The 56,963-nt window shown below is 56.1% G+C and carries 54 protein-coding genes and 2 pseudogenes (1 of these 56 running past the window's edge); 19 read left to right on the plus strand and 37 right to left on the minus strand.

Going from position 1 to position 56,963, the window contains the following annotated elements; genetic code table 11:
- The 7 genes from AC0TOY_RS21295 to AC0TOY_RS21325 form a co-directional block, all read left to right on the plus strand.
- Nucleotides 1-534: RHS repeat-associated core domain-containing protein (locus tag AC0TOY_RS21295; RefSeq protein WP_473712996.1), on the plus strand; the 534-nt coding region annotated here is incomplete at its 5' end.
- 2 nt (nucleotides 535-536) lie between these two features.
- A complete protein-coding gene (locus AC0TOY_RS21300; protein ID WP_473722510.1) occupies nucleotides 537-1,094 on the plus strand; it encodes an imm11 family protein in 558 nt (185 codons plus the stop codon).
- Between the two features lie 147 nt (nucleotides 1,095-1,241).
- A complete protein-coding gene (locus AC0TOY_RS21305) occupies nucleotides 1,242-1,610 on the plus strand; it encodes a DUF7716 domain-containing protein (protein WP_407821709.1) in 369 nt (122 codons plus the stop codon).
- Nucleotides 1,611-1,695: 85 nt separating this feature from the next.
- Entirely contained in the window at nucleotides 1,696-2,280 is a 585-nt protein-coding gene (locus AC0TOY_RS21310; protein ID WP_090417901.1) for a hypothetical protein, read from the plus strand.
- A gap of 155 nt (nucleotides 2,281-2,435) precedes the next feature.
- Nucleotides 2,436-2,822, plus strand: coding sequence for a hypothetical protein (locus AC0TOY_RS21315; RefSeq protein WP_061715815.1), 387 nt, complete (start codon nucleotides 2,436-2,438; stop codon nucleotides 2,820-2,822).
- 386 nt (nucleotides 2,823-3,208) lie between these two features.
- The gene (locus AC0TOY_RS21320) at nucleotides 3,209-3,586 is read left to right on the plus strand and encodes a hypothetical protein (RefSeq protein ID WP_048993206.1); all 378 of its coding nucleotides are present in this window, start codon (nucleotides 3,209-3,211) and stop codon (nucleotides 3,584-3,586) included.
- A 246-nt stretch (nucleotides 3,587-3,832) separates the two neighbouring features.
- Nucleotides 3,833-4,486, plus strand: coding sequence for a LysE family translocator (locus AC0TOY_RS21325; protein WP_061715813.1), 654 nt, complete (start codon nucleotides 3,833-3,835; stop codon nucleotides 4,484-4,486).
- Between the two features lie 559 nt (nucleotides 4,487-5,045).
- On the opposite strand, the gene AC0TOY_RS21330 is transcribed toward AC0TOY_RS21325, so the two are convergent.
- From AC0TOY_RS21330 to AC0TOY_RS21360, 7 genes and pseudogenes are all read right to left on the minus strand, one after another.
- Nucleotides 5,046-5,249 (minus strand): hypothetical protein, encoded by a 204-nt coding sequence (locus tag AC0TOY_RS21330; RefSeq protein ID WP_061715812.1) that lies wholly within the window; start codon nucleotides 5,247-5,249, stop codon nucleotides 5,046-5,048.
- A gap of 123 nt (nucleotides 5,250-5,372) precedes the next feature.
- Nucleotides 5,373-6,509 carry an asparaginase gene (locus tag AC0TOY_RS21335; RefSeq protein WP_024906937.1) on the minus strand — a complete coding sequence of 379 codons (1,137 nt, stop codon included), beginning with the start codon at nucleotides 6,507-6,509 and terminating at the stop codon, nucleotides 5,373-5,375.
- A 35-nt stretch (nucleotides 6,510-6,544) separates the two neighbouring features.
- Nucleotides 6,545-6,661 (minus strand): annotated as a pseudogene (locus AC0TOY_RS21340) (serine dehydratase); the annotation flags it as partial.
- A gap of 534 nt (nucleotides 6,662-7,195) precedes the next feature.
- Nucleotides 7,196-7,915 carry an alpha/beta fold hydrolase gene (locus tag AC0TOY_RS21345; protein ID WP_473722511.1) on the minus strand — a complete coding sequence of 240 codons (720 nt, stop codon included), beginning with the start codon at nucleotides 7,913-7,915 and terminating at the stop codon, nucleotides 7,196-7,198.
- A 210-nt stretch (nucleotides 7,916-8,125) separates the two neighbouring features.
- Nucleotides 8,126-8,794, minus strand: a complete 669-nt coding sequence (locus AC0TOY_RS21350) for a class I SAM-dependent methyltransferase (protein ID WP_071994451.1) — start codon at nucleotides 8,792-8,794, stop codon at nucleotides 8,126-8,128.
- Between the two features lie 213 nt (nucleotides 8,795-9,007).
- A complete protein-coding gene (locus AC0TOY_RS21355) occupies nucleotides 9,008-9,463 on the minus strand; it encodes a hypothetical protein (protein WP_061715810.1) in 456 nt (151 codons plus the stop codon).
- Between the two features lie 207 nt (nucleotides 9,464-9,670).
- Nucleotides 9,671-10,555, minus strand: a complete 885-nt coding sequence (locus AC0TOY_RS21360) for a LysR family transcriptional regulator (RefSeq protein ID WP_473722512.1) — start codon at nucleotides 10,553-10,555, stop codon at nucleotides 9,671-9,673.
- Between the two features lie 119 nt (nucleotides 10,556-10,674).
- On the opposite strand from AC0TOY_RS21360, the gene gstA reads away from it, so the two are divergent.
- On the plus strand, nucleotides 10,675-11,280 hold the full coding sequence (gene gstA, locus AC0TOY_RS21365; RefSeq protein WP_157188733.1) for a glutathione transferase GstA: 606 nt from the start codon (nucleotides 10,675-10,677) through the stop codon (nucleotides 11,278-11,280).
- Here the strand turns inward: gstA and AC0TOY_RS21370 are convergent.
- The 9 genes from AC0TOY_RS21370 to AC0TOY_RS21410 form a co-directional block, all read right to left on the minus strand.
- On the minus strand, nucleotides 11,274-12,287 hold the full coding sequence (locus AC0TOY_RS21370) for a C45 family autoproteolytic acyltransferase/hydolase (protein WP_473722513.1): 1,014 nt from the start codon (nucleotides 12,285-12,287) through the stop codon (nucleotides 11,274-11,276). The genes gstA and AC0TOY_RS21370 overlap by 7 nt on opposite strands.
- Before the next feature lie 21 nt (nucleotides 12,288-12,308).
- On the minus strand, nucleotides 12,309-13,031 hold the full coding sequence (glnQ, locus tag AC0TOY_RS21375; protein WP_024906944.1) for a glutamine ABC transporter ATP-binding protein GlnQ: 723 nt from the start codon (nucleotides 13,029-13,031) through the stop codon (nucleotides 12,309-12,311).
- A 2-nt stretch (nucleotides 13,032-13,033) separates the two neighbouring features.
- A complete protein-coding gene (glnP, locus tag AC0TOY_RS21380) occupies nucleotides 13,034-13,690 on the minus strand; it encodes a glutamine ABC transporter permease GlnP (RefSeq protein WP_024906945.1) in 657 nt (218 codons plus the stop codon).
- Nucleotides 13,691-13,741: 51 nt separating this feature from the next.
- Nucleotides 13,742-14,494, minus strand: a complete 753-nt coding sequence (gene glnH, locus AC0TOY_RS21385) for a glutamine ABC transporter substrate-binding protein GlnH (RefSeq protein ID WP_248165417.1) — start codon at nucleotides 14,492-14,494, stop codon at nucleotides 13,742-13,744.
- A gap of 125 nt (nucleotides 14,495-14,619) precedes the next feature.
- Nucleotides 14,620-15,174, minus strand: a complete 555-nt coding sequence (locus AC0TOY_RS21390; protein ID WP_473722514.1) for a carboxymuconolactone decarboxylase family protein — start codon at nucleotides 15,172-15,174, stop codon at nucleotides 14,620-14,622.
- Nucleotides 15,171-16,499, minus strand: coding sequence for an aspartate aminotransferase family protein (locus AC0TOY_RS21395; RefSeq protein WP_473722515.1), 1,329 nt, complete (start codon nucleotides 16,497-16,499; stop codon nucleotides 15,171-15,173). The genes AC0TOY_RS21390 and AC0TOY_RS21395 overlap by 4 nt, the downstream gene beginning before the upstream one ends.
- Nucleotides 16,500-16,626: 127 nt before the next feature.
- Entirely contained in the window at nucleotides 16,627-17,484 is an 858-nt protein-coding gene (locus tag AC0TOY_RS21400) for a MurR/RpiR family transcriptional regulator (RefSeq protein ID WP_473722517.1), read from the minus strand.
- A gap of 233 nt (nucleotides 17,485-17,717) precedes the next feature.
- The gene (locus AC0TOY_RS21405) at nucleotides 17,718-18,308 is read right to left on the minus strand and encodes a hypothetical protein (protein WP_473702288.1); all 591 of its coding nucleotides are present in this window, start codon (nucleotides 18,306-18,308) and stop codon (nucleotides 17,718-17,720) included.
- Between the two features lie 252 nt (nucleotides 18,309-18,560).
- Nucleotides 18,561-19,442, minus strand: a complete 882-nt coding sequence (locus tag AC0TOY_RS21410; protein WP_045909651.1) for a LysR family transcriptional regulator — start codon at nucleotides 19,440-19,442, stop codon at nucleotides 18,561-18,563.
- A 105-nt stretch (nucleotides 19,443-19,547) separates the two neighbouring features.
- Between AC0TOY_RS21410 and budA the strand changes: the two genes are divergently transcribed.
- The 4 genes from budA to AC0TOY_RS21430 all read left to right on the plus strand — a co-directional run bounded on the left by budA (nucleotide 19,548) and on the right by AC0TOY_RS21430 (nucleotide 23,416).
- Nucleotides 19,548-20,327 carry an acetolactate decarboxylase gene (gene budA / locus AC0TOY_RS21415; RefSeq protein WP_061098944.1) on the plus strand — a complete coding sequence of 260 codons (780 nt, stop codon included), beginning with the start codon at nucleotides 19,548-19,550 and terminating at the stop codon, nucleotides 20,325-20,327.
- Nucleotides 20,299-22,020: an acetolactate synthase AlsS gene (gene alsS, locus AC0TOY_RS21420; RefSeq protein ID WP_473722518.1), complete on the plus strand. Its 1,722-nt coding sequence runs from the start codon at nucleotides 20,299-20,301 to the stop codon at nucleotides 22,018-22,020. The genes budA and alsS overlap by 29 nt, the downstream gene beginning before the upstream one ends.
- Nucleotides 22,021-22,040: 20 nt before the next feature.
- Entirely contained in the window at nucleotides 22,041-22,811 is a 771-nt protein-coding gene (locus tag AC0TOY_RS21425) for a (S)-acetoin forming diacetyl reductase (RefSeq protein ID WP_024906954.1), read from the plus strand.
- Nucleotides 22,812-22,942: 131 nt separating this feature from the next.
- Entirely contained in the window at nucleotides 22,943-23,416 is a 474-nt protein-coding gene (locus AC0TOY_RS21430) for a cold-shock protein (RefSeq protein WP_024906955.1), read from the plus strand.
- 43 nt (nucleotides 23,417-23,459) lie between these two features.
- Here the strand turns inward: AC0TOY_RS21430 and AC0TOY_RS21435 are convergent, their stop codons facing one another.
- From AC0TOY_RS21435 to AC0TOY_RS21455, 5 genes are all read right to left on the minus strand, one after another.
- Entirely contained in the window at nucleotides 23,460-24,164 is a 705-nt protein-coding gene (locus AC0TOY_RS21435; RefSeq protein WP_473722520.1) for an ABC transporter ATP-binding protein, read from the minus strand.
- On the minus strand, nucleotides 24,151-24,987 hold the full coding sequence (locus AC0TOY_RS21440) for an ABC transporter ATP-binding protein (protein ID WP_473722522.1): 837 nt from the start codon (nucleotides 24,985-24,987) through the stop codon (nucleotides 24,151-24,153). Before AC0TOY_RS21440 ends, AC0TOY_RS21435 begins: the two co-directional genes overlap by 14 nt.
- A complete protein-coding gene (locus AC0TOY_RS21445; protein WP_126544101.1) occupies nucleotides 24,980-25,813 on the minus strand; it encodes an ABC transporter permease in 834 nt (277 codons plus the stop codon). Before AC0TOY_RS21445 ends, AC0TOY_RS21440 begins: the two co-directional genes overlap by 8 nt.
- Nucleotides 25,813-26,826: an ABC transporter permease gene (locus tag AC0TOY_RS21450; protein WP_024906959.1), complete on the minus strand. Its 1,014-nt coding sequence runs from the start codon at nucleotides 26,824-26,826 to the stop codon at nucleotides 25,813-25,815. Before AC0TOY_RS21450 ends, AC0TOY_RS21445 begins: the two co-directional genes overlap by 1 nt.
- A 70-nt stretch (nucleotides 26,827-26,896) precedes the next feature.
- On the minus strand, nucleotides 26,897-28,465 hold the full coding sequence (locus tag AC0TOY_RS21455; protein WP_473722523.1) for an ABC transporter substrate-binding protein: 1,569 nt from the start codon (nucleotides 28,463-28,465) through the stop codon (nucleotides 26,897-26,899).
- A gap of 201 nt (nucleotides 28,466-28,666) precedes the next feature.
- On the opposite strand from AC0TOY_RS21455, the gene AC0TOY_RS21460 reads away from it, so the two are divergent.
- Complete coding sequence (locus AC0TOY_RS21460; protein ID WP_473722524.1) at nucleotides 28,667-29,365, plus strand: GNAT family N-acetyltransferase; 699 nt, start codon at nucleotides 28,667-28,669, stop codon at nucleotides 29,363-29,365.
- Nucleotides 29,366-29,398: 33 nt separating this feature from the next.
- Here AC0TOY_RS21460 and AC0TOY_RS21465 read toward each other — a convergent pair whose 3' ends face one another.
- The 8 genes from AC0TOY_RS21465 to betI all read right to left on the minus strand — a co-directional run bounded on the left by AC0TOY_RS21465 (nucleotide 29,399) and on the right by betI (nucleotide 37,853).
- Nucleotides 29,399-31,093, minus strand: a complete 1,695-nt coding sequence (locus tag AC0TOY_RS21465) for a thiamine pyrophosphate-binding protein (protein WP_473722525.1) — start codon at nucleotides 31,091-31,093, stop codon at nucleotides 29,399-29,401.
- A 33-nt stretch (nucleotides 31,094-31,126) separates the two neighbouring features.
- Complete coding sequence (locus tag AC0TOY_RS21470; RefSeq protein ID WP_473722526.1) at nucleotides 31,127-31,867, minus strand: SDR family oxidoreductase; 741 nt, start codon at nucleotides 31,865-31,867, stop codon at nucleotides 31,127-31,129.
- Nucleotides 31,868-32,141: 274 nt separating this feature from the next.
- Nucleotides 32,142-32,789 (minus strand): anti-sigma factor, encoded by a 648-nt coding sequence (locus tag AC0TOY_RS21475; protein WP_024906964.1) that lies wholly within the window; start codon nucleotides 32,787-32,789, stop codon nucleotides 32,142-32,144.
- A complete protein-coding gene (locus AC0TOY_RS21480) occupies nucleotides 32,786-33,340 on the minus strand; it encodes a sigma-70 family RNA polymerase sigma factor (RefSeq protein ID WP_248272910.1) in 555 nt (184 codons plus the stop codon). The genes AC0TOY_RS21475 and AC0TOY_RS21480 overlap by 4 nt, the downstream gene beginning before the upstream one ends.
- 43 nt (nucleotides 33,341-33,383) lie before the next feature.
- On the minus strand, nucleotides 33,384-33,947 hold the full coding sequence (locus tag AC0TOY_RS21485) for a fasciclin domain-containing protein (protein ID WP_024906966.1): 564 nt from the start codon (nucleotides 33,945-33,947) through the stop codon (nucleotides 33,384-33,386).
- A 154-nt stretch (nucleotides 33,948-34,101) separates the two neighbouring features.
- The gene (betA, locus tag AC0TOY_RS21490) at nucleotides 34,102-35,766 is read right to left on the minus strand and encodes a choline dehydrogenase (RefSeq protein ID WP_473722528.1); all 1,665 of its coding nucleotides are present in this window, start codon (nucleotides 35,764-35,766) and stop codon (nucleotides 34,102-34,104) included.
- 13 nt (nucleotides 35,767-35,779) lie between these two features.
- Nucleotides 35,780-37,252, minus strand: a complete 1,473-nt coding sequence (gene betB, locus AC0TOY_RS21495; RefSeq protein ID WP_473722529.1) for a betaine-aldehyde dehydrogenase — start codon at nucleotides 37,250-37,252, stop codon at nucleotides 35,780-35,782.
- A 13-nt stretch (nucleotides 37,253-37,265) separates the two neighbouring features.
- Nucleotides 37,266-37,853 carry a transcriptional regulator BetI gene (gene betI / locus AC0TOY_RS21500; RefSeq protein WP_029741650.1) on the minus strand — a complete coding sequence of 196 codons (588 nt, stop codon included), beginning with the start codon at nucleotides 37,851-37,853 and terminating at the stop codon, nucleotides 37,266-37,268.
- A gap of 128 nt (nucleotides 37,854-37,981) precedes the next feature.
- On the opposite strand from betI, the gene betT reads away from it, so the two are divergent.
- The gene (gene betT / locus AC0TOY_RS21505; protein ID WP_024906970.1) at nucleotides 37,982-40,015 is read left to right on the plus strand and encodes a choline BCCT transporter BetT; all 2,034 of its coding nucleotides are present in this window, start codon (nucleotides 37,982-37,984) and stop codon (nucleotides 40,013-40,015) included.
- Nucleotides 40,016-40,061: 46 nt separating this feature from the next.
- Here betT and AC0TOY_RS21510 read toward each other — a convergent pair whose 3' ends face one another.
- From AC0TOY_RS21510 to AC0TOY_RS21525, 4 genes and pseudogenes are all read right to left on the minus strand, one after another.
- Nucleotides 40,062-40,859: a prolyl oligopeptidase family serine peptidase gene (locus AC0TOY_RS21510; protein WP_473722684.1), complete on the minus strand. Its 798-nt coding sequence runs from the start codon at nucleotides 40,857-40,859 to the stop codon at nucleotides 40,062-40,064.
- A gap of 66 nt (nucleotides 40,860-40,925) precedes the next feature.
- Nucleotides 40,926-42,002: pseudogene (locus tag AC0TOY_RS21515) on the minus strand (beta-propeller domain-containing protein); the annotation flags it as partial.
- A gap of 487 nt (nucleotides 42,003-42,489) precedes the next feature.
- Nucleotides 42,490-43,143: an enterobactin synthase subunit EntD gene (entD, locus tag AC0TOY_RS21520; protein WP_473722530.1), complete on the minus strand. Its 654-nt coding sequence runs from the start codon at nucleotides 43,141-43,143 to the stop codon at nucleotides 42,490-42,492.
- Nucleotides 43,144-43,305: 162 nt separating this feature from the next.
- Nucleotides 43,306-45,555, minus strand: coding sequence for a TonB-dependent siderophore receptor (locus AC0TOY_RS21525; protein ID WP_473722532.1), 2,250 nt, complete (start codon nucleotides 45,553-45,555; stop codon nucleotides 43,306-43,308).
- A 144-nt stretch (nucleotides 45,556-45,699) separates the two neighbouring features.
- Here AC0TOY_RS21525 and fes point away from each other — a divergent pair, with 144 nt between their 5' ends.
- From fes to entF, 3 genes are read left to right on the plus strand one after another with little or no spacing between them, the layout of a single operon-like run.
- On the plus strand, nucleotides 45,700-46,899 hold the full coding sequence (fes, locus tag AC0TOY_RS21530) for an enterochelin esterase (RefSeq protein ID WP_473722534.1): 1,200 nt from the start codon (nucleotides 45,700-45,702) through the stop codon (nucleotides 46,897-46,899).
- A 10-nt stretch (nucleotides 46,900-46,909) separates the two neighbouring features.
- Nucleotides 46,910-47,122 (plus strand): MbtH family protein, encoded by a 213-nt coding sequence (locus AC0TOY_RS21535; RefSeq protein ID WP_061715786.1) that lies wholly within the window; start codon nucleotides 46,910-46,912, stop codon nucleotides 47,120-47,122.
- Nucleotides 47,119-50,976, plus strand: a complete 3,858-nt coding sequence (gene entF, locus AC0TOY_RS21540; RefSeq protein WP_473722536.1) for an enterobactin non-ribosomal peptide synthetase EntF — start codon at nucleotides 47,119-47,121, stop codon at nucleotides 50,974-50,976. Before AC0TOY_RS21535 ends, entF begins: the two co-directional genes overlap by 4 nt.
- A gap of 87 nt (nucleotides 50,977-51,063) precedes the next feature.
- On the opposite strand, the gene fepC is transcribed toward entF, so the two are convergent.
- Genes fepC through fepD form a run of 3 tightly spaced genes read right to left on the minus strand, consistent with a single transcriptional unit; the run spans nucleotide 51,064 to nucleotide 53,848 of the window.
- On the minus strand, nucleotides 51,064-51,858 hold the full coding sequence (gene fepC / locus AC0TOY_RS21545) for an iron-enterobactin ABC transporter ATP-binding protein (protein WP_473722538.1): 795 nt from the start codon (nucleotides 51,856-51,858) through the stop codon (nucleotides 51,064-51,066).
- Complete coding sequence (gene fepG / locus AC0TOY_RS21550; protein ID WP_473722685.1) at nucleotides 51,855-52,844, minus strand: iron-enterobactin ABC transporter permease; 990 nt, start codon at nucleotides 52,842-52,844, stop codon at nucleotides 51,855-51,857. Before fepG ends, fepC begins: the two co-directional genes overlap by 4 nt.
- Nucleotides 52,844-53,848: a Fe(3+)-siderophore ABC transporter permease gene (gene fepD / locus AC0TOY_RS21555; protein WP_473722540.1), complete on the minus strand. Its 1,005-nt coding sequence runs from the start codon at nucleotides 53,846-53,848 to the stop codon at nucleotides 52,844-52,846. The genes fepG and fepD overlap by 1 nt, the downstream gene beginning before the upstream one ends.
- A 108-nt stretch (nucleotides 53,849-53,956) precedes the next feature.
- On the opposite strand from fepD, the gene entS reads away from it, so the two are divergent.
- Nucleotides 53,957-55,204, plus strand: coding sequence for an enterobactin transporter EntS (gene entS / locus AC0TOY_RS21560; protein WP_473722541.1), 1,248 nt, complete (start codon nucleotides 53,957-53,959; stop codon nucleotides 55,202-55,204).
- Nucleotides 55,205-55,250: 46 nt separating this feature from the next.
- Here entS and fepB read toward each other — a convergent pair whose 3' ends face one another.
- Nucleotides 55,251-56,210 (minus strand): Fe2+-enterobactin ABC transporter substrate-binding protein, encoded by a 960-nt coding sequence (fepB, locus tag AC0TOY_RS21565; protein WP_473722542.1) that lies wholly within the window; start codon nucleotides 56,208-56,210, stop codon nucleotides 55,251-55,253.
- A gap of 188 nt (nucleotides 56,211-56,398) precedes the next feature.
- On the opposite strand from fepB, the gene entC reads away from it, so the two are divergent.
- On the plus strand, nucleotides 56,399-56,963 hold the 5' end (the start) of the coding sequence (gene entC, locus AC0TOY_RS21570; RefSeq protein WP_473722543.1) for an isochorismate synthase EntC. Its footprint extends 611 nt past the window's final position; the window shows 565 of its 1,176 coding nt (coding positions 1-565); the start codon lies at nucleotides 56,399-56,401; the stop codon falls past the right edge of the window.

The following is a 56,963-nucleotide window of genomic DNA, read 5'->3' on the forward strand; positions in this document are numbered from 1 at the left end:
GCCGGGCAGTACGCTGACGGTGAGACGGGACTGCACTATAACCTGTTCCGCTACTACGACCCGCAGGTCGGGCGGTTTATTGTGCAGGATCCGATTGGGTTGAATGGTGGGTGGAACCTTTATCAGTATGCGCCGAACCCGTTGGGGTGGATTGATCCGCTTGGATTGCTGACCTATAACACGATGCCGAGTATTACTGGTTTCCAAAAGCATCATATTATTCCACAACAGTTAAAAGGCCATGATTTAATAAAAGCGGCTGATTTTAATATCCATGATATTAAAAATGTTATTTATTTACCTAAGTCAGCTGATTACCATCCGACAAGAACAATCCATAGTGGGTCTCACCCTGTTTATACAAAAAATATAGGTGACCAGATGGATGCTATATATGAATACGGGAAGGAAAACGGCTGGAAACAAGCAGAGTATAAACAAGCTGTTAGTGAAATTATAAAAAATGAACGTGCCGATTTACGCGGTGGGAAAACTATTCTTAACAAAAACTCGGTTAGAAAAGCGAGGTGCTAAGTATGTATGAGCTACGAATTGCTTCTGATTACCCCAATAGTTATTGGTTTGAATACCAGCACCCTGACATATCTGGAAGTGCTTTTTCTCAATGTAAATCAATTGAAACTAACGAGGGGTATTTTTTTAAATTAAAATCTAAGGTGAGTGAGAAGGCACTGCTTGCATATGATTTTTATTATAGTGATGGGCCTATATTCATATCACCCAGACTAGCATCACTAATTTCTTGTCACGATGTTTTTCGGACTGATGTTCAACTTATTGACGCAACTGTAACTGTAAATGAAACCCAACATCAAGGGTATAAAATAATTAATATACTAAGAGAGGTTTCATGCATCGATATGGAAACTTCAGAAAGCCAACCTATATTAAGTTATTTACCTATTGGTCCAAGGAAGTTTAGTAAAATAGTCTTCAAAGAAAATGTTATTGAAGATTTTAGTATGGCAAGATGTAGTGAATATAAATCTTGCGTAATCATTTCAAATGAATTTAAAGAGTTCCTTTCTAAGAATAATGTGAAAGGAATAGATTTTGCTGACCCTATTTATTAATGTGAGTATGATTTGAATTAGTCAAAATGGTCCGGGGAATGATTTTCCCGGATTATAAAAAACATTTAAATTCCAATTCAATATATGATTTTATCATTAACTACTTGTTTTGCAAAGTATAAAAGATAACCCTCAAGGATTGTGCGTATGAGTTGGCTAGAATACAGAAAAGCGTATGGGTTAGATGGCTTAATATATAAAATTATGGGTGGGAATACATTAGATGATTTTTGTGTGTATACAAAAGAATATGAAGCATTTGCTAAAGAAGAGCTTGTTTGTTATTTAGATAACTATCCTGTCATTAGTGATGACGATGAGGAAGTATATCCTGATTTTGTTGTTGATAATTCTCTAGAGTTGTTTTTCTATGGAGATCAATTTATAGATGTATTACATAATATCTCTATCCAAAGAGAAAAACCATCTGTAGCGGATTTCATATCAGGTTTAAATTTTTATCTCGAGAACGATAACTTCATAGAGCTTTTATTTAAAGAGCGAGAGATTAATTAAAAATTGATTTACTTAGCTTATTTGAAGGTAGTGCATACTGAGAATGTAATTCTAAATTAATTGGTTATTACTGAGGGCTATATTTATGGATGCGTCTGAGACCATTGTGAATGAGATTGAAAAAGCATTAAAACAACTTATTGTCATTTGCAATAAACACTCGCTGTCAGGAAGTTTCAGCACCGTCACTGATCTGGACAATGCCTTCCCGTCCAACTTACCTCGTTCGACAGAGGTGGAATTTTTATATGAAAATTATAATCCTGAAAAGTTAAAGATTGAAACAGGCTTCACGCCAATTAAACTTCACTCGGCCAGTGAGCTCTTGAAGGCTCAAAGTGGTTATGAATACTTACCAGATAATTATCTTGTTATTGGTAATGATTTAGGCGGAGGTAAACCTATAATTGCGGTTATCGATGAAGGGAGTTCCTCTGTTTATGCAGGTTGTGATGTAATTGAACCGTTTCAGATAGCTAGTAGTCTCTCTGGGTTCATATTTTCTCTAGCTGAGCTTATTGATTTGGTATATGGCCAATACGATATTTTTGATATAGCAGATGATAATGACGAAGTAAAAGATGATTTTATTGATGAATTGCGGGGAAGGATTGTGCCTCTTATCGGTAATGAAAACTTCAATGCGTTTTATAATTATTTTTATGGATAGATTTTTTCTTTAAAAGGAAACCCTCACGGTAAAATATTATTTTATAGCGAGGTGAGGTTCTCTTTTTTACGGGTATTTTAAACAAGATTTAAAATAGTAATGCGGTGTATTTATTCAAGAGAAATTAATCTAATGCATGAAAGGAAAGGGATTATATGCAGACTACGCGAGTAATGGGAGAAGGATATGAACCTTACGTTGAGCAATTAGGTGACAAACTGATTTATTCCTTACCTGTTGAATCGGGATTTGTCAGTTTTCATTTTGAATTTGATATTCGTCAGATCGATCTTGACGTCCTGCTGTCCGATCATTACCGGCGGGCCGTCCTGGAAGTGTCCGCACACACTTTGCTCCAGCGCTCGACGTTGAAGGGACATAAACGATTTACTCAGAACGATTTTGATAACCTTATTGTCACTACCCTTCATGCATCGCAAGAGCATCTTAGCGCATTCATTTCTAAAATTAATCGGGAACACAATATTTCGATGGAACATTATGTGAATGACATAGTGAATAGACGCATAACCAAAGGATGAATATCCCGATCCCAGATAAGGTCAACATTCATCTTAAAATCACGCTGTATGTACAGCTCTTTTCAACCTCGTGCTGACCGAAGAAGTCAAATCGATTTCGAGATAACCGACGAATGCGGCTAAGTGCGCAGAAGCGGCCAGCTCTGCAGCTTTGGCGAGGTACGTCATCGGAGCCAAGGTTTCCCATGTGTTGTGAATCGCATGGCGATGGCACATCAGCCGCTTCGCTATGCCGGAAATATATACTTTGCCTTTAACAGGAGCAATATTAAAAATATTTGTGCGGATGCAATCTTCGACTACTTTTACGATACTAACATGTTAATGAATATCATGCTTTCGGTAAAATCTGTCAGGAGCAAAACGATTCAAGACAAGGACAACTGATGAGTAATGTTAAAAATCTTATCGCAGCGTATATTAACTGCTTTGAAGAAAATGATGTCCTCACTATCGGAATAGGAGATGACACTCATGATCCAAAAAACTTTATCATTATCGGACGATTTGATGAGGATGAATTACCTATTAACGACTGCATTGGATTTCAGAGTGAGTCAACGGAATATGAGTTAACAGACTCTATTCGTTCCGTTCAACTCACAGATGGCAAACTTGTGATCGTGCTTAATGATGATGCCGCAAAAAAAATTGGCATCAGCGAATATCGCGTGGTCATTCCTGCAGCAAAAGATTTTAAATCGCTTGAAAAGTATTTAAGAGAAATGTTTGATGGCAGTGATGTGCCGCTACAATTACCGTAAGGTTTTAGCCACTACATTGCTATCTTAGCACCCGAACTTTAAAAGATGCAGGCGGGACATTTCGAGTAGAGGGCACATGTGTTGAGCCAACGTTTAACGGCGAATAGGATTGCTACGTCACTGTATGAGGTGAATGCGAAAGATATGTCCGCTTTGTGCCAGAAGCAGACGCTGCAGTATATTCCACTTTCGGCTCGAATCGGACTGATGTAACGTAGCAGAAATATTTATCCGGACTTAACCAAGATGCCTTCCATCGAAACGTTTCTCACTTTTCTTCTCGCGCTAACGCTTCTGGAGATTTCTCCGGGGCCAGACATGATGCTAACTATCGCAAGAGGAGTCGGTCAGGGAAGACGTATTGCACTGCTTACGGTACTGGGTAATGTCTTTGTAGCTGGTTTTGTGCAAGTTTCTTTTCTTGTCCTGGGGCTGGTAGCCGTTGTTCATGCCTGGCCGGTTGCGCTAGATCTGTTAAGGTGGGCTGGTGCGGTTTATCTGATGTGGCTGGGCATAAAAATGATTGCGACTTCAGGCACAGATACGCGGCTGCGAAAAACTGCCAAAATTTCTGACTGGAGTGCCGTTAAGGAAGGCGCCCTGAACAGCCTGACTAACCCAAAATCTCTACTGTTCATGTTCGCTTTTCTTCCTCAGTTTGTCGATCCCGCTGCGGGTCCTGTCTGGCTGCAATTGCTTGTTCTGGGTAGTATCCAGAAGCTGGCAGGAATTATTTCCCTGGGGTCAGTCGCAATGGCATCAGGGACATTTGGAAACTGGCTAAGTAAACACCCAGGCTTTATCAAATGGCAGGAACGATTTACAGGCGTTGTCATGATAGGCCTCGGCATCCGCATGTTGTTTAGCGGGTCTGGTGTCGTATCGAAATCTTCCAGTTAAGTTTTACCGAAAGGGTAAACCCAGTGTCCGCTCCTCGCTCATAGCGGATCTTCATCTCAGTAGCTTATCAGTTCCGCTCTGCGCTTTAGCGTGACCCTATCGAAGCAGTTTAAGGGGGCACAGAATGACGTTCGCCACTATTGATGACGTCAGAAACCGGATCGAAACGTTAGACAGAGAACTGCTCATCGGATAACGGAAATGCAAGCTGTCGTTTTTACCCGTTCTGGTAGCTGTTAAGGGTGAGCGGTTATGAGAAAATAACCCACGCAAACGGTTTCGTTGGTTTTAACCGTTTTCGACACATTATCTATCGCTGTGATGGCGTTGTTGTTTAGCATTTTATTCTTTACGTCTCCTCCCCTGGGGAGACGTCTTTTTCCCACGCACTCTTCACAATGTCTGCAACCCCAAACGCCCCTGAAAAATCGCCTTTGATAAGGGATTAGATGTACCTCTATGAGAGTTTGGTCATCAGAAGAAAGGGTTTGAGCTCTGGATGGAAGTCAGATGCAGCCCTGTTCCGTATTCGCTGCAGGGGAACCTGCTCTGAGTTTGTTTAACCTTTCCACGGCAATAACGTCTCTTTCGCACGGAACGGGAGGCGCGTAAAAATAACCCTGTATCTCTGCACACCTTCCTCAAGGATACGATCAAATTGCTCCTGAGTTTCAACACCTTCAGCGACAGCGGCACAGTCCGGCCGAACGACGGCATCTTTAACAAAACTGCCGTCAATTTTGATTTTGTCAAACGTGAACATGCGCGGATCATGGCTATGCGTTATGGTATACCGCCCGATCACCATATTTCACAGGCGTTTCCCCAGATAAAAAATTATCTGTAAAAGCATCGAAAACGCCTCTTATCGAAGGGTATTTTTACGTCAGTTTTTATGGCCGGTAACTGACCAGAATGCGGCCTGAACGTTTTCTGGTGAAGTCTTTCCGTTTGCAAGCAGAAGCTGAGTAAGGATCCGTGCTTTTGCCGGATTCAGCCCCGACGAAACAACAAAGCCGGCTTTGTTATCATCGACCTCGACGTTACGTTTTACTGCTCCTGTATAGGAGCGCGATGCGCGGACCACGACAAGTCCATGCTCCCGGGCCGCTTTGAGCGCAGCTAACGCTGAGGCGGATGTATTTCCGTCTCCCACGCCGGCGAGAATAATTCCTTTTGCACCATCACGCACCGCATTGTTGATTTGGACATCGTCCATATTACTGTGGGCATAAATGATCTCAACCCGCGGAAGTTTATGGGATGCAGGTAATTGTAGAGACAGACGAGATTCTGCCGGCACCGGGGTAATATAATGAACTTCTGCCGCATCGACATAACCCAGTGGGCCGGCGTAAGGTGACTGAAAAGTAGCCACTCCGGTTGTATCCGATTTCGTGGACCAAATCGGTGACTGGATAGTGTCATTCATCACAATCATTACTCCCCGTCCCTTCGATTGTTTGTCCACAGCAGTATTCACAGATTCAAGCAAATTAGCAGGGCCATCTGCACCAGTTGCTGTCGCCGGTCGCATGGCTCCAGTAATAATAACAGGCTGGGGGTGATGTATTACCAGACTGAGGAAAAAAGCTGTCTCTTCAAGAGTATCTGTGCCATGGGTAATAATAATAGCGTCAGCGGCACCTGTACTGAACAGATCGTCGATCTTCTGGGCAAGATCAAACCAGATTTTATCATTCATGTCCTGAGAACCAATGGATGCGACCTGGACACTACTAAGCTGGGCTTTTTTATCCAATCCTGGAACGGCTGCAAGCAATACTCTTGGGCTGATGGCGCCGGATGTGTATCCGATAGAGCTGGAGTCTTCACCAGTGCTCTGTCCTGCAATGGTACCGCCGGTAGCAAGGATCATCAATTTAGGCAGAGCCTCAGTCGCTTTTTGGCTATATGTCGTTAATGACGGCGAGGCCGTTGCAGCCTGAGAACCATGAGTAAATAGCGAGGCATATACTAGTGTTAGCGCAAACGCGACAGGATGATTTATAGGCTTGAACATGACTTATTCCTTAGATAAAAGGCAGATGCCTTAACTTTTGTCGCCGATACTTTGGCTGGAGCATCATGGGGCATGACAATCGTAGCCGACATACCGGGTAATTTTGCAGACAGAGTGGTAGCCTGAACATGATTGCCGGATGAAAAGACCAGAGCACCGACTGAGCGCAGGCGTTATAATTACTCATCTATCATTTTTTCAGCAGATGCAACCACATCACTATAAACAAGTAGTGTTATATAAAGGGCACCTCATTTATACACACCTTGTCCTTTCACTTCCAGTTCTCACTCTGGAAGACAAGCTTATATTGCGACACATCTCAAAGAAAAAATCCCTGGTACATAAATGGGGTTATTTAATCTATGTAATTTATTCCATACAAAATTTGATACAGAACCCACTAATGAGTCAAAAGTTGTCCTGGTGGTGGTTTTAACAGAATTGATGTTATCAAAATATAAAAAACAGAACTAATACATGCACAATGTTAACAATATGAAAACATTTTCAAGTCAACGCGTTAACAAAAAGACGGGTGTTAAAGTTTAATATGTCAACTATGATTTTTAATTGGGTTTTTAATAAGCCACTGTTTTCTTTGCTTACATTTAAAAAAGACTACGGCCTCGTTGCGGGAGGAATAGATGGTGCTTGTCTGCTGCGTGCCAGGAGCGGTCGTTGATTTAATCAGATAAACAATGCTTAAAGGCCGATCTTACGTTTTCGTATAGCGCAGGTGAGAGCATGACATTTTCCCAAATATTATTATGTCCAGCTTTGGGAATGGTCAGAAGTTGCTTTTGACTACAGCATGATGCAGAAGACAGCAGCTTTTCTGGTATTTCTGAGGGGATGATTGCATCATTTTCGGCAGCAATAATCAGTAAATTCCCGTTAAACTCAGCAGCAATGTTCCATGCATCTGTATGTTCCCAATTCCTGGGTTGGCGTATTATTGCAGAGAAATCAGGGCCAAACTTAACTTTATATGCAAGTGTTGAGTAGACACCTGGAACCATAAGGATGAGAGATCGGAATTGCATCGCTTTACTAAGCTGAAGTGCATTATAGGCTCCCATACTGATGCCCATACAACCTGTAAGCGTCTGCCCCAGAGAAGCGATAACCGCCTCTGCTTGCATCGTACGATTAAAAAGAGAAGATTCGTGAATGTCTCCCCCCGTTTCACCATGACCTATAAAGTCAAATACCGTCGTTCCAAAACCCAGGGTATCCAAAATATCCCGGTATTTGTAGAAAACGGTTCGATCTTTGCCGCCACCATGAAGCATCAGAACATGTCCATTGCGCCCAGATGTGCTTTCAGCATGAATTGTTTTGCCATGGAACGGGACCAGGAAGTTGTGACTCGAAATCATCTTCGTATGTGTTTTTGGCGACATGGTTTATTCGTTGTATCAAACCCAAGCGCGCCATGCAATGTCAGACTGAATCACCACTGCTTCGGTAGCCATTTTTTAGTTTGTCACACGATCTCTTGCCCAATTGATGTGCGTCGGCATCTTCCGCTCCTCGCTAAAAGCGGAATTCAGACTAGCATCTAATTTCGATGACTGAAGCGGATGTAACTTTAACGAGCAATCAGCCGATAATTATTTCAAAGAACATACCAGAGTGGCATGATCCCACCACTCGTTGGTATTAACTTTTGTTGCAAGTACGTTAAATTGTGCTTCCTGTATCTCATTTGTTAATGCAGGGAGAGGTTTCAGGGTACGCCAGGGGTGACCTTCTTTCAGTAAATGATGTCTTATAGGATCAAAAACACTAATATCATCAGAATTACGGGGGCTTCCACACATGGAGCTGATCACAAGCCGTCCGCCGGGTTTGAGCAATCTTTTCGCTTCTGCGAAAAAGCGAGTTCGGTCATCATCTATCAGGCAATGCAAACAACTACCATCAATAACCAGCTCAAACATTGAGTCCTTGCATTGATAAATATGACAAACATTTCCGACAAGAAAATGAGCGGAGAGGCCCGCTTGTTGAAAACGCCTTTCAGCCCATCTGATAGCGGTTTCAGAAAAATCCACACCCCATACTGAATATCCTCGTTCAGCAAGAAACTGCGCAGCCATCGCTCCATTACCACATCCCATTTCAAGTATTGGCGCGCCAGGTTGGGGTAAATAATTATTAAAATCAAGCCACTGAAAGATTTTTTCTTGCTGTTCTTTTGCCCTGAAATAACCTTTATCAGCCCAAGCTATAGCCCCATTCGCTATGAGTTGTCTGTATTTTTCTTCATAGGGATTCATATTTAAGACGCTTTATTGCAACAATAACACCCTTTATTTTATATGTTATTTATGGAAAAAATGAAGTTTCTGGCGAAAAAGTGCGTGCTGTAGATACACGCAATAACGTCCGCTTTCACTCTTAAGGGACATTCGACAAACAACATTGTATTTTGCGTAAGGCCGAAATTCCTGCTTCTTACTCAACAGTTTTCCGGCCTCCCATCTCACGCCTCAGTGCGCCGCGATATACGGCTCCTTCACAAACTCCGCCATTAGCCAGACCATATCATGCAGCAGCCCGGTCAGCTCTTTCGCCACGCTCGCAGGCAGTGTTCCGCCCATCACCGCCAGCGTTAACGCCACGGCATAGTCCACCTGCAGAGTCGTCTCTTGCCAGCAGTCCGGCACGCAGGAAGCCATCTTTTCTCCCGCAATCAGCTGTTCAACCAGATACGGCGGGAGTTCAGCATCACAGCACTCCCGTAGTCGCTTCAGCGCAGCCAGCAACCGCTTACAGAGCGTGGTGTATGTCACTTCGTCGTCAGTTTCCACCAATACGCTTACATAGGCGGTGCAGGCATCGGCCAGTTCGAAGAGATCCGCAGAATCGGAAATTGAATTGTTGATGAGGTGACAAACAGCGCTTTCCGCAGAGAGCGCGTAAGAAAATTCAGGGGTAGTAGCCATTTAGCATCCTCGTTGTGCAAAAAAATGTCATGTTATGCTAACGGGTTCCTACGCCCGGTTACGGATGTGCCGCAACGCAGGCACTTTACGACCGCGAAGAAGGGAAAAAAAGGGATAGCCATGAATTACATCAGGTTGCTTGCAGGTTTGCGAGGCGGCTTCCAGAAGGGCGTAGCCGCCGGGCACATTTTGTACCGCGGTTACTCTTTACGCAGACTTTTTCATTTTGATCAATCCTTCTAATAACGTCTGCGTCGCGCGGGAAGATTTGCCCGCCTGGGAGCAAACCAGCCCAAACTCCCGGCACAGCGAAGGCGTCACGGGCACGACGCACAAACCGCGTAATTCATCCGGCAGAGCGGATTCAGGTATCAGTGCGACGCCCAAGCCTTCGCGTACCAGCAGGCAGGCGCTGATCCAGTCGCGGACGGTCACCTGTACGTCAGACAGTTCCAACCCAGTCTGCTCCATCAGGCTTTTTCCATTGACGGCACAACCGCCTGTGGCGAGTACGAAGGGCTGGTCTGCCAGTTCCTCAAGGGTGATGCCGCGCGTGCGTGCATAGCGAGCCAGACGGTGGTTGGCTGGCAGCACTGCGACCCATGCATCTTGCCCCAGGATCGCATCCGCGCGTCCGGGAACAGGGTTCATGACCACACCGATATCAACAGTATCTGCCGCAAGCCACTCTTCGACCTCCTGGTCCGTGCCTTCCAGTACGACCACCTCTATTTCAGGATGCAGGCGCTTCATGTCCCGCAGCAGCCCCGGCAAAAGCGTGGACGTTACTGACGGAAAACTGGCAAGTCGAATGCGCCCGCCACTCAGCCCGCGGCTCTCATCCGCCAGTGTGCGGATGGCGTCCAGCCGTGCCAGCATGCTTCTTGCCTCTTTGACAACCCGCTCGCCCAGGGCTGTAACACCGACGTGGCGTCGCTCACGCGTAAATACCGCAAATCCTAATGAAGCCTCTAACTGAGCGATCGCCTGGCTGGCACCCGACTGCGTCATGCCGACCTCTTCAGCGGCACGCGAAATATTACTGGCGTCCGCCACGGCAACCATCAGGCGCCAGTGCAACAGATTCATCATGGGTATCAGTAGCTCAGCTAATAGTTAATTTATGAATCATTAATTTTACAGAGATAACGGTTTTAAGCACAGTGAATGCAAACCGAATGTTTATCACTCACAGCTTTAACGGAGAGATTATGAAACTCTATTACGCCCCGGACACCTGTTCACTCTCACCCCATATCGTGCTTCGCGAACTGGCGATTGAGTTTGAGCTGGTTAAAGTGGACAACAGGAGCAAGCTTACCGCTGACGGGCGCGACTTCCTGACCATTAACCCTAAAGGCTATGTCGCCGCGCTTGAACGGGATGACGGAAATGTCCTGACCGAGGGGCCAGCGATTTTGCAATACCTCGCTGACCTCAAGCCGGAGAGGGGGCTGGCGCCGCGCGCAGACAGCTGGGAGCGGGTGCGGCTTCAGGAATGGCTTAACTTTATCACCAGTGAAATACACGCGGGATCGGCTCCTCTTTTCAACCGCGTGTTGCCCGAAGAGGTCAAATCCATTTTTCGTGAGAAGCTCTTCAGGCGGTTCAGTTTTCTTGAGGAAACGCTCAGCACTCGCGCTTATTTGACGGGATCGACCTTCAGCGTGGCAGATGCCTATCTTTTTACCGTGCTGGGGTGGTGCAAGTTCTTCTCCATTGAGCTGAGCCCCTGGCCTGCGCTGCTGGAATACAGGGATAAAATTAATGCCCGTCCAGCGGTGCAGGCCGCATTACGTGCGGAAGCGGCTCAGTAAGACTGTAAAGCAGGTTTTTGCCGATCGTGTGTGAATATCTGCCATTTTATCTCCGACGTACTCAGGGTAAAAATGGCCGTGGCCAGCGTGTTCTCTTCATCCGGGTCGTGTGGCGAGAGACGATAAATCGGGAGCGCGGGATCATGCTGGTCTGAAAGAATACCCAGTGCCGCCACACCATCAAGGTGAGATTGCGTCTCCAGCCAGGCGTTTAGCCGCAGCTGGCGTGACCGGGAGCTGTCGGTGATCACCTGCTCAACCGCGTCAAGATGAGGGTGGATAAGGTGATTAGCATGGGCGAAAACGTCCTGCAGCGGCGTGACGGAACAGCCTGTTCCCGTCGCTTCCACGCTAAACAGCCGGCTGTCTCCCATTTGTCCCACCGTATGATGAAATGCACCGGCGCGTGGCACGGTGGTCAGTATGGTGATGGCTTCATCTAAGGTGGCGGCATTCAGCGCGGCGCGGGCTAATACCTGGCGCGGCATTCCGCGTGGACGGTGCAAAGCGCGAATGTTATTCACCGTATTCACCACGCCCTTTTCGTTTACGGCGAAGGTATGTCCGCAAATTGAGCCCGGATAAGCAAAACTGGTGAACGCCAGGCCGTCATCCGGGGTGATGCTGACGATGGCGCAGTCATTACGAAGCTGCGGGAAACCGTCTTCATTATGCGCGATAATCAGCTCCCCCTCTGCGGTTCTTCCCGCTACCGTGGTACAGCCATCAGAGGTTGAGCGCACCAGATCGCCGCGGCAGTTCCAGGCAAACACCTCATCAAACGGTGCATCCAGACCCTCGGCTAATCCCTCCAGCTCCTGCCAGATCAGGGGATAGTGTGACTGGACCCGCGAGCGCATGCTTCGGGTCTGTTCTGCGTCTTTCATGGCGGTAACGGTTTGCCACAACGCCGTTTGCGTGAGTTTTGCATGCCAGGCCTCGCGGCCAAAGGCGCCAAGTTCCTGACCTACTGCAAAAGCGGAACCACGAATGTCGATTTTTTTCATAGTATTATCATTCACTTCTGTTCAGGATACGTGTTGCAAAAATTCTTTCAGGCGTGGATTGCGACTGCTATTCAGCAGCATATCAGGTGGACCATCTTCGGCAATGGTACCGCCATCAATAAAGATGAGCCGTGATGCCACATCCCGGGCGAAGCCGATTTCATGGGTCACAATCACCATGGTCATGCCTTCTTCGGCCAGCGAGCGCATGACTTTCAGCACCTCGTGCCGTAATTCGGGGTCCAGGGCTGAGGTTGGCTCATCGAACAGCATCATTTTCGGTTTCACCGCCAGGGCTCTGGCAATGGCCACGCGTTGCTGCTGACCGCCAGAGAGCTCTGATGGGTAGTGACTGGCGCGTTCGCGTAAGCCAACGCGGTCCAGCAGCGCCAGCGCCTGCTCCCGCGCGGCGGCTTTGCTCTGTTTGCGTACGCGAACCGGACCAAACATCACATTCTCCAGCGCCGTCAGATGGGGGAACAGATGGAACTGCTGAAACACCATCCCGGCTTCGCGGCGGATATCACATTCGTTAGCGTGAGGATCGGTAATATGCATTCCCGCTACCAGCAGCGTGCCGGAGGAAATTTCCTCCAGCTTGTTAATGCAGCGCAGCAGCGTCGATTTGCCCGAACCGGAAGGGCCGATGATCACCACGACTTCGCCGGCGTCAATTTTTAAATTGATGTCGTGCAGCACCTGAGTGGCACCGAAATTTTTCGACACTGCGCTAAATTCAACCATGCTCATAAAATATGGATCCTCTTCTCCAGTTGCTTCAGCAGGAAACTCAGGCACAGCGTCACCAGCAGATAAATCATTGCCACTGCGGTCCAGACTTCCAGCGCGCGGAAATTACCGGCAATAATTTCTTGCCCCTGACGAGTTAATTCCGCCACACCAATCACAATAAACAGCGAGGTATCTTTAATACTGATAATCCACTGATTACCTAACGCAGGGATCATACGGCGTAATGCCAGCGGCATAATGACATGCCATAGCGTGCTGCGCTGAGATAATCCCATTGCCAGGCTGGCCTCTCTAAAACCTTTATTAATCGAGAGGATCGCCCCTCGGGTGATTTCTGCAATATAAGCACCCGAGTTAATCACAATAGTCGTAATGGCCGCCGTTACCGGGTCGATATGAATCGGTAACACCATGGGCAGTGCGAAGTAAATAAACATCACTTGCACCATAATAGGCGTCCCGCGGATTAACTCGACAAAGACTAACGAGACTGTCTTTGATATTTTCCCTCCGAGCGCCCGGCAGGTTCCCGCCAGCAGGCCAATAACAAAACCACCCAATAAACCTGATAATGAAATAATCAGCGTCAACTGTAGTCCTTGCAACAGCAGCGGCAGGGACTCCCAAATATATTTACTGTCGAAATTCATCATGTTACCCGTTAAGATGCAACGAGGTCGGATCGCTCCGACCTGGCGGGATTATTTTGGCTGTTTAGCAAACCACTTCACGTAAATCTTGTTGTAAGTTCCGTCCGCACGTAGCGCCTGCAGCGCAGCGTTGATCTTCGGCGTCAGGCTGCTGTTCTTCTGCATCGCAAAGCCGTAGTGCTGCGGCAGAATGCTGTCAGTCTCGCCGGTCGATTTCACTTTGCCATCACCTGCCGTTTTTACGTAATAGAGCACGTTGGGCGAATCATGCACCACGGCATCAAGGTTACCTGCCTGCAAATCAAGATAGGCGTTATCGATATTCGGGAATTCGACATAGTTCGCCTTATATTTGCTTTTCATAAAGCTGGCCGCCGCCGTTCCCTGCTTTAATCCCACTTTCTTTCCTGCTAAATCGCTGAATTTAGTAATGGTATTATCGCTGCTTTTCACCGCTATTAATAAATCAGCATCATAATAACCGTCGCTGAAATCGACGACCTGTTTACGCGCGTCGGTTATCGTAATGCCCGCCATGGCGACATCCAGATTACGTGATTGCAAACCCGGAATCAGTCCCCCGAAGTCCATCGGGCGTAATTCGTAGCTGACGTGCATTTTTTTAGCAATAGCATCCCACAAATCAATATCAAAGCCGACGTATTTATCGCCTTGTTTAAATTCAAAGGGGACAAAGGCGGTATCAACGCCAACCGTTAATTTATCCTGCGCTTCTGCCACAAAACTGGCGGAGCAAGCGACCAGTGCTAACGTAACTTTTAATTTAGTGAATAATCCAGACATGATAACCCTCGGCGTCAGTAAAGTAGCGTGCATGAATGTCACCCGGCGTAATATATCGGCAGGGTGGGGAAATAAAAAAGTTGATATGCAGGGCGCACTTTCATGCGCCAAAATTAAAACGATACTTATGCGGGAATAATCTCATCCCGGGTGTCGGGTACCGGCGTCTGTGCGCCGTTCATTACCATCGAGAGAAAACTGTAATAACCATTAATTCCGATCAGATCCACCACGCCTTTCTCACCCCACAGCGCGATAGCGTGCTGCCAGGTGGCATCGCTGACCTTCTGCTGCTCCTGTAACTCCTTGCAAAAGTGATAGACCGCCCATTCATCCGGCTGCAGATCCTCTGGAAGACGCTTTTCATTAATCGCCTGCACCGCCGCGGCAGAAATACCTTTCTCGCGCGCTATCGGCGCATGAATTGCCCACTCCACAGGCTGCGACCAGTGCCGCGCGGTCATCAAAATCGCAAGTTCCGACAGGCGCTGTCCCAGCGCGCTGCGATAACGCAGGTATTCGCCCATGCGTTGCGCATGCGCCATCAGCTCGGGACTGCGCAGCAGCGGCTCGAAAGGTGGCAGCAGCGCACCGCGGGGCCCGTTGATTATCTCTTCGGCCAAAGCACGCTGCCGGTCGTCCCATTCATGCTCCGCCAGTGGGGGTAAACGATTGATCATAATTTGCCGGTCTCTTCGCGAATGACGGTGTTCAGCGTGTCCACTACAAAGTCGAGCTGGCCAGGCGTGACAATAAACGGGGGGGCGATCAGGATATGGTCGCCATACTGCCCGTCAATCGTTCCACCCATTGGATAGACCATCAGCCCACGTGACATACAGTTTGCTTTGATTGCTGCGTGCAGTTTCAGGGCAGGATCGAAGGGGGTTTTGCTGGCTTTATCGCGTACCAGCTCAACGCCCGCAAACAAGCCGCGTCCACGCGTATCACCGACATGCGGTAATTCCCCCAGCACTTCACGCAATGCGCTGTGCAGGTAAGCCCCCTGTTGCCTGACCGCCTGCAGCAAATTATCGCGTGCAATCACCTGCTGCACGGCCAGGGCTGCGGACGCGGCGGTCGCGTGACAAATGTAGGTGTGCCCGTGCTGGAACAGACCGCTACCGGCCTGCAGCGCTGAGACAATCTTCTCGCTCGCTAATACTGCGCCAATCGGCTGATAGCCGCCCCCCAGCCCCTTCGCGATGGTCACCAAATCCGGCACCACATCATCCTGTTCAAACGCATGCAATGTGCCGGTGCGTCCCATGCCGCACATGACTTCATCCGCGATATAGAGGATGCCGTATTTATCACACAGGTTGCGTACACCTTTAAGATAGCCCGGGGTAGGCGGCGTGGCGCCGGTGGTGGCTCCCACCACGGTTTCTGCACAGAAACCAATAATGGTGTCGGGACCGGCCTCAATAATGGCTTGCTCCAGCTCGTTGAGCAGACGCGTGGTGTATTGCTGCGGGGTTTCGTCTGCGCGGCGGTCGCGATACTCATTGCAGGCCGAAACGCGGATAACGTCGATCAGCAAGGGAGCAAACTGGCGGCGGCGCCATTCGTTGCCTCCCACCGCGAGTGCGCCAAGGGTATTGCCATGATAGCTCTGCTTACGGGCGATAAATTTGGTGCGCGACGGCTGGCCGATCTCAACAAAATACTGACGCGCCAGCTTGAGCGCGGTTTCGATCGCTTCCGAGCCGCCCGAAACGAAATAGGCATAGTTAAGATCGCCAGGCGCCGTGCGCGTCAGCTGTTCAGCAAGTTGTTCAACGGTGTCGCTGGTAAAAAAACTGGTGTGGGCATAGGCCAGTTGATCGATCTGGCGATGCATCGCAGCCAGAACGTCCGGATGCGCGTGGCCTAAACAGGAAACGGCGGCGCCACCGCAGGCATCCAGATACTGTTTTCCCTGTGCATCAAAAATGTACGCCCCCTGGGCGCGTACCGCCACGGCGGGCGTGTTGCGTAGACTGCGGTGAATGATATGGGTCATGCGGGTCCTGCTCCTGAATACGCTGTGCTAATAAAGCGCATCTTGCAGGATCCATTTGTATCACGTCAATTTCATTTTGATCCAAATGCATTCTGTTTTCTTATGCCGGATGCAAATGAATTATTTTTCAGGGTTTCCCGGGCACCACATAGGCACCAGAGTCGATAAGATAGCGTTCAGCATTTTCGATTTTATTGACTGCATCCCGACCATGGCGCGCGACCAGCATCGCCAGTAAACACTCGGCGAGCCCCATACCGGACACCACGGAAGGAAAAAACGACGGGCTGTCTATGGAAAACAGCAGCGTGCAATCGGCAGCCTGGGCTAATGGCGAGACGGGAGAATCCGTAATGGCGACGATTGTCGCGCCTGCCTGCTGGGCTGCGCGCAGGACATCGAGCGACTCACGCGAATAGGGGGCAAAACTGGTGAGTAACAGGCAATCTTGTGCTGTTAATTCGCGGGTGAACACCTCGATATTGCTCGCCAGACCATCAATGAGTGATGCTTGCCGATTGAACAGTCGATAGACATAAAACAGCGACCAGGCGATAGGAAAGCTGGCCCGGAAGCCGCAAATATAGACATTCTCAGCCGCGTCCAGCAGCGATACAGCCTGCTCCATGGCCTGATGGTTTTCATGCTGTGTGAAAGCCAAATTAGCCTGATGCGCCTGAAACACCTCTTCATACAGCTGCGGCTGAGTGCCTTTGGCAATCAGTTTCTCGGCTTTGGATACATATGTATCATTGCGCAGTCCGAGTTCATCAATGAATGCGTTCTTGAGTTCACCCCAGCCGTCGTAACCCAATCGTTGCGCTAACCGCAGCAGCGTGGCGGGTTTTACACCGGCTTCACTGGCGAAGGCACGCATCGATAGCACGACCAGCTGATTGGTATTCTGGAGAGAGAACTCGGCAGCACGCTGTAATTCTGCAGACAACTCACTGAATGTACTGACAATATTTTCCCTTGGATTCATAGCAAATAGTCCCGCTTTTTAAGGTTAGCGCTGCTGTTGTCAACTTACGTTCGATCTTCACAGACCGAACGGGTTCGCGTTGTCTCAGAAACGGATGATGAAAACACAGAGTGAATAAGTCAACGGGGAGCTGAACAGGGGGGGTTATCAGACGCGCGAAACCAATCTGATGATCATTATGATAAAGGCCAAAGGTAAGACTGTTTTCTATGCAGCATAGCGCTGCTCCTCGCTCATTCCAGCCCTTCGATATTCGACTTAACCGCTTTCAGCGTCCTTCTTCGGATCCAGCCGCTCCCGGCCCGTATTGCCAGCCAGTAGGCTGCCATTTTTAGGTGAGTACGTTTGTCCGGACAATAAACGAAGGTCTCCGTACAGAGTTCATGTTGACCCGGCGCCAGTTCCGTTACCTGATAGCGGAGCAACAGTTTTGCGCTGCCCGGCGCGGCTGGAGACTGAAAAGCAATGGCATCCGGTGCGTTTTCCAGACCGAAATCAGTCCTCCAGAATTGTCCTTTTAAGCCGTAGCTGAGCTCAGAGGCTGAACTTTTCAAAAGCGTAAAGCTGTGCAACCCAAAGTTGCTGATTGAGTTAGCCTGCTGATTGCGCAGAAATCTTTGCGGCAATTGCCGCAAAGACATCAGTCGACGAATCACGGCATCTTGCCGGACGTCAAAGTTGGCAATCAACGGCAGAATATTTTCAGGATGCGCAGTATGAATGACCGCTCGGTGTTTTTCATGAAACTGGAACTGGGGGAGAAAAGCAGGAACATCCCGCCACTGAGCAAGCGCTTTGCGGGTAACGAATCCGGGGTTCAGCATTGTTCTTCCTTGTCATCCTTTGAGCACAGCCAGAGTAACAGATGGTTTGCGGCAGACAATTACCAGGAAAACGTAGTACCGAAGCGTGCATCAACAAGACCTTTACCGTTCTAAGATCCCGTGATTTGACGACAGAGGCTGGCATTGCCGGGTGGCGGCTGCGCCTTACCCGGCCTACAAGAGAAAAAAGAAAAGCGACACGAACCGTAGGCCCGTGCAAGCGAAGCGCCGCCGGGCACAGCCGCACTGCCGTCACCCCTCGCTCAGCATCGTCAAAAACCGCTTCACCGTCCGCGAGCGTTCAAAACGGCGCCAGCAGAGCGCGATGTCGGTATACAGCTCCGGTGAACTCAGCGTGTGATAGGTGACATTCGGCGGAGATATAGCCGCCATGGATTTCGGCACCAGCGCAAACCCGCCGCCTGCGGAAACCATGCTCAGGGAGGAGGAAAGCTGCGACGACTGCAGCGCGTGCTGCACGTCAATCCCGGCCCGCTCGCAGCAGCCGTGAACCCGGTCGTACAGGCCCGGCGCGACCTCCTGCGGGAACAGCACCACCGGCGTATCCCGAAGCTGCTCTAACGCCAGCGAATCGCACGCCGCCAGCGGATGATCGCGATGCAGCGCCACCACCATCGGCTCCCGGTCGAGAATTTTTAACTCGAATGCCTTGCTGCTCTCGCACGGCAGGCGCACGAAGGCGATATCCAGTTCACCCTCTGCCAGCATCGTCGTCAGCGACGACATATTGGCTTCCACCTGGTGAACCTGCACCGCCATGTTCTGCACCTGAAACTGGCGAATCAGGGTAAAAATTTTGGGATGAAAAGCGTCGGAGCTGGTAATGCCAATCGACAGGTTGCCGTTCAGCCCGCGCGCGATGCCGCGGGCTTTCTCCAGCGCGGCATCGCTCAGCGCCAGGATCTTGCAGGCATCCTCATAGAAGGCTTCTCCCGCTTCGGTCAGCTCCACGCCCCGCGTCAGACGTCTGAACAACGGCGTGCCCACTTCCTCTTCGAGTCGTTTGATTTGCTGACTCAGAGGAGGCTGTGAAATACCCAGCGCTTCGGCCGCCCTGGTGAAGTGTCGCTCGCGTGCAACCGCGACAAAATACCGCAGATAACGAAGTTCCATATCTAAAACGTCTCAAACCAGCATGGTTTCTATATTGGAACTCTCTGCTGAATCGGGTCAACATTTATTTAACCTTTCTAAATAAAGTTGAAGAGGACGAGCATGATGATGCATTCATCTGCCTGCGACTGTGAGGCCAGTTTGTGTGAGACCCTGCGCGGGTTCTCCGCCCAGCATCCTGACAGCGTGATCTATCAGACATCGCTAATGAGCGCCCTGTTAAGCGGCGTGTATGAAGGAGAGACCACCATCGCCGATCTGCTGGCACACGGTGATTTTGGTCTGGGTACCTTCAACGAGCTGGACGGCGAAATGATTGCCTTCAGCAGCCAGGTGTACCAGCTGCGCGCCGACGGCAGCGCCCGGGCCGCGAAGCCGGAGCAGAAAACGCCGTTTGCGGTGATGACCTGGTTCCAGCCGCAGTACCGCAAAACTTTCGATGCGCCGGTGAGCCGTCAGCAGATCCACGACGTCATCGACCAGCAGATCCCCTCCGATAACCTGTTCTGCGCGCTGCGCATCGACGGCAACTTCCGTCACGCCCACACCCGCACCGTACCGCGCCAGAAGCCGCCGTACCGCGCGATGACCGACGTGCTGGACGACCAGCCGGTGTTCCGCTTTAACCAGCGCGAGGGTGTGCTGGTCGGGTTCCGTACGCCGCAGCATATGCAGGGCATCAACGTGGCGGGCTATCACGAGCATTTCATCACCGACGACCGTCAGGGCGGGGGACATCTGCTCGACTACCAGCTGGAGAGCGGCGTCCTCACCTTCGGTGAAATTCACAAGCTGATGATCGATCTGCCCGCCGACAGCGCCTTTTTACAGGCCAACCTTCACCCCAGCAATCTGGATGCGGCGATCCGTGCCGTCGAAAACTAACAGGAGAACTACCGTGAACAGTGAGAAACAGTCACGTCAGTGGGCGCACGGCGCCGATTTGGTTGTTGGCCAGCTGGAAGCGCAGGGCGTGAAGCAGGTGTTCGGGATCCCGGGGGCGAAAATCGACAAGGTCTTTGACTCCCTGCTGGATTCCTCCATCGAGATTATTCCGGTGCGTCACGAAGCCAACGCGGCGTTTATGGCGGCGGCGGTAGGGCGTCTGACCGGCAAGGCCGGGGTGGCGCTGGTGACCTCCGGGCCGGGCTGTTCCAACCTGATCACCGGCATTGCCACCGCCAACAGCGAAGGCGACCCGGTGGTAGCGCTGGGCGGGGCGGTGAAGCGGGCAGATAAAGCCAAGCTGGTGCACCAGAGCATGGACACCGTCGCCATGTTCAGCCCGGTCACCAAATACGCCGTGGAGGTGAGTGCGCCGGACGCGATTGCTGAGGTGGTTTCCAACGCGTTTCGCGCCGCCGAGCACGGCAGGCCGGGGGGCGCATTCGTCAGCCTGCCGCAGGATATTGTCGACCAGCCCGCCACGGGGGCAATTTTGCCCGCCAGCGGTCCCGCGCTGATGGGGCCGGCACCGGAATCCGCCATCAACGACGTAGCGAAGCTTATCGAGAAGGCCAAAAACCCGGTCATTCTGCTGGGGCTGATGGCGAGCCAGCCAGCCAACAGTGCGGCGCTGCGCAAGCTGCTGGAGAAAAGCCGCATTCCGGTTACCAGCACCTATCAGGCCGCCGGGGCGGTGAACCAGGAGCACTTCACCCGCTTCGCCGGACGCGTCGGTCTGTTCAATAACCAGGCGGGTGACCGGCTGCTCCATCTGGCGGATCTGATTATCTGCATCGGCTACAGCCCGGTGGAATACGAGCCGTCCATGTGGAACAGCGGCGACGCTACGCTGGTGCACATCGATGTGCTGCCTGCCTATGAAGAACGAAACTACGTGCCGGATCTGGAGCTGGTGGGGGACATCGCCGAAACGCTGAATCAGCTCGCTAACCGTATCGACCATAAGCTTGAGCTAAGCCAGCGGGCCTCCGAAATTCTGGTCGATCGCCAGCATCAGCGCGATCTGCTCGATCGTCGCGGCGCCTCGCTCAACCAGTTTGCCCTGCATCCGCTGCGCATCGTGCGCGCCATGCAGGACATCGTGAATAACGACGTGACGCTCACCGTCGACATGGGCAGCTTCCACATCTGGATCGCCCGCTATCTCTACAGCTTCCGGGCGCGTCAGGTGATGATCTCCAACGGTCAGCAGACCATGGGCGTCGCACTGCCATGGGCCATTGGCGCGTGGCTGGTCAACCCGAGCCGCAAGGTGGTGTCGGTCTCCGGTGACGGCGGCTTCCTGCAGTCGAGCATGGAGCTGGAAACCGCGGTGCGCCTCAACGCTAACGTGCTGCACATCATCTGGGTGGATAACGGCTACAACATGGTTGCCATTCAGGAAGAGAAAAAATACCAGCGTCTTTCCGGCGTCGAGTTCGGCCCGGTCGATTTCAAAGTCTATGCCGACGCCTTTGGCGCGAAAGGCTTTGCCGTGGAGAGCGCCGACGCGCTCGAACCCACGCTGCGTGCGGCGATGGATGTGGATGGCCCGGCCGTGGTGGCCATTCCCGTCGACTACAGCGATAACCCGCTGCTGATGGGCCAGCTCCATCTCAGACAGATTTTGTGAATCAACATAAGGACAGAGAAATGCAAAAAGTTGCTCTCGTAACAGGCTCAGGCCAGGGGATTGGTAAAGCGATCGCGCTTCGCCTGGTGAAAGATGGCTTTGCCGTCGCCATCGCCGACTATAACGTTGAGACGGCAAGAGCCGTCGCCGATGAAATCATCCGTAACGGCGGGAACGCCGTCGCCGTGAAGGTGGATGTCTCTGACCGCGAACAGGTATTTGCGGCGGTGGAGAAAGCCCGCACCGCACTGGGCGGATTCAACGTGATCGTCAATAACGCCGGGATTGCGCCGTCTACCCCAATTGAATCCATCACGCCGGATATTGTCGACAAGGTCTACAACATTAACGTGAAAGGGGTGATCTGGGGGATCCAGGCCGCGATTGACGCGTTCCGCAAAGAAGGGCACGGCGGCAAGATCATCAACGCCTGCTCCCAGGCGGGCCACACCGGCAACCCGGAGCTGGCGGTCTACAGTTCCAGCAAGTTCGCGGTGCGCGGCTTAACCCAGACCGCCGCACGGGATCTCGCGCCGCTGGGGATCACCGTTAACGCCTACTGCCCGGGCATCGTGAAAACGCCGATGTGGGCAGAGATCGACCGTCAGGTCTCCGAGGCGGCGGGTAAACCGCTGGGCTACGGGACCGAAACCTTTGCCAAACGCATCACGCTTGGCCGCCTGTCTGAACCGGAAGATGTCGCCGCCTGCGTCTCATACCTGGCTGGGCCGGATTCCGACTACATGACCGGCCAGTCGCTCTTAATTGATGGTGGGATGGTGTTCAACTAAATTCTAATAAGCTCTGACATGAGTTTTCCCCTGCACCCGTGCAGGGGCTTTTTTTTGTCTCCTCCGCCATTGTGCATTACACTGCGCGCTGCAAAACTTTAGTCATTACGATCTGACAGGCGGTAACAGCGATGAACGGTACAATCACAACGTGGTTTAAAGATAAAGGCTTTGGATTTATCAAAGATGAAAACGGCGATAACCGCTATTTTCATGTGATTAAGGTCGCGAACCCCGATCTGATTAAGAAAGATGCCGCGGTGACCTTCGAGCCAACCACCAACAACAAAGGCCTTTCCGCCTACGCGGTGAAGGTGATCCCGGAAAGCAAACATCTCTTTATTGCGGGCGAGCGCGTGAAGCTCACCTCCATCAAATCCTTCGTGGTGTTTAACGAAGAAGAGCCGGTTGATACCAAAATCGACAAAGAGAACGCGGTGCTGTCGGTGGGGCTGCTGATGAACAGCATCAAGCCGAAATCTGATAAAAAGCCGGGCGAAATGCGCACGGTGAAGAAGCTGGCAATCACCACCTTCCAGAACACGACGCTGATCTTCACCGAAGATGAGATCGACATTGATGCCACGGTGAAGCTGCTGAAGTGATTGTTTGCCGGGTGGCGGCGATGCCTTACCCGGCCAACAAAACTTAACCCATCCTGTGCTCGCCCCGTAACATCGCCTCACGGTCAAACACCTTCTGGAACTCCCCGTGCGACATAAACGCCGCCCGGTCGGACATATGGGCAATCACGTCCGCATCGTGACTCACCAGCAGATAGGTCATCTCGTGCTCGACCTTCAGGCGGTTGAGCAGGTTCAGGATCTCCGCCTGCACGGACATATCCAGCGCCGAGGTCGGTTCATCCAGCAGCAGAAGCTGCGGGCGCAGCAGCAGCGCGCGGGCAATGGCCACGCGCTGGCGCTGGCCGCCGGAAAGCTGATGCGGATAACGTTTACCCGCGTCGGCAGAAAGCCCCACCTCGTGCAGTGCATTGGCCACCTTTTCCGCTATTTGTGTCTCGCCATGGATGCTTAACGGCTCCGACAGCGTGCGCGCAATGGTGTGATTCGGGTGCAGCGACGCCCACGGATCCTGAAACACCATCTGTACGTTGCAGCGAAGCTCGCCTTCAAAACGTCGCCCAGGCGTTAACGTTTCTGCCAGCAGCGCAATATTGCCGCGCCACTCGCGCTGCAGCCCTGCCAGCACGCGCAGAATCGTCGATTTCCCGCAGCCGGATTCACCTATCAGGCTGAAGGTTTCACCTTTCTCGATGGCAAAGCTGGCGGCGGACACCGCCGTTTTCTCCCCAAAGCTCACCTGGAGATCCTTTACTTCAACGAGCTCCATTATCGGCCTCCTTCCACTGCTGCGAACGGTCGAGCGTTGGCAGCATCTGTCCATAAGTATGGGCGTCTGGACGACAGGTCCACAGGGTGCGCGTGTACGGATGCGTTGCCTGCGGAAGCTGGCTCGCCGCCATCTCATCCACCTTTTCGCCCTGATACATCACCAGCACGCGGTCACAGTGCTCCGCTACCAGCGGCAGATCGTGGCTGATTAACAGCATCGCCATCCGGCGTTCTTCGCACTGCTGCACCAGCAGTTCGAGGATCTGGCTACGCAGGCGGGCGTCCAGCGCGGAGGTGGGTTCGTCGGCAATCAGCACCTGCGGGTTGTTGACGAGCGCAATTGCAATCATCACCCGCTGGCCCATGCCCCCGGAAAGCTCACCGGGGTAGCGCTGGAGGACATGTTCGTTGAGTCCGACGGCGCGGATGATGTCGTGAATGCGTGCCTGGCGTTCTGAACGCGGCAGCCGCTGATGCAGCGTGAGCGCCTCATCAAGCTGGGCGGCGACGCTTTTCACGGGGTTAAGGGCGTAGCGCGGGTCCTGCAGGACCATCGCAATCCCGTTGCCGCGCAGCGCCTGCCAGCGGCGGGGGCTTAGGGTCAGCAGGTCGTTGCCGAGCACGTTAAGCCGGTTAGCGCTTACGATGCCGGGCTTACGCACTAGCCCCATCAGGGCGCGGGCGGACATCGACTTGCCGGAGCCGGATTCCCCCACCAGCGCCAGCCGCTCGTTGCCAAGCGTGAAGCTCAGGTTGTTGACCACGCGCGCGGCGGGGTAGTCGATATTCAGCGCATCGACGATGACGCGGTGTTCAGTCATGCTGTGGCTCCAGTACGTCGCGCAGGCCGTCGCCTAACAGGTTAAACGCCAGGCTGGCAAACAGGATGGCTCCGCCCGGAATGGCGGCAATCCACCACTGATCGAAAATCACCTGCATGCCGTCGGCGATCATCGCGCCCCATTCGGCCATTGGAGGGCGTGCGCCAAGGCCGAGGAAGCCCAGACCGGCGGCCGCCAGAATAATCCCCGCCAGATCCAGCGCCAGGCGCACAATCGCGGACGGCAGGCACAGGGGCAGAATATGGCCGACCAGCAGGCGCAGGCCGCGAATGCCCATCATCTCGGCGGCGGCCAGATAATCGCTGTGACGCAGACGCTGAATTTCACTCCGCGCCTGACGCGCATAGGCAGGCCAGGTGGTTAAGGCCAGCGCCAGCGCGCCGTTGACCAGCCCCGGACCGAGCATCGCCACAAACGCGAAGGCGAGGATCAGGCGCGGCATCGACATCACCACGTCGGTGAAGCGCATCAGGATGCGCTCCATCCAGCCGCCGTAGTAGCCGGACAAAATCCCCACCAGCAGCCCGGCAGGCAGGGTGATAACGGTAACCAGCGCCACCAGCCCGAGCGCCGGACGGGTGCCATAAATCAGGCGCGAGAGCAGGTCGCGCCCGTAGCTGTCGGTACCCAGCCAGTGCTGGCCGTTCGGGGCCTGTAAGCGCGCGGCGGCGTCCTGCCAGTTCGGGTCAAGCGGCGCGAGCCAGGGGGCGAACAGGGCGATAAACACCAGCAGCGCGATGGCCACCAGCCCGCAAAACGCGGCAGGGGAGCGGCGCAGGCGGCGTAAGAAAAGATAAAACGGCATCAGCGCACCCTGGGATCGGTCGCCCGCACAAGCAGGTCGGTAAGGTTATTGATCAGCACGAAGCACACGCCAATCAGCAGCGTGCCACCCATGATGGCGGTGGTGTCTCCGGCGAACAGGGCGGTGGTGAGGTAGCGCCCGATCCCCGGCCAGGAGAAGACGGTTTCGGTCAGTACCGCGCCTTCCAGCATGCTGGTGTAGGCGAGGGCGATCACCGTCAGCAGGGTGCCACGAATGTTTGGCAGCACGTGGCGCAGCAGGATGGTCATCTCCCCGGCTCCCTTGGCGCGGGCGAGCAGGATGTACTCCTTGTTCATTTCGCCGAGGCAGGCGGAGCGCGTCAGGCGGGTAATGCTTGCCAGCGAGTAATAGGCCAGCAGCAGCACCGGCAGCACCAGGTGGCTGAGGGCGTTGCGAAACGCCTCGCGGTCGCCGGAAAGCCAGGTATCCACCAGCGCAAAGCCGGTGCGCGGCTCGACGGTGAACTGCCAGATATCGTCCAGCCTGCCGGGACCCGCGCTCCACTGCAGCTTCGCGTAGAACAGGGCCAGCATCAGCAGGCCGAGCCAGAAGATCGGTACCGAGTTGCCGAGCAGGGTGAGGGTTCTGATGGCGAGATCGAGCGGCGAACCTGCGTAGCGGGCGCACAGCACCCCGGCAATCACGCCGAGCACGGCACCGATGATTAAGGCCAGCGTCGCCAGCTCCAGCGTGGCGGGGAAGGCGTGCAGCAGGTCCTGCAGCACCGGCTGCCCGGTGGCGCTGGCGGTGCCTAAATCACCATGGGCAAGGTTTTGCAGGTAGTGCCAGAACTGCACGGGCAGGGGCCGATCCAGCCCAAGCTGGTGGCGAACCTGATCGTAGGTGGACTGGCTGGCGTGATCGCCGACGATCTGCAGCACGCGATCGACCGGTGAAAACGCCGAGAGCGCAAACGTGACGAGCAGCAGCCCGAAGAGCGTGAGCAGCAGGGTCAGCAGACCCTGGAGCACGCGGGTGGAAAGATGTGGCATGGGAAAACCATTATCCTGAAAATATGCACGGACGACCCCCTCTCCCACGGGAGAGGGAGAAAGACAAGGGCTACTTCGTAACGCGATCGTACCAGACCATATCCGCGTTCAGCCCCTGCTGATACCCCTTCACGTTATCGCGCACCACGATCTGGGTTTTACCCTGATCGACAAATACGTATGGCGAGCTCTGCTGCAGCTGTTCCTGCATCTTCTTGTACAGATCCAGACGCTTCGCCGGATCCGGCTCAGCTACCGCCGCCAGCGTGGCCTTGTTCAGCTCCGGAATTTTCCAGTCGTTCAGACCGGCCACGGTGCTGGACTTCCCGTCGTTCCACGCGAAGGCGCTGGCGTTAGAGTGCGCATCGAAGTAGTCCGGGATCCACAGACGAATCGCCGCCTGATGCTGCTTAGCGCGCACGCGGGCATAGACCTGACTCCCGGCGGCAGGCAGCAGATCCACCTTCACGCCACCCTGCGCAAAGCTCGCCTGCATCGACTGGGCGATGGTGATAAACGGCGGCTTGTTCTCTACGTCCAGCGTGAAGTGCGCGTCCTTAATGCCCGCTTTGGCGAGAATGGCTTTCGCTTTTGCCGGGTCAAACTTAAACGGATTGTCTTCCAGCGCGCCTGGCAGACCGACCGGCAGGAAGCTCTGGTGAACAAAGTACTGGCCTTTCAGCAGGTTTTTGGTAATGCCTTCATAGTCCACCAGCCAGCGCGACGCTTCCCAGAAGGCCGGGTTATTCAGCAGCGGGTTAGCGCTGTTGCCGGTGTTAAACACCAGGTAATTCTGCTCGGCGGACGGAATGCTCAGCACCTTCACGCCCGGCTTGCCGTCGAGCGCGCTAATCTGGTCTGCACCCAGATCGCGCGCCACATCCGCATCACCCTGCTGGATCAGCAGGCGGCGTGAAGCCGGATCGGGGACGTTTTTAATGATGATGCTTTTGAGCTTCGGCGCGCCGCCGGGCGCGGAGTCGTTAGCTTCCAGCACGATGGCCTGATGCGGCTGATAGACGCGCATTTTGAACGCGCCGCTGCCCGCCGAGTGCATTTTCAGCCACGCGTTGCCGAAGTCATTATCCTTTACGTTCGCGGCGACCTCTTTTTCATCGACGATAGAGGCAATCGGCGTGGAGAGAATATTGAGCGCCACCGACGGGCTAACGTCCGCCGTCCAGTGAAGCTGGAGGGTATGATCGTCCACTTTCTTCAGCTGGCTGGCGATGTTGCTCGCGTCCCAGCCCAGCACGTTCAGGATGAATGCCGGGGATTTATTCAGCGTTACGGCGCGGGTGTAGGAGAAAATCACGTCTTCCGGGCGCAGCGGGTTGCCGGAGGCGAATTTCGCATCGGGTTTAAGCTTGATGGTCAGGGTTTTTGCTGTCGCGTCCGCTTCCCAGCTTTCCGCCAGGATCGGCGTGATTTTTTCCGGATTATCGCGGTCCGGCTGGACCAGACGCTGGTACAGGCTCGGCACGGTCTGGATGCTGGAGAGCTCGTTGGCTTCGGCCGGGTCGAGGCTCACGATGTCATCAAGCCCCTGGGCAACCACCAGCGTGTTGGGCGGAGTAGCGGCGTGGGCTGCGCCTGAGAGCGCAGCCAGCACCAGTAACGGCAACAGTTTTTTCGTCATAGCGATCCCTGAGAAGAATATATTGTGATTGTTTTATGCTCCGCTACGTTAGGTCGACTGTGACATTCCACAAAGTCGAAATTCAGCTTTGCTTATGCCTTCCGGGAATATCGCATGCGCTCGGGCTATTAAAATACGCTGCTTTTCGCGCGCTTTTTAACCTGATATAACAAATGCCTTACCTTTCAGGGAGTCACCGCCGTGCCCGAAATCAATCAACATGGTCAAACCGTTAACGATCTCGTACCCGACTGGAAAGGCGCGCGCGCGTTAACCCGCACGCCGCTGTTCGGCCAGTATTGCCGCCTGGAGCCGCTGGACGCCGATCGCCACGCGGCCGATCTCTATGAGGCCTACGCGCTGGGCGACGACAGCGACTGGACGTGGCTTGCCAGCACGCAGCCAGCGAGCGTGGAAGCCACCGCGCACTGGATCATGGCGAAGGTCATGGATGATGAGCTTGTGCCGTTTGCCGTCATTGACTTACGCACCGAACGGGCGGTGGGGCTGGTGAGCTATATGGCTAACGAGCGGCTGCTGGGGTCGGTTGAGATAGGACATGTCACCTGGTCGCGTAAGATGAAAGGTTCCCGCATCGGCACTGAAACGGTGTGGCTGCTGCTGAAAAATGCGTTTGAGCACGGCTATCGGCGGCTGGAGTGGAAGTGCGATTCGATGAACGTGGCGTCGCGCAGGGCGGCGGAGCGGCTGGGGTTTGTCTGGGAAGGGCGCCTGCGCCAGAAGCTGGTGCGCAAAGGGCGCAACCGCGACAGCGATATGCTTTCTATTATTGACGGCGAATGGCCGCAAAGAGATGCGGAGTTGCGCGCCTGGCTGGCGGCGGAGAATTTTGACGACGACGGGCGTCAGATAAAGCGTCTTGAGGCGTTTCGGTTATAAGTGTTTTATGTAGGGTACAGCGTAAACGCGCGGCTAATCCGCGGAAATCGCGATTTCTATCAGGTTAGTTTTTCCTGACTGTAGCCCGCGCGCTACCGCTTCGGCGATATCTGCAGCCTCGGTTACCCGGCAGCAGTGGACGCCCATGGCGGTGGCCAGCGACTGAAAATCGATATGCGGGTTCACCAGGTCCATCCCGATAAAACGCCCCAGCCGCGTTGAGCTGTAGTCGGCCTGGCTCTTCATAAAGTTTTTCAGGATGTTGTACTCCCTGTTATTCATGACGATAAAGGTGACCGGCAGATTTTCGTGTGCCGCCGTCCAGAGCGCCTGCGGCGAGTACAGGGAGGCTCCGTCACCTATCAGGCAGACCACCGGCTCCCGTCCGCGTCCCAGCGAGTGCCCTACTGAGGCAGGCATCCCCCAGCCCAGTCCGCCGCCGCGCATAAAGTAGTAGCGCTGGTGCTGCTGGTCAGAGATGAACCGGCGGACATGCCGGGCGGTCGCTATCGCCTCATCCACGATGGTGGTACCCGCCGGAATGGACCGGATGACTTCCCAGGCAGCGACCATCGGTGAGATCGCCGGGCGTAGCCGCTCGGCGGCCAGACGTTCCTCCTGCTGCTGCCACTCCTTCTCCCGTTCGTCACGGGCTGCAACCAGCAGCCGCTGGTGGGCCAGCGTGCTGGCGATCAGGCGCTGCTTAAGCTTTGGCAAAAGTTCGTGCAGGGACAGTTTGATATCCCCCATCACCGAAAGGCGAGTGGCATAGGTGCGGCCAAGCTCGTGCATATCCGCCGAGAGCTGATACACCGCGCAGGTCGCCGGAATGGCCTCGCCCTCGCTGTACAAAATGGTGATCAGGCTTCTGCCGCCGATGATGAATACGGCATCGTAGGCGTTGATGATGCTGGCGATTTCGCTGGCGGTGGTGGGCATATTGCCCCGCCAGAGGGCGTGCTGAGTGGGAAAAGGTAAATTCAGCGGCCAGGAGGAGCCGTAGACGTGGGCGCTGAGCGCTTCCGCCAGCTGGACAATCTCCTGCGTCGAGCCGCTGGAGTGCACCTCATCGCCCGCCACAATCATGATCCTGCCGGGCGTAACCTGGCTCAGTTCTTCGGCCAGTTCGTCCAGCGAGCCCGCCACGGTGTGGTAGTTCACTTTAGAGGCCGTTTGTATCCCGGCGTCGCTGAGCTCTTCCATCACGTTCATTGGCAGAGAGAGCAGCACCGGACCGGCCGGAGGATAGCTGGCAGCGTGAAACGCGCGGCGTACCAGTACCGGGAGCTGGTCGGCGCTGGTGACCTCCTGCGCCCATTTCATGACCGGGGAGCCAATGGAAACAATATCATCATACAGCAGCGGATCGCGGACGTAGTGCCGCGTATCCTGCTGTCCGACGGTGACCACCAGCGGGGTTTTCATGATCCGCGAATTAATCAGATTCCCCATGCCGTGCCCCAGACCGCTGGCGGTATGCAAATTGATAAAGCCCGTTTTGCCGGAGGCTTTCGCATATCCGTCAGCAATTGCCACCACGGTGCTCTCCTGTAGCGCCAGAATATAGTGAATATTTTCATGGCGAAGCAGGGCATCAATGAGCGGAAGCTCGGTGGTACCGGGGTTGCCAAAAATATATTCCACGCCTTCACTCTCCAGCACTTCAAGGAGAATATCGGCACCCGTTCGCATATTGAGATCTGATAAGGATGTTAATAATTTAATCATACTGACACCTCATTCAGTATTATTTAACGCTGGCTAAAATTCTTCCTGCGTCGGACGAACAACAATTTCATTAATATCAACGTCGCCAGGCTGTTCAATAGCAAATAAAACCGCGCGGGCAATTGCTTCAGCCGGAATAGCCTGCTTATAAAACTCATGGAGAAATTTTTTGCTCTCTTCGTCAGAGCTACCGAATTGCAGTTCGCTTTCAACGGCGCCGGGCGAAATAAGCGTCGTGCGGAGGGTTTTACCCGCCTCCTGACGTAAGCCTTCACTCAGCGCGCGGACGGCGAATTTCGTGGCGCTGTACACCACGCCGCCAGGCGCCAGCACCTTGATGCCCGCGACGGAGGCAACGTTAATAAAATGCCCGTTGCCCTGACGCTGGAACACCGGGAAAGCGGCAGCGATGCCGTACAGTACCCCTTTCAGATTGGTATCAATCATCTTGTCCCATTCGTCGGTTTTCAGCTCGCTGAGGGGGGCGATAGCCATAAAGCCCGCGTTGTTGATCAGCACATCCACGCGCTGGTAGGCGGCAACAGCAGCGTCAATGGCGCGCTGCACCTCTTCCTGACGGGTGACATCGGCCTTAACGGCAATAGCCTTGCCGCCTTGCTGAATAATCTGATCCACCAGGGCATTAATTCTGTCCAGACGGCGCGCCACCAGCACCAGCGAAAACGCGTTATTCGCTAAATGGAGGGCAATCGCCTGACCAATACCGCTGCTGGCACCGGTAATGACAACAACCTTGTTTGCACTATTATTCATGATCTTATCTCGCTATTGAGTGATGCAAAAAATAAAAGGCAGAGAAGCGTCAATGAATAATGACAAATTCATTAATGCGGGTTTTTGATATATTGTGTATCGGGAGTAAAATGATGTTCGTTTAAAACTTAATGGAGTGCGGAAGAGTCTGTCAATGTCGTTTTTTAATAATTAAATTAATTGCAGGCTTAATATTTAATTCTTATAGGTAACCGAGAATAGTATATAAATGAAATGGGGTCACGATAGCGGCCCTGCGAACAGGGCCTGAGGATTACAATTTGCCACTGTAAAGCACCGGGCCTGTGGGGAGTCCAGTGGGCGATCCGCCCTCTGGTTCAAGGCTTATGGCTATCGTGGCGTCAGGAGGGAGCGTTGTGTTCCTGAGGGTGACGCGTGTGGGTATATCGTTATGCAACAGCCCCATGGATACCGGCGCCTGCCCGCCTGGGATCAGCCAAAGCTGCAGGCTGTGTTGCGCCGCGACGGCCGTTGGTCGAAGAGGGGCAATGCTCAGGTGCTGACGGCTGGCGTCCGCGCTGACGACCCACTGTCCGTGCTGTTGGGTATCGTTGAGTACCATCAGCGGAGCAAGTTCCGGGGTACGGATGGCATACCAGGCAACGACCGACAGGGCGGCGAGGGAGGCCGCAGCCATCCAGCCGACATAAGGCCGACTTTTGCGTAAAGGCTTTTTGGGCGGCAGATCGAGGGCGATTCTCTTCCATACCGTCTCGGGTGGAGAGACGGGCACAAGATGACTATCCAGCGTGCTGAACATTTCCTGCCAGTACGCCACGCGGGCGGCCAGAGCGGGTTCATGGAGGACCCTTTTCTGGAACTGAAGCCGCGCTCCTCCCCGCAGCGTGCCGAGGGCATACTCTGCTGCCAGCATGTCGTCGCGTTTTTCTGCGTCATTCATAGCCCGACACACTCCCGAAGATGGTCCATTGCCCGACGTATCCAGCTTTTCACCGAGCCCAGAGGCTGTTGGAGCCAGTCGGCAATGTCGCTGTGAGACATTCCCTGATAGTAGGCGAGCGTAATGCTCTGGCGCTGTTCGCTGCTCAAATGTTCGAGACACTGCCTGAGCCGTTCTGCCTGCACATCGTCGTGCCAGTTATTCTGCTCATCGTTCTCGCAAGGCAGAATCGCTTCGTTATACGCCGTCTCGCGGTCGGCAGCGCGGGTTTGCCCGCTGCGCAGCCAGTCAATACAGCGGTTGCGCACAATGTGCGTAAGCCAGGTCATCGGGGAGCTCAGTGCAGCGTTGTAGGTTTCGGCTTTACTCCAGACGGTGATAAAACAGTCGTGAAGGATCTCTTCTGCCCACGCGCGGTCACGCAGCATGCGCAGCGCGACGGCAAACAGGTGTGGCGACGTGAGTCGATAAAGTTGTTCAAATGCACGGCGATCGCCGTTTGCGACCGCCTGCATTAATTTCAGTTGCTGTTCAGCCTGCGCGTTATCCATGTTTTTCCCGGAAGGCAACGTCACACTTCCGAAGTATAGACAACTACTTAGGCATCAGGACGGTATCAATCACATCGATCACGCCGTTTTTTTGATGAACGTCATAGGTGCTAATGTTCGCCACATTGCCTTTACCATCCTTAAGCTGAATATTGTGCGGGCCGTTGCTCATGATCCACAGCGGCTGACCGTTAACGGTTTTCAGCTCCGCGTGGCCGCCGCCCTGTTTAATTTTCTGCTCCAGCGCTTTCATATCGTAATTACCGGCGACCACGTGATAGGTCAGGATGCTGGTGAGCGTGGCTTTGTTTTCGGGTTTGACGAGGTTCTCGACCGTGCCGGCAGGCAATTTCGCAAACGCCGCATTGGTCGGCGCAAACACGGTGAATGGCCCTTTGCTCTGAAGCGTATCCACCAGTCCAGCCGCTTTGACGGCGGCCACCAGCGTGGTGTGATCTTTCGAGTTTATGGCGTTTTCAACAATATTTTTGCTCGGGAACATTTCCGCTCCGCCTACCATCACGGAGCCTGACGTCATGGCGGCTGATGCGCCTGCACAGAAGAGTAAAGCGCTGGTTACGAATGCAACACGGGTTAGCTTTTTCATCATCTTTCCTCGGATTGGGGAGCAAAGGGGTTGCTCACAGACTGATATACGAGGGGCGGGTGGAAACTGGATGCAGGAAAATAAAAATAAATTTTTGAAGGGGGGGGATCCCCTCTCCCCTATGGGGAGAGGGCCAGGGTGAGGGGAAATATCCTCAGCGACGAACAGGTGCCCCGTTCGCCACATAATACGCGGCCGTGCTCTTCGCCAGCGGCTCGCGTCCGCGAATGGCGTCGGCAATCTTCTCGCCGATCATAATGGTGGTGGCGTTCAGGTTGCCGGTGATGATCTGCGGCATGATCGACGCATCCACCACGCGCAGGCCTTCCAGTCCGTGAACGCGGCCTTCGCCGTCAACCACCGCCATCTCGTCATAGCCCATCTTGCAGGTGCCGCACGGATGGAAGGCGGTTTCGGCGTGGTTGCGCACGAACTCGTCCAGCTGCTCGTCGGTCTGGCATTCGATACCTGGGCTGATTTCGCGCCCCCGGTACTTGTCCAGCGCGGGCTGGTGCATGATCTCGCGGGTAATGCGGATCGCGTCGCGGAACTCCTGCCAGTCCTGCTCGTGGGACATATAGTTGAACAGGATCGCCGGATGCTGGTGCGGATCGCGCGACGTGATGCGCACGTGCCCACGGCTTGGCGAACGCATGGATCCGACGTGGCACTGGAAGCCGTGCTCTTTCACCGCGTTCGAGCCGTTGTAGTTAATCGCCACCGGCAGGAAGTGGTACTGGATGTTCGGCCATTCAAACTCTTCGCGGCTGCGGATAAACCCGCCCGCTTCGAAGTGGTTGCTCGCGCCCACGCCGGTGCCGCCAAACAGCCACTCGGCGCCAATTTTCGGCTGGTTCCACCACTGCAGGGCAGGGTAGAGGGAGACCGGCTCTTTGCATTCGTACTGGAGGTACATCTCCAGGTGATCCTGCAGGTTTTCGCCCACACCGGGCAGATCGTGCACCAGCGGGATATCGAACTGCTTCAGCAGGTTAGCGTCGCCCACACCGGAGCGCTGGAGGATCTGCGGGGAGGCAATCGCCCCGGCGCTCAGCAGCACTTCTTTTTTTGCCGTCGCTTTGGATGGGATGGTGCTTTCACCCTCCAGCCACTCGACGCCCACCGCGCGCTTGCCCTCAAAGAGAATGCGATCGGTCATGGCGTGGGTGCGGATGGTCAGGTTCGGACGCGGTTTCGCCTGGTCCAGATAGCCGCGCGCGGTGCTGGCGCGTCGGCCCTGCGGCGTGACCGTGCGGTCCATCGGGCCGAAGCCCTCCTGCTGATAGCCGTTAAGATCGTCGGTGCGAGGATAGCCCGCCTGCACGCCCGCCTCCACCATCGCCTCAAACAGCGGGTTCACGCCCGGTTTCGAGGTGGTGACGCTCACCGGACCGTCGCCGCCGTGGTAGTCGTTCGGCCCCACGTCGCGCGTCTCGGCCTTGCGGTAGTAGGGCAGGCAGTTGAGGTAGCTCCAGTGCTCCAGACCCGGCTCTTTTGCCCAGTGGTCGAGGTCCATCGCGTTACCGCGGATGTAGCACATGCCGTTGATCAGCGACGAGCCGCCCAGCCCTTTGCCGCGCCCGCACTCCATGCGGCGGTTGTTCATGTACGGCTCTGGTTCGGTTTCGTACGCCCAGTTGTAGCGCTTGCCCTGCAGCGGGAACGCCAGCGCGGCGGGCATCTGGGTGCGGAAGTCAAAGCGGTAATCCGGTCCGCCTGCTTCAAGCAGCAGGACGGTGGTGTTCGGATCTTCAGTCAGTCGTGTAGCCAGCACGTTGCCGGCAGAGCCGGCCCCGATAATGATGTAGTCAAATTGCAAATAAACCTCCCGGTTAAAATATGGACTGGAATTTACCCATCTCAACCTGGATGGACTTCACCTGGGTGTAGCTCTGCAGCGTCATCACGCCGTTCTCGCGGCCAATGCCGGAGTGCTTGTAGCCGCCGACCGGCATCTCTGCGGCGGATTCACCCCAGGTGTTGATCCAGCAGATGCCCGCTTCGAGCTGATGAATGGCGCCGTGGGCGCGGTTCAGGTCGGCCGTGACGATGCCTGCCGCCAGCCCGTAGTCGGTGTCGTTGGCGCGGCGAATCGCTTCCTCAATGGACTCATAGGTGAGGATGGACATCACCGGGCCGAAGATCTCTTCGCGCACGATGGTCATCTCGTCGGTGCAGTCGGTGAACACGGTCGGGGCCACCCACGCGCCGTTATCGAAGCCTTCGCCCTTCAGCGCGTCGCCGCCGCACAGCACGCGCGCGCCTTCCTCTTTGCCTTTGGCGATGTAGCGCATCACGCTGTCGCGGTGCGGGAAGCTGACCATCGGACCAAAGTTGGTAGCTTCATCGAACAGATCGCCCGCGCGGATGCGGCCCACGCGCTCAACGATTTTCTGCTCAAACGCGGCCTTAGATTTCGCGGGCACGAACACGCGGGTGCCGTTGGTGCACACCTGGCCGGAGCTGAAGAAGTTGGCCATCATGGCGATGTCTGCGGCGAGATCGAGATCCGCATCGTCGAAAATAATCAGCGGGGATTTACCGCCCAGCTCCATCGTCACCTCTTTCAGGGACGAGGCCGCGGCGTTGGCCATCACCTTTTTGCCGCTGGCGACGCCGCCGGTGAAGGAGACTTTGGCGATGCCCGGATGCTCGGTCAGGTACTGGCCGGTCTCCGCGCCCACGCCCGGCAGGACGTTAAACACGCCGTCCGGCAGGCCCGCTTCGGTGTAGATCTCGGCAAGCTTCAGAGCGGTAAGCGGCGTCACTTCGCTTGGCTTGAAGATCATCGCGTTGCCCGCCGCCAGCGCCGGGGCCGATTTCCACAGGGCGATCTGGATCGGGTAGTTCCACGCGCCGATGCCCGCCACCACGCCCAGCGGCTCGCGGCGGGTGTAGACGAATGAGCTCTCGCGCAAGGGGATCTGGCTGCCTTCCAGCGCCGGGATCAGCCCCGCGTAGTACTCCAGCACGTCCGCACCGGTGACGATATCCACGGTTGAGGTTTCGGAATACGCTTTACCGGTGTCGAGGGTTTCCAGCTTTGCCAGGTCGTCGTTGCGTTCGCGCAGGATATCGACGGCGCGACGCAGGATGCGCGAGCGCTCCATGGCGGTCATCGCCGCCCAGACTTTTTGCCCGCGCGTTGCGCTTTCTACGGCGCGATCGACGTCTTCGCGCCCGGCGGCCTGTACGCTCGCCAGGACTTCACCGTTGGCCGGGTTGATGGTCTCGAAGGTGCGACCGCTGGTGGCCGATGTATAACCACCATTGATATAAAGCTGCTGTTCTGCCATTCGGGACATAAATTCTCCTCGGTTATTCGGTCGGTAAATGCTGGCTGATAAAGTGGCTGGTCAGTGACTGGGCCAGGGTCTTATCCAGCGGCTTGCCGCTTAGCGCGGCGCGCAGCCACAGCCCGTCGATCAGCGCCGCCAGCCCGTAGCCCGCCTCTTCGGCCTGTTCGCGCGGCAGTTCGCGGCGGAACTCGTACACTAGGTTCGACAGCAGGCGGCGGCTGCTCACTTGCTGCAGGCGGTAGAGCATCGGCTGGTGCATGCTGCTTGCCCAGAAGGCCAGCCAGGCCTTCATTGCCGCGCCGCTGGTCTGGGTTTCATCAAAATTGCCGCCGACAATCGCCTGCAGTCGCTGCTCCGCGCTGGCGTTCGGCAGGGCGCGTAAGCGGCTCAATACCGCGTCGCGCAGCTGGCCGGTGATGTCGCGCATGGTTGCTTCCAGCAGACCGTTTTTGTCTTTGAAATAGTGACTGATGATCCCCGTGGAAACGCCTGCCCGACGGGCGATCTGCGCGATCGTCGCGTCATGCATTCCCACTTCATTTATTGCTTCCAGCGTGGCGTCGATAAGCTGCCTGCGCCGGATCGGCTGCATCCCCACTTTGGGCATTTTTGCCACTCCATTCATCAGCGTTGGTTAACCATTAAAGCGGTTTTTGATTGGACGTTCAATATAAAATGTGTCTTAATTGTTGCGGATTTGGATTTTAATAGTTACAAAAACAGTGGGGATACTGGATGACAGACCTTTCACAGGACAGAGAAAAAGACAAAATCAACCCAGTCGTTTTTTATACGTCTGCCGGGCTGATTTTGTTGTTTTCCCTGACAACGATCTTCTTTCGCGATTTTTCTGCCGAGTGGATTGGGCGCACCCTGAACTGGGTGTCGAAGACCTTCGGTTGGTACTATCTGCTGGCGGCGACGCTCTATATCGTCTTCGTGGTCTGCATTGCCTGCTCGCGCTTCGGTTCGGTGAAGCTCGGGCCTGAGCAGTCAAAGCCCGAGTTCAGCCTGCTGAGCTGGGCCGCAATGCTGTTTGCCGCGGGCATCGGCATTGACCTGATGTTCTTCTCCGTGGCGGAACCGGTCACGCAGTATATGCAGCCGCCGGAAGGGGCAGGGCAGACGATGGAGGCCGCGCGCCAGGCGATGGTCTGGACGCTGTTCCACTACGGCCTGACCGGCTGGTCAATGTACGCCCTGATGGGCATGGCGCTGGGATACTTTAGCTATCGTTATAATTTGCCCCTCACCATCCGCTCCGCGCTGTACCCGATTTTCGGTAAAAAGATCAACGGCCCGATTGGCCACAGCGTCGACATTGCGGCGGTGATCGGCACCATCTTCGGTATCGCGACGACGCTCGGGATTGGCGTGGTGCAGCTTAACTACGGGCTGAGCGTGCTGTTTGATATTCCGGATTCGATGGCGGCGAAAGCGGCGCTGATTGCGCTCTCCGTCATTATCGCCACCATCTCGGTGACGTCGGGCGTCGATAAGGGCATCCGCGTGCTCTCCGAACTGAACGTGGCGCTGGCGCTGGGCCTGATCCTGTTCGTGCTGTTTATGGGCGATACCTCGTTCCTGCTCAATGCCTTAGTGCTGAACGTGGGCGACTATGTGAACCGCTTTATGGGCATGACGCTGAACAGCTTCGCCTTCGACCGCCCTGTAGAGTGGATGAACAACTGGACGCTGTTCTTCTGGGCGTGGTGGGTCGCGTGGTCGCCGTTCGTTGGCCTGTTCCTGGCGCGTATTTCACGTGGCCGCACCATCCGCCAGTTTGTGATGGGCACGCTGATCATCCCGTTCACCTTTACCCTGCTGTGGCTGTCGGTGTTCGGCAACAGCGCGCTGCACGAGATTATCCACGGCAATGCTACTTTCGCGCAGGAAGCGATGGCGCACCCGGAGCGCGGCTTCTATAGCCTGCTGGCGCAGTATCCAGCGTTCACCTTTAGCGCCTCCGTGGCGACTATTACCGGCCTGTTGTTTTACGTCACCTCGGCGGATTCCGGCGCGCTGGTGCTGGGCAACTTCACCTCGAAGCTCAAAGACATCAACAGCGATGCCCCGAACTGGCTGCGCATCTTCTGGTCCGTCGCCATCGGCCTGCTGACGCTCGGTATGCTGATGACCAACGGCATCTCTGCGCTGCAGAACACCACGGTGATCATGGGGCTGCCGTTCAGCTTCGTTATCTTCTTCGTGATGGCCGGATTGTATAAGTCCCTCAAGGTGGAAGATTACCGCCGCGTCAGCGCCAGCCGCGACACCGCGCCGCGTCCGATGGGCGCGCAGGACCGCCTGAGCTGGAAGAAACGTCTGTCGCGCCTGATGAACTACCCGGGCACGCGCTACACCAAACAGATGATGGAGACGGTCTGCTTCCCCGCCATGGAAGAGGTGGCGCAGGAGCTGAAGCTGCGCGGTGCCTACGTGGAGCTGAAAAACCTGCCGCCGGAGGAGGGCGAGACCCTTGGGCACCTGGACCTGCTGGTGCACATGGGCGACGAGCAGAACTTTGTCTACCAGATCTGGCCGCAGCAGTACTCGGTCCCCGGCTTTACCTACCGGGCGCGCAGTGGGAAATCGACCTACTACCGGCTGGAGACCTTCCTGCTGGAAGGGAGCCAGGGGAACGATTTGATGGACTACAGCAAGGAGCAGGTAATTACGGACATTCTGGATCAGTATGAACGGCATCTGAACTTTATCCATCTGCACAGGGAAGCGCCGGGGAATAGCGTGATGTTCCCGGATGTTTGAGTCATTACGTGTATGAATGACAGGGCACCCGTAACGGGTGCCGCTATCATCTATCCTGAACGTGAAGACCGGTTTTCCAAATAAAGAAGCTTACCGTGTCGACTAATTTTGAATCGGCCTCGGCATAGGTTGCCGCACTGTGTCCTCCCTGACGGTAAGCCAGAACCAGCACGCTGCGCGGCGAGCCTATTTCCTCTAAACGGGCGGCGAATTTTGCTGTTTGCCACGGGGAAACGCGCTGGTCATGCAGGCCCACGGTTAACAGCACGGGAGGATAACGTTTTTCAGGTACCAGATGCCGGTAAGCATCTATTTTCAGTAAGTTTAGCCTGCCAGGCGGCGTCAGCGGCGATCCCAGTTCGTCATAGTTCATCACGCCTATCGGAATGTTATCCAGTCGGCTGGTATTGAGCATCCCTGCGTCTATGGCCACAGCGGCAAACAGTTCCGGGCGACGGGTCATCGCCATACCCACGATAATTCCCCCCGCGCTTTCACCCCCGATTGCCAGTTTTGACGGTGAGGTGTAGCGACTGTCGATAAGATATTCCGCGCAACGGATAAAATCGGTAATGGAATTTTCTTTCTTATCTGCTCTTCCTGCTTCGTGCCATTCAGGGCCCATTTCACCGCCTCCGCGTACATGCGCGATAGCGAGAATACCGCCTTGTTCCAGCCAGAGCAGACGGGTCAGATCGAATGAAGGAAACGTACTCACGCCGTACGCGCCATAAGCCGTCAACCAGGTAGGGACCGAACCATCGCGCGCAATGCCTTTACGGTATATGAGAGTCAGTGGGACGCGAATATTGTCTGCTGTAGTGACCCATTTTTCTTCCGTCACATAGTCTGTCAGGGGCTGGCTTAACGGCGGTATTAACTCTGTTTTCTGGATAATGTTGTCCGCAGGTTGATAATGATAAATGACGGGGGGCTTCAGCCAGCCCTGGCGGGTGAAGAGAATGTCCTGACTATCGCTGCTGGCAAATATCGCACTCACGTCTTCATCTGCAGGGACCGGAATTGCCTGGTGGTTACTGATATCAGCAAACGGAATACGCGTGAATTTACTGCTTCCGGCGTTATGATAAGCCACATAAAGTGAATCCCTGCTCAGGCTTAATTGTGTTAACTCTCCGTTCGACCAGCTCATCACGGGTTCTTTGGTGGAGGCAGGAGCCGCTAGATTGATGCGTGAAATATCATAGCCTGAGGAGGCGTTATAGCTCGCCAGATAAATCCACTCCCCGGAATAAACAAAGGCAGAAACATTTTCATCGGGATCAACAATCCTGATCCAGTTGAGCGTGCCGTTGCCATCTGCGTCTTTTTTAGCGGAAAAAAGAGAGCTGCCATAACCGCTAATGGATTTTGACACGTTAACAATCAGGTAGTCAGAATCAGGGGAGGCGTAAAGATTAACGTTTTCGCAGGACTGCTGTGCGAGTTCTGGAATGGTGCGCCAGTCAAACGTCATAATATCGTTGTTGCTTTCTATATGGTGGAGATAGACCTTGCCGCAGGTCTGCCGTCCTGAATCCTGAGTTGTAGTGTTCAGGCTGTAATAAAAGGACTGATTATCTGCGGCCCAGACAACATTGGGGTAGCGAACGGCGGGGATGCGAGTGTCTAATACCACGTTATCAGCCACTCCGATCACCGTGATATCCGTGCTTTCCGTTCCATTTCGTGAGCGCCCAACGGCAACGAAGCGACCATCATGTGAAGGAATGAAAAAGTTAATCCCATAACCCACAGGCGGATCGATGAGCACACGTTCAGGCTTTCCCGCTTGTTTTACAAACAGCCGCAGGTAGGGATGTTCGACCGATGAGCGGAGATAAAAACGATTGTCTCCCGCATCATAAATGTCTGAAATAGTGGGGGCCGTATTCACTAACTCGCTCAACCTTTTCGCCAGAACGTTTCGCCAGGGAAGGGCGCGGAGCATGTTAACCGTCTGGTTTGAGCGTTGATTTAACCAGCGTGCGGTCTGTTGGGGGTGAGTTTACATCCAATGATAAGGATCCATGTCATCCTCATAGGGATTTTCGTTAGCATGAACGAAAAAGAGACAGCCAAAAAATGCGAGGGTACTAATAATTATCTGCTTGCTGATATGTTTTATTCTCGGTATCAGACAATGTTTCATTTCTGGCTGGGCTCATGTTGTTCTGTTAGTGGCGTTAGTTGAGTACGTCATGTTTCCTTAGTCACATCGAGATAATGTAAAACAGCGAAGGAATAATGTTCCTGAAAATATAAAATTGAAATAACTTATTTTGTATTTATTGATTTTTTATCCTCGTGTTTTTGATCTGGCTCGAGGTTTTATGACTGAATTCTGTTATGAAAAAAATCGCCTGCATACGTTTAAATGCTTCAGGAAGATTTTGGTGGCTATTATAAATGGTAGGGAGTGAGAGTTTCGTTATTTTTAGTCTTTAATTGCCGGGAGCAATAAACGGGCAGCATTATTCCTGAACGACAATCAAGGTATATACCTCTTCATTAACACGTTGCCAGGCGAGGCTAAAGCATTTTCCCTGCTGATAACGGCCCGCCGGATGGCTGAGCGTCAACGCGATAGTTTTCTGATTCAACGCAGTGACCCGTACACAGTCGAATCCCATGTAGCGCCTTGCCGCAGGGAACAGGGCTTTAAACAAACTTTCCTTGGCGCTGAATGCCAGCGTCAACGCCAGCGCAAAGGGGTAGCCCGAACGCTTCAGGCACATCGCTTCCTGTGCATCAATGATGCCGTCCTGAATTTCTCGGGCTTCACGGTCAGGAAGAATGGCTTCGCAATCAATACCCACAAGCGCATCTGGATGACGGATGGCAAGCGCCATCGCCTGCGTGCCGCAGTGGGTGATGCTCCCTGATACGCCGTCAGCCCAGAGAGGTTCACCGCTGGGGCCGATGCCGGGCACGGTGTGGTCAGGTAAGGCATGCGCGGCGGCGATGCGGCCTGCCAGATGCTCGGCTTTGCGTTTGCGCCCGGCGTTTGAAAGCTCGGCGTGGTGGGGGAGCCAAAGGAGATCGGTGTCGGTGAAGGTGGTTGGGTCGAAGGTAACGTGGTGGACGGTGTGGCCGGCGAGAATGAGCGTGCTGTGGGTGGTGTGCATGGTTTTTTCCTTCAGAGTTGTGCGGCCTGATGCCCTCACCCCGGCCCTCTCCCACGGGGAGAGGGAGCAAACACTAAAAACGGCAACGGGGTTGCCGTTTTGCTTTCACCTCGCCCTCACCCCGACCCTCTCCCACAGGGAGAGGGGGAGTGACTGCCTGTATCAGAAACGCGTATTCACGCTCATGTACCAGGTACGACCCGGTTCATTATACGTATACGCACCCGCACCGTACATATACGCACCGGTGGTGGTGTTTCCGGTTGTCTGGGCATTACCCGCGCGCCACTGGCGTTTGTCAAAGACGTTGTCCACGCCGCCGGTCAGGCTGACGTTTTTGGTCATGTCCCAGGTCGCGCTCAGGCCAACGATGCTGTACGGACTGACTTCGTCTTTTTCAGACCCGGTCACCGGCTGACCTTTGTAGTTGTACTTCTTCGGCTGCTGCTTGCCGTACCAGGTAAAGGTCGACTGGAGCGACACGTCCTGATGCACCTGCCAGCTCAGGGTTGAGTTCAGCGTGTACTCCGGAATGATCGACAGACGGTCGCCGGTCTCCTTGTTCTTGCTCTGCAGCATGTAGGTGATGTTGTTGGTCCAGTTGATCGTGTCGCTGACCGGCACGTTCAGGGAGCCTTCCAGCCCTTCGACGACTGCTTTGGGTACGTTTTCCCACTGGTAGATGTCGGTCTGCACTTTACCGGAAGAGGTGTGACCAATCGGCGCGTAGCCCGCTTCAATCTTGTCGCGGTAGTCGTTGCGGAACCAGGTGACGCCCGCCAGCCAGCCGTCGCGCTTCCACTCCAGACCAATCTCTTTGTTGATGCTGGTTTCGGCCTTCAGGTCGTCGTTACCCATCATGTAGCAGCCCACGCCGTCGGAGCTGGCGTAGCAGCCCTGGCCTTTACTGTAGAGCAGGTAGTTCGGGTTGGTCTGATACAGGCTCGGTGCCTTATAGGCGCGCGCGATCCCCATCTTCAGCGTGAAGTTATCCCCCAGACCCTGCGACAGGTTAAGTGACGGGCTCCAGTTGTTGCCGACGATGGTGTGATGGTCGAAGCGCAGGGCAGGGGTCAGCATGGTGCTGTCGGTCAGCTCCATGTTGTTTTCAGCGAACAGGGAGAAGATCTCTGCCGAGGTATAAGGGCTGCGATCGTTACTCATTCCCGGGATCGCGCCGCCCTGCTGGGTTTGGGTGAAGGAGGTCGAGTCCTTCATGCGCTGCTGGTTCCACTCGGTGCCGAGCGTCAGGTTCTGGTTAACGATGAAATCAATCGGCAGATTGATTTCACTGTGCAGCATCACGTCGGCCAGATCGGTGTCGGTGAATTTATTGCTGTTGAACAGACCTTCCAGACCGCCCGCCAGCCCTTCGCCCAGACGGGAGTTGCGGGTGTGCTCGTACTGCGCCCAGTTGCTGGTGGTAATGCCGTTATCCCAGCCGCCGTTCCAGGTCACCGCGAAGTTCTGGCGATAGATACGGTTGGTCTCCTTGCCGTAGTTCTTTTTCACCAGACCGCTGGAGCTGTTGTCGTTGTTGGTGTTCTGCGTGTCGCCGGCGTAGAGGTTGTTCTGACGGCTGTAGCCCGCCTCAAATTCCAGAGACTGCATCGGCGCAAAGTCCCAGCGCACCACGCCGTTAATGTCTTTGTTTTCTACACCCTCGCGGCCCGCGGGCAGCGTGTCGGCGTAGGCACCGGTTCGGTCAGACTGGTGACCCTGGTTGATGTCCCACGCGTCGGCCTGGGTTTTGTCCAGATTGCCGTACATGCGGAAGCTGAAGTCGCCGCCCAGCGGGCCGCTCAGGCTAAAGTTGGTGCGTTTGGTGGACCCTTCATCCTTGTGCTCAGGCGCATTCAGGTAGGTGTTCCAGGAGCCGTGCCACTGGTCGTCGAATTTTTTGGTGATGATGTTTACCACGCCGCCAGCCGCGCCGTTGCCGTAGCGCGCGGCGGCCGGACCGCGGATCACTTCGATGCGCTCGATCATCTCTGGTGGCACCCAGCCGGTATCGCCGCGCGTGTCACGCTCGCCGCGCCAGCCCAGACGGATGGAGTTTCGGCTGGTGACCGGCTTGCCGTCGATCAGGATCAGGGTGTTTTCTGGCCCCATGCCGCGGATATCAATCTGACGGTTGTTCCCGCGCTGGCCGCTGGTGGAGTTACCGGTCAGGTTAACGCCCGGCATGGTGCGGATGATTTCAGCCACGTCCCGCGCGGGCGGGTTTTTACGGATCTCATCGGCGGTGATGGTCGATACCCCCGGCGCCTGCAGATTCTGCTCGGCGGCGGTGATCACCATCGTGTCTTCGTGCTGCGCAGAGGCGGTGTTGTCGTCTGCCAGAGCGGGCAGCGCGACGCCGTAAATCCCTAAATTGACCAGCAAGGCCAAAGAGTGAATCTTCTTATTCATTGTACGTCCTGCTTTTGTGGTTGTTTTATGAGCGCTTCCCACAGCGCGGGCACTACGCTATTGCAAATGCAAATAGTTATCAATAATATTATCAATAAAATTTGCTCTGAAACAAAAAAGACTGTTAAACATGAGGTTATAAGGGTGACGGCGTTAACAACGGGAAGTGAAGCGTGGTGGCAGTCGAAAAACGGGCCTGAATGGAAGCCGGAAAAGGGAAACTATCGCGTCACGTTCTGGTGGCGTGACCCGGCAGGAACGCAAAGAACGTCACCGATCAAACGCGTCTGGCTCTACGTCACCGGCGTGACCGATCACCACCAAAATGCCCGCCCGCAGTCTCTCGAACGCATGCCCGATACCGACGTCTGGCAGTGGCAGGGCGAGTTCAGCCCCGAGTGGCGCGGAAGCTACTGTTTTATCCCCTCCGTGAATGAAAATGATTTTGCCGACGCGGTATTCGAAGGCCAGCAGCCGGACCGCATGGCGCTGCGCGAAGGCTGGCGCAAACTGCTGCCGCACGCGGTGTCTGATCCGCTGAATCCGCAAAGCTGGCGCGGCGGGCGCGGCCATGCCGTCTCCGCGTTGGAGATGCCCGGAGCACCCGTTCAGCCGGGGTGGAATCATCCCGATACGCCGTATCAGCCGCCGGTCTGCATTGAGTGGGAAAGCGCGCGCCTGAACAACCGCCGTCGCGTCTGGATTTTCACCACCGGGGATCATAGCTCGGAACGCCCGCTGGCGGTGCTGCTCGACGGCCAGTTCTGGGCCGAAAGCATGCCGGTCTGGCCTGCGCTGGCGTCTCTCACCGCTGAGCGCAAATTACCGCCTGCGGTCTACGTCTTAATCGATGTTATCGATATGGAGCATCGCAACCGCGAGCTGCCGTGCAATCCCGATTTCTGGCTGGCGGTGCAGGAAGAACTTCTCCCCCTTGTTAAAAAACGCGTGCCGTTTAGCGACCGTGCCGACCGTACGGTAGTGGCAGGCCAGAGCTTTGGCGGTCTCGCGTCTCTTTATGCTGGCCTCAACTGGCCGCAGCGTTTTGGCTGCGTGCTCAGCCAGTCCGGGTCCTTCTGGTGGCCGCACCGCGGTGGGCAGCAGGACGGGCTGTTAATCGAACAGCTTAAAGCCGGTGAAATATCCCCTCGCGGGCTACGCATCATTCTTGAAGCCGGGCGCAACGAGCCGCTCATCTTCCGCGCGAATCAGGCGATTTACGTCGAGCTGAACACGTACCAACCGGTTATCTGGCGTCAGGTTGACGGCGGACACGATGCGCTTTGCTGGCGCGGTGGGCTGACGCAGGGGCTGATGACCCTCTGGCAGCCGCTAATTCACTAACGGAGTCTGTATGGAATTCAGCAATCCTTTCGATAATCCGCAGGGACAGTTCGCCATTTTGCAAAACGACCAGGGGCAGTACAGCCTGTGGCCGCAGCAGTGCGAACTGCCGGCGGGGTGGCACGTGGTGTGTGAAGCACAGTCTCAGGAGGCATGCCAGCAGTGGCTTGTCGGGCACTGGCAAACGCTTGAGCCGTCTCACTTTGCGGGGGAGTACGCATGATCCGTCTTCCTCTCGTCGCCGCCCAGCCGGGGATCTGGATGGCGGAACAGCTGTCCACGCTGCCAAACGCCTGGAGCGTGGCGCACTACACCGAGCTGAAAGGCGATATCGACGCGCCGCTGCTGGCAAAAGCGATTGCTGAAGGCATGATGCAGGCCGATACCCTGCGGATGCGTTTTGCAGAAGAAAACGGTGAGGTGTGGCAGTGGGTGGATGAGACCTTCATTCTGCTGGAACCGTCCGTTGTTCGCGTTGATTCTCACGCCGCCGCCGTGGCGCTGATGGAATCAGATCTTAACCAGAATCTGCGCGTCGACAGCGGTCAGCCGCTGGCGTTTCACCAGCTGATTCAGGTCGGTGAAAGCCACTGGTACTGGTATCAGCGCTATCACCATCTGGTGGTGGATGGCTTCAGTTTCCCAGCGATTACCCGCCAGATCGCCGCGATTTACGCCGCGTGGAAAAAGGACGAACCTACGCCCACATCTCCGTTTACGCCGTTTGTCGAGGTGGTGGACGAGTATCAGCGCTATCGCGACAGCGAGGCGTACGCGCGCGACGGTGCCTTCTGGGCAGAGCAGCGCAAGGAGCTGCCTTCTCCGGTCTCGCTCTCCTCCACGCCGCTGCCGGGCCGAGCCGCGACAACGGATATCCTGCGCCTGAAAATCGCCGCCGACGGTCGTGCTTTTAGCCAGCTTGCGCAGGCGGCAGAAAAGGTACAGCGCACCGACCTGGCGCTCGCGCTGGTGGCGCTGTGGCTGGGCCGCCTCACCGGACGTCTGGACTACGCCGCCGGGTTTATCTTTATGCGCCGCATGGGCTCCGCGGCGCTCACCGCGACCGGGCCGGTGCTCAACGTCCTGCCGCTGGCGGTGAATATCGATCCGCAGGAGAGCCTGCCCTCGCTGGCGCTGCGCCTGGCGAAGCAGCTGAAAAAAATGCGCCGCCACCAGCGCTACGACGCCGAGCAGATCGTGCGCGACGGCGGGAAAGCGGCGGGTGATGAAGCGCTGTTTGGCCCGGTGCTGAACGTCAAGGTCTTCGACTATCAGCTGGATATCGACGATGTGGAGGCCATTACCCACACGCTGGCAACCGGACCGGTGAACGACCTTGAGCTGGCGCTGTTCCCGGACGAGCAGGGCGGGTTGAGCATTGAGATCCTCGCCAATAAGCAGCGCTACGATGAAGCGACGCTTTCCCGACACGTCGCGCGTCTGAACGCGATGCTAATGCAGTTTGCGGCTAATCCGGACCTGCGCTGCGGCGAAGTGGAAACCGTTTCAGAGCAGGAATACGCGAAGCTCGCCCGCATCAACGATACCGGACTGGCGCTGCCGTCCACCACGCTCGCGGATCTGGTGGCGGAGCAGGCGAGCAAAACGCCGGACGCCCCTGCGCTGGCGGACGCGCATATTGAGCTTAGCTATCGTCAGATGCGCGAGCAGGTGGTCGCGCTGGCAAACCTGCTGCGCGCGCGCGGCGTGAAGCCGGGCGACAGCGTGGCGGTGGCCCTGCCGCGCTCGGTGTTCCTGACGTTAGCATTGCACGGCATTGTGGAGGCGGGCGCCGCGTGGCTGCCGCTCGACACTGGCTACCCGGACGACCGCCTGCGGATGATGCTTGAGGACGCGAAGCCGTCCCTGCTCATTACTACCGACGAACAGCTTCAGCGCTTTAGCGATCTGCCGATTACGACGTTTAGTTACAACACACTGTTACCGGCTGCGGGTGCTGAGCCGCTGCGACTGGCAAAGCCGGAGCAGACGGCGTACATCATCTTTACCTCCGGCTCGACGGGGCGCCCTAAAGGGGTCATGGTCGGCCATACCGCCATCGTTAACCGCCTGAAGTGGATGCAGGATCATTATCCGCTGGCGGCGCATGACGTGGTGGCGCAGAAAACGCCGTGCAGCTTTGACGTGTCGGTGTGGGAGTTCTGGTGGCCGTTTATCGCCGGGGCGAAGCTGGTGATGGCCGAGCCGGACGCGCACCGCGATCCGCAGGCGATGCAGAGCTTCTTCACTCGGTACGGCGTGACCACCACCCACTTCGTGCCGTCGATGCTGGCGGCGTTTGTTGCCTCGCTGACGCCGGAAAACGTTGCGTGCTGTAAAACCCTTAAGCAGGTGTTCTGCAGCGGCGAAGCGCTGCCAACCGAACTGTGCCGCGAGTGGGAGCAGTTGACCCATGCGCCGCTTCACAACCTCTATGGCCCGACGGAAGCGGCGGTGGACGTGAGCTGGTATCCGGCGTTTGGTCCCGAGCTGGCGGCGGTGGAGGGCAACAGCGTGCCGATCGGCTTCCCGGTATGGAACACGGGGCTGCGCATTCTGGACGCGATGATGCGCCCGGTGCCGTTCGGCGTGGCGGGCGATCTCTATCTCACCGGCATTCAGCTGGCGCAGGGGTATTTGGGACGCCCCGATCTCACCGCCAGCCGCTTTATCGCCGACCCGTTTGCGCCGGGCGAGCGGATGTACCGCACCGGAGACGTTGCCCGCTGGCTGGATAACGGCGCGGTGGAGTATCTGGGCCGCAGCGACGACCAGCTCAAAATCCGCGGCCAGCGCATCGAGCTGGGTGAAATCGACCGGGCGATGCTGTCGCTGCCGGACGTGGCTCAGGCCGTGGCGCACGCCTGCGTGTTCAACCGGGCGGCGGCAACGGGCGGCGATGCACGCCAGCTGGTGGGATACGTCGTCTCCGAATCCGGTTTACCGCTGGACCGCGACGCGCTGCTCGAATCGCTCAAGGCACAGCTGCCGCCGCATATGGTGCCGGTGGTGCTTCTGCAAATCAGCGCGCTGCCGCTGAGTGCGAACGGGAAGCTTGACCGCAAGGCGCTGCCGCTGCCGGAACTGACCGGTAAAACCTCCGGACGTGCGCCGGAAAGCGAAACCGAAATCGCCGTCGCGCAGGCGTTTGCCGCGCTGCTGGGCTGCGAGGTGAACGACATTGAGGCCGACTTCTTTGCCCTCGGCGGCCACTCGCTGCTGGCGATGCGCCTGGCCGCGCAGCTAAGCCGCGCGTTCGAGCGCAAGGTTACGCCGGGGCAGATTATGGTCGCCTCGAAGGTGAGCAAGCTGAGCACGCTGCTGGACTCGCAGATGAGCGACGAGCAGGCGCAGCGTCTGGGGTATGAAACCCTGCTGCCGCTGCGCGAGAGCGACGGCCCGACGCTATTCTGCTTCCATCCGGCTTCCGGCTTTGCCTGGCAGTTTAGCGTGCTGGCGCGCTACCTCAGCCCGCGCTGGTCAATCGTCGGCGTTCAGTCGCCGCGTCCGGACGGGCCGATGCAGCAGTGTGCGGATCTGGATGGAGTGATTGAGCATCATCTGAATACGCTGCGTATGCAGCAGCCGCAAGGGCCGTATTATCTGTTCGGCTATTCCCTCGGGGGTACGCTGGCACAAGGAATTGCAGCCCGTCTGCGCGAGCAGGGTGAAGAGGTAGCCTTCCTCGGCCTGCTGGATACCTGGCCGCCGGAAACCCAGAACTGGGCGGAGAAAGAGGCCAACGGCCTGGACCCGGCGGTGCTGGCAGAGATCGAGCGGGAACGTCAGGCGTTTATCGCCGCCCAGCAGGGGCAGGGCTCCAGCGAGCTGTTTAATGCTATCGAAGGCAACTACGCCGACGCGGTGCGGCTGCTCACCACGGCGCACAGCGCGCGGTTTGACGGCAAAGCGACGCTGTTCGTCGCCGAGCGCACCCGAACGATGGATCCGCAGGCCGCCTGGGCGCCGTGGGTGGCGGAACTGGAGGCGTACAGCCAGGACTGCGCCCACGTGGATATCATTTCACCGCAGGCGTTTGAGAAAATTGGGCCAGTGTTGAAGAATATTTTGAGGTAACGTCAAAAGCGCCGGGTGGCGGCTACGCCTTACCCGGCCTACACTCGGCTCCCGTAGGCCGGGTAAGGCGTAGCCGCCACCCGGCAATTACCGCCGACCTAACGGCACCACCAGCGGCGTACCCGCCACCGGATCGTCAATAATCATGCAGCGCATGCCGTAGATCCGCTCGATCAGCTCCGGCGTCACAATCTCTTTCGGCGCGCCCTGCGCCACAATCTCCCCGTCTCGCAAGGCAATCAGATGCGTAGCGTAGCGGCACGCCTGGTTTAAATCGTGCAGCACCGCTGCCAGGGTATACCCCTGCGAGCGGTTCAGCTCGCTCAGCAGCTCCAGCAGATCAATCTGATGGCTGATATCGAGCCAGGTCGTCGGCTCGTCCAGCAGCATGATCGACGTTTCCTGCGCCAGCACCATCGCGATCCACGCGCGCTGGCGCTGTCCGCCGGAAAGGGTATCCACGCTCTGCTGAGCGAGATCGGTAATGCCTGTCGCCCGCATCGCGCGGTTCACCGCCTTGTCATCTTCCTTGCGCCAGCGGGTAAACAGCGGCTGGTGCGGATAGCGTCCGCGTGAGACCAGCTCCTGCACCGTGATGTCCCCCGGCGTGGTGGCGTTTTGCGCTAGCAGCCCGATGCGCCGCGCCACCTCTTTGCTGGCGAAACGCTGGATCTGCTCCCCGTCGAGGAATACGCTGCCTTCAGCCGGCGTCATCAGGCGGCTCAGGGTGCGCAGCAGGGTCGATTTGCCGCAGCCGTTCGGCCCGATAATCGCCGTGAAGTGGCCGTCCGGAATGGCAACGGATAAATCACGGGCAATAATTTTTTTGCCGTAGCCGAGGGTGAGATTTTCGCCGCGCAAGCGGGATGCGAAGTCTGTCATTTCTTGCGTGACTCCTGAACGAGCAAGACGATAAGGTAAATGCCGCCGAGGCTGACGGTCACCACGCCCACCGGCAGCTGGTAAGGCATAAACAGCCGCTGGGCGCAGAGATCGGCGGCCAGCAGCAGCACAGCGCCGCATAGCGCCGCCTGAGTTAATCCCCAGCGCGCGGTACCGCTAAGTCGCCGCGCGATATGCGGCGCGACGAGGGCAATAAACGAGATCGGCCCGGCGATAGCGGTGGAGGCGGCGGTCAGCAGTACGGCGACCAGCATCAGCAACAGGCGCGAGCGTTCGACGCCCACGCCCAGCGCGCAGGCGCTGTCGTCGCCCATTTCCAGCAGCCGCATGCGCCGTACCAGCAGCAGCGCGCCGATAAACATCAGCACAATCAGCGGCGTGGCGGGCCAGGTTTTGCCCCACGTCAGGCCGTTGAGAGAACCTGCGTACCACAGCCCGGCGGAAAGCGCCGTTTCCAGCGAGGCCTGCAGCAGCAGCCAGGTGTTAAAGGCCATCAGCATCGCACGGATGCCGATACCGATAATGATCAGCCGGAAGGTGTCGATACCGTTGCGCCAGGCCAGCAGCCAGATAACCAGCGACGTCAGAATGCCGCCCGCCATCGCCGTGAAGGTAATGGCCGTCAGGTGCTGGCCGAACAGCACCATCGCCACCAGCACGCCGCTCCAGGCCCCGGTATTGAGGCCCATTACGTCCGGGCTGCCGAGCGGGTTGCGCATCAGCGACTGGAATATCGCGCCGCTGACGCCAAGCGCCGCGCCGACCAGGATTGCCATCGCCACGCGCGGCAGTCGCCACTCGGTGACCACCATGGTGATGTTACGCGGCGCGTTGCCGGTGAGAGCGTGAAAGACCTGCGCGAAATCAAGCGTTACTGCACCGCTTTGCAGGCTCCAGACCGCCAGCAGCAGACTGGCGACGACCAGCAGGGAGACGCAGGCGACTAAACGCCGGGACGGGGCCATCATGCGCCACCTCCGCGTTTACGACGAACCAGGAAAATCAGCACCGGCGCGCCGATAAAGGCGCTGACCACCGAGACGCGCAGTTCACCCGGCACCAGCAGGCGGCCCAGCACGTCGGCAAACAGCAGCAGGGCAGGCGTCGCCAGCAGCGTGACCGGCAGGGACCAGCGGTGATCCGCCCCTACCAGCCAGCGCGCCATGTGCGGCATCATCAGGCCGATAAAGGCGATCGGCCCGACCACGGCGGTCGCGCTTCCGCACAGGACGGTGATGGCCAGCAGGCCAATCAACTGCGTGCGCGCGACGCGGTTGCCGAGCGCGGTGGCGGTGTCGCTGCCGAGGCTCAGGCTGTTCAGCGCCCGGCTTAACGACAGCGCTACGGCGGCGGCAATCATCACCGGGATCGCCACCACTTTCAGCGTTTCAAGAGTGCGGATATCCAGCGAACCGGCCTGCCAGAAGCGCAGCTGGTCGTAAACGTCCGGGTTGAGCAGGGCGATGCCGTTAGATAAGCCTTCCAGCACCGCGGCGAGCGCCACGCCCGCCAGCGTCAGGCGCACCGGGCTCAGCTGTCCGCCGCCCTGGCTGCCGGTAAACGCCACCACCAGCGAGGCGGCCAGCGCGCCGCATAAGGCCATTACCAGCTGCTCAGACGGAGAGGTGAAGCCGAACAGCGCCGCGCCGAGTACGATGGCAAAGCTGGCGCCGGAGTTCACGCCGAGAATGCCGGGGTCCGCCAGCGGGTTGCGGGTGAGGGTTTGCATCAACGCACCGGCAAGGCCGAGCGCGCCGCCGGCCAGCAGTCCGGCAAGGGTGCGGGGCAGGCGGGCGTCGAGCACAATGACGCAGTCGGCGCTCTGGCAGGTACCGGAGAGCGCATCAACGATAACGGACGCGGGCAGAGGCTTCGCGCCAACCAGCAGGCTGAGTGCAATCGCCAGGCTCAATAGCAGCAATAAAACGGGCACGGCAACGGCGCGCACCGAAGAAGAGGAAAACGACATAGCAACATCCATGATTTGATAATGATAGTGATTATCGTTATCTATCTTATTTGGCTATGTTAGCATGTGCGCCCATGGAATGGGTAGAATTACACTCAAGGCTTTGTCATGAATCAAAAATCCTGGCTGCTCAACCTCAGCCTGCTCAAAACGCACCCGGCGTATCGCGCCGTTTTTATCGCTCGTTTTATCTCCATTTTATCCCTCGGCCTGCTCGGCGTGGCCGTGCCGGTACAGATCCAGACTATGACCCACTCCAGCTGGCTGGTGGGGTTATCGGTGACGTTAACCGGCGGAGCGATGTTTATCGGCCTGATGGTCGGCGGCGTAATGGCGGACCGCTACGAGCGCAAGAAGCTGATCCTGCTGGCGCGCGGCACCTGCGGCGTGGGCTTTATCGGGCTGTGCCTGAACGCGATGCTGCCGGAGCCGTCGCTGATCGCCATTTATGCCCTCGGGCTGTGGGACGGTTTCTTTGCCTCCTTAGGCGTGACGGCGCTGCTGGCGGCAACGCCCGCGCTGGTCGGGCGCGAGAACCTGATGCAGGCGGGGGCGATCACCATGCTCACCGTGCGCCTTGGCTCGGTGATTTCACCGATGGTAGGCGGCCTGCTGTTGGCGACCGGCAACGTGGCGTGGAACTACGGGCTGGCGGCGGCGGGGACCTTTATCACCACCCTGACGCTGCTGCGCCTGCCGCTGCTGCCGCCTCCGCCGCAGCCGCGCGAGCATCCGCTGAAATCACTGATGGCCGCTATTCGTTTCCTGTTCAGCAACCCGCTGATTGGCGGCATTGCGCTGCTCGGCGGCCTGCTGACCATGGCGAGCGCAGTGCGCGTGCTCTACCCGGCGCTGGCGGGAGAGTGGCAGATGAGCGCCTCGGAGATTGGCATTCTCTACGCCGCCATTCCGCTCGGCGCGGCGTGCGGGGCGCTGACCAGCGGCAACCTGGCGCAGAGTGCGCGTCCGGGGCTGATTATGCTGCTTGCCACGCTGGCCTCGTTTATCGCCATCGGCTTCTTTAGCCTGATGCCGGTCTGGGCGCTCGGGGTGCTGTGTCTGGTGATTTTCGGCTGGCTGAGCGCCATCAGCTCGCTCTTGCAGTACACCCTGATCCAGACCCAGACGCCGGAAGGGATGCTCGGGCGCATCAACGGCCTGTGGACGGCGCAGAACGTGACGGGTGATGCCATCGGCGCGGCGATCCTCGGCGGGCTGGGGGCGATAATGACCCCGGCGGCGTCGGCGAGCAGCAGCGGGTTTGCGTTAGCGATGGTTGGTGGGATTTTGTTCGTGGCGTTGGTGGAATTGCGGCGGTTCAGGCAGGAGAGTGTGTTGAACGACGGTGCGGCCTGATGCCCTCACCCCGGCCCTCTCCCACAGGGAGAGGGAGGGAAAATGCCTACTTAAACAACGCATTCAATCTGTCTAATACCAACATCGCGCTGTAATAATCCAGGCGGAACGTCTCCGTTCCCAGCGCCCAGACGCGCTTGTTCTTCACCGACGGCAGATGCGCCAGCAGCGGGTTGGCGTAAATCGCCTCCACGTCTTTCTCGTCACCGGCAAACACAAACAGCCCTTCGCCGTTCAGCCCCGTCGCCAGGTTTTCCCCGCCCAGCTGGATAATGTCGTGGCGCTTACCCTGGCTAGTTGAGGTCTGCAATCCGGCAGGCAGCTCCGCCAGCGCAAAGCCCAGCTGGTGCAGCAGCTTGCCCTGCGCGGATTCCGCGGTCCACAGGTTGGCGCTGTGCGCGGCGGCGGTGTAGACGATGGCGTTCACCGGCTGCGGCGGCAGCTTCATCTGCTGTTTCACCTGCGCGAGCTGCGTATCAAACGCGGCTATGCGCCCGGCGGCCTGTTTTTCGTGTCCGGTGATGGTGCCCAGCTGGGTCAGCAGCGCCTGCCAGCTCTTGTCGTCGTAGTTGATGATAAGCGTCGGCGCAATGGCGGAAAGCTGATCGTACAGCGCCAGTGCGGAATCTCCGCCGGTAGCGCTGATCAAAATCAGGTCCGGCATTTGCGCGGCCACCGCTTCGGCGCTCGGCTCGCCAATGTACAGCCGCGCTACCTTGCGCTGCTTCGCAATATCGCCCCACTGGCGCAGGAAGCCCTGTCCATCCGCCACGCGGTTGTTCGGCGTGGTCGCACCGCTGGCGACGACCGGTGCGTCAATCGCCAGCAGGGAGCCGGTTAAGGTCACGCTGGTGGAGACAATGCGCGTCGGTTTGTGCTCAAGGGTATGTACCCCGCGGCTGTCAGTCACCTGACGCGGCCAGTCGGCGGCTGCGGCTGAGGTAAGTCCTAAAACAAAAAGTGATAATAAAAGCAGGGGATTACGGAAAACGGCAGGGAATTTCACAGCGCGGGATCCTGTTTTCGTTGAAGATAATGCTTCTCATTTTCATGGTTGCCGCACCGGGATGCAAGCTTTTGTCGCACAAGTTATTTGTCCGACGGTTGACAGCGAAGCGATGTGGGATTAGGTTAGCCGACGAAAATATAAATGATAATCATTATTGCTTCTTTTATCATTTTGAGGAGGATGATATGGATACGTCCCTGGCTGAGGAAGTTCAGCACGCCGCAACCACGCTGGAATCAGACCGCTTTTTCTTTATGTCGCCTTACCGCAGCTTTACCACGTCCGGCTGCTTTGCCCGCTTCAGTGAACCCGCCGTCGGCGGTGACGATCCGGCGGGTCGCTTCCAGCAAAAATTAGCCCAGGCCTTCCGCACGGCAAAAGCCAGAGGTATTGCTCACCCGGTGATGGTGGGGGCGATCCCGTTCGACACCCGCAAGCCCTCGTCGCTATTTATTCCGCAACGCTGGGAAACCTTTTCTCGTCCCGCACGTCAGCAGTCCGCACGTTATTTTTCCGGCGCGCAGGCGCTGAAGGTGGCACAACGCACCGAGATCCCGCCGCAGCCCGTCTTCGAAGAGATGGTCGCTCGCGCCGCGTCGCTGACCGCCACGCCGCAGGTGAACAAGGTGGTGCTGTCTCGCCTGATTGATATCGCGACCGACAAACGCATGGACAGCGGCGCCCTGATGGAGCGCCTGATCGCCCAGAACCCGGCGAGCTTCAACTTCCACGTGCCGCTGGAAGACGGCG

This window comes from Enterobacter sp. PL_is379, assembly GCF_055817355.1.

Coding starts and splice junctions, on each gene's coding strand:
- AC0TOY_RS21400 (WP_473722517.1), bottom strand. CDS start 17,484: ATGAATCCAAGGGAAAATATTGTCAGTACATTCAGTGAGTTGTCTGCA.
- AC0TOY_RS21335 (WP_024906937.1), bottom strand. CDS start 6,509: ATGTTCAAGCCTATAAATCATCCTGTCGCGTTTGCGCTAACACTAGTA.
- AC0TOY_RS21475 (WP_024906964.1), bottom strand. CDS start 32,789: ATGAATGACGCAGAAAAACGCGACGACATGCTGGCAGCAGAGTATGCC.
- AC0TOY_RS21395 (WP_473722515.1), bottom strand. CDS start 16,499: ATGACCCATATCATTCACCGCAGTCTACGCAACACGCCCGCCGTGGCG.
- AC0TOY_RS21405 (WP_473702288.1), bottom strand. CDS start 18,308: ATGCTGAACCCCGGATTCGTTACCCGCAAAGCGCTTGCTCAGTGGCGG.
- AC0TOY_RS21370 (WP_473722513.1), bottom strand. CDS start 12,287: ATGAAAAAAATCGACATTCGTGGTTCCGCTTTTGCAGTAGGTCAGGAA.
- fepD (WP_473722540.1), bottom strand. CDS start 53,848: ATGTCGTTTTCCTCTTCTTCGGTGCGCGCCGTTGCCGTGCCCGTTTTA.
- AC0TOY_RS21485 (WP_024906966.1), bottom strand. CDS start 33,947: ATGAAAAAGCTAACCCGTGTTGCATTCGTAACCAGCGCTTTACTCTTC.
- AC0TOY_RS21360 (WP_473722512.1), bottom strand. CDS start 10,555: ATGATGAATCTGTTGCACTGGCGCCTGATGGTTGCCGTGGCGGACGCC.
- AC0TOY_RS21480 (WP_248272910.1), bottom strand. CDS start 33,340: ATGGATAACGCGCAGGCTGAACAGCAACTGAAATTAATGCAGGCGGTC.
- entF (WP_473722536.1), top strand. CDS start 47,119: ATGATCCGTCTTCCTCTCGTCGCCGCCCAGCCGGGGATCTGGATGGCG.
- AC0TOY_RS21300 (WP_473722510.1), top strand. CDS start 537: ATGTATGAGCTACGAATTGCTTCTGATTACCCCAATAGTTATTGGTTT.
- AC0TOY_RS21435 (WP_473722520.1), bottom strand. CDS start 24,164: ATGGAGCTCGTTGAAGTAAAGGATCTCCAGGTGAGCTTTGGGGAGAAA.
- AC0TOY_RS21350 (WP_071994451.1), bottom strand. CDS start 8,794: ATGAATCCCTATGAAGAAAAATACAGACAACTCATAGCGAATGGGGCT.
- AC0TOY_RS21330 (WP_061715812.1), bottom strand. CDS start 5,249: ATGTTCACGTTTGACAAAATCAAAATTGACGGCAGTTTTGTTAAAGAT.
- alsS (WP_473722518.1), top strand. CDS start 20,299: ATGCGGCGATCCGTGCCGTCGAAAACTAACAGGAGAACTACCGTGAAC.
- AC0TOY_RS21465 (WP_473722525.1), bottom strand. CDS start 31,093: ATGATTAAATTATTAACATCCTTATCAGATCTCAATATGCGAACGGGT.
- glnP (WP_024906945.1), bottom strand. CDS start 13,690: ATGAATTTCGACAGTAAATATATTTGGGAGTCCCTGCCGCTGCTGTTG.
- betT (WP_024906970.1), top strand. CDS start 37,982: ATGACAGACCTTTCACAGGACAGAGAAAAAGACAAAATCAACCCAGTC.
- AC0TOY_RS21425 (WP_024906954.1), top strand. CDS start 22,041: ATGCAAAAAGTTGCTCTCGTAACAGGCTCAGGCCAGGGGATTGGTAAA.
- AC0TOY_RS21410 (WP_045909651.1), bottom strand. CDS start 19,442: ATGGAACTTCGTTATCTGCGGTATTTTGTCGCGGTTGCACGCGAGCGA.
- AC0TOY_RS21355 (WP_061715810.1), bottom strand. CDS start 9,463: ATGGCTACTACCCCTGAATTTTCTTACGCGCTCTCTGCGGAAAGCGCT.
- AC0TOY_RS21455 (WP_473722523.1), bottom strand. CDS start 28,465: ATGACGAAAAAACTGTTGCCGTTACTGGTGCTGGCTGCGCTCTCAGGC.
- fepC (WP_473722538.1), bottom strand. CDS start 51,858: ATGACAGACTTCGCATCCCGCTTGCGCGGCGAAAATCTCACCCTCGGC.
- AC0TOY_RS21450 (WP_024906959.1), bottom strand. CDS start 26,826: ATGCCACATCTTTCCACCCGCGTGCTCCAGGGTCTGCTGACCCTGCTG.
- AC0TOY_RS21320 (WP_048993206.1), top strand. CDS start 3,209: ATGAGTAATGTTAAAAATCTTATCGCAGCGTATATTAACTGCTTTGAA.
- AC0TOY_RS21305 (WP_407821709.1), top strand. CDS start 1,242: ATGAGTTGGCTAGAATACAGAAAAGCGTATGGGTTAGATGGCTTAATA.
- AC0TOY_RS21315 (WP_061715815.1), top strand. CDS start 2,436: ATGCAGACTACGCGAGTAATGGGAGAAGGATATGAACCTTACGTTGAG.
- fepG (WP_473722685.1), bottom strand. CDS start 52,844: ATGGCCCCGTCCCGGCGTTTAGTCGCCTGCGTCTCCCTGCTGGTCGTC.
- glnQ (WP_024906944.1), bottom strand. CDS start 13,031: ATGGTTGAATTTAGCGCAGTGTCGAAAAATTTCGGTGCCACTCAGGTG.
- betB (WP_473722529.1), bottom strand. CDS start 37,252: ATGTCCCGAATGGCAGAACAGCAGCTTTATATCAATGGTGGTTATACA.
- entS (WP_473722541.1), top strand. CDS start 53,957: ATGAATCAAAAATCCTGGCTGCTCAACCTCAGCCTGCTCAAAACGCAC.
- AC0TOY_RS21345 (WP_473722511.1), bottom strand. CDS start 7,915: ATGTCGCCAAAAACACATACGAAGATGATTTCGAGTCACAACTTCCTG.
- AC0TOY_RS21440 (WP_473722522.1), bottom strand. CDS start 24,987: ATGACTGAACACCGCGTCATCGTCGATGCGCTGAATATCGACTACCCC.
- AC0TOY_RS21445 (WP_126544101.1), bottom strand. CDS start 25,813: ATGCCGTTTTATCTTTTCTTACGCCGCCTGCGCCGCTCCCCTGCCGCG.
- budA (WP_061098944.1), top strand. CDS start 19,548: ATGATGCATTCATCTGCCTGCGACTGTGAGGCCAGTTTGTGTGAGACC.
- AC0TOY_RS21525 (WP_473722532.1), bottom strand. CDS start 45,555: ATGAATAAGAAGATTCACTCTTTGGCCTTGCTGGTCAATTTAGGGATT.
- betI (WP_029741650.1), bottom strand. CDS start 37,853: ATGCCCAAAGTGGGGATGCAGCCGATCCGGCGCAGGCAGCTTATCGAC.
- AC0TOY_RS21470 (WP_473722526.1), bottom strand. CDS start 31,867: ATGAATAATAGTGCAAACAAGGTTGTTGTCATTACCGGTGCCAGCAGC.
- AC0TOY_RS21325 (WP_061715813.1), top strand. CDS start 3,833: ATGCCTTCCATCGAAACGTTTCTCACTTTTCTTCTCGCGCTAACGCTT.
- gstA (WP_157188733.1), top strand. CDS start 10,675: ATGAAACTCTATTACGCCCCGGACACCTGTTCACTCTCACCCCATATC.
- entD (WP_473722530.1), bottom strand. CDS start 43,143: ATGCACACCACCCACAGCACGCTCATTCTCGCCGGCCACACCGTCCAC.
- AC0TOY_RS21535 (WP_061715786.1), top strand. CDS start 46,910: ATGGAATTCAGCAATCCTTTCGATAATCCGCAGGGACAGTTCGCCATT.
- glnH (WP_248165417.1), bottom strand. CDS start 14,494: ATGTCTGGATTATTCACTAAATTAAAAGTTACGTTAGCACTGGTCGCT.
- AC0TOY_RS21430 (WP_024906955.1), top strand. CDS start 22,943: ATGAACGGTACAATCACAACGTGGTTTAAAGATAAAGGCTTTGGATTT.
- AC0TOY_RS21310 (WP_090417901.1), top strand. CDS start 1,696: ATGGATGCGTCTGAGACCATTGTGAATGAGATTGAAAAAGCATTAAAA.
- AC0TOY_RS21390 (WP_473722514.1), bottom strand. CDS start 15,174: ATGATCAATCGTTTACCCCCACTGGCGGAGCATGAATGGGACGACCGG.